Consider the following 54954-nt stretch of genomic DNA (forward strand, 5'->3'; position numbering starts at 1 on the left):
CACACCCCGGCGCCCGCTGACCGCTTTCGCCCAGCTGCACCACCACGCCGCCGCCCCACTCCTGCTGCCGAACGTCTGGGACCACGCCTCGGCCGCCGCTCTGACGGCTCAGGGCTTCCAGGCTGTCGGCACCACCAGCCTGGGCGTGGCCGCGGCTGCGGGCCTGCCGGACGGAGCGGCCGTCACGCTCGACGCGACCCTGGCGCTGGCCCGCCGGCTCGGCGAGAGCTCCTTCCTGTTCACCGTCGACGCGGAAGGGGGCTTCAGCGACGATCCGGAGGAAGTGGCGGAATTGGCCCGGGAGTTGTCCGACGCCGGCGCCGCGGGGATCAACCTCGAGGACGGCCGCCCGGACGGCACCCTCGCCCCCGCGGAACTTCACGCCGCGAAGATCACCGCGGTGAAGGCCGCCGTACCCGCGCTGTTCGTCAACGCACGCACCGACACCCACTGGCTCGGACGCCAGGAGGAGGAGACAGCGGCGCGCCTCACCGTCTACGAACGGGCGGGAGCGGACGGGGTGTTCGTGCCGGCGCTGTCCGATCCGGACGGGATCGCGGCTCTGACGGCAGCCGTCACCGTCCCCCTGAACATCCTGTACGCACCGGCCGGCCCCACCCTCGCCGAGCTGGCCGAGCTGGGCGTCCGCAGGGTCAGCCTCGGCTCGCTGCTCCACCGCAGCGCCCTCGCGGCGGCGGTGAACACCGCGACCGCCATCCGTGACGGCCGCCGCCCTCCCGCTACCCCCGCGCCCCTCCCCTACGCCGAGGTGCAGGCCCTGGCGGAGCCCGACGGAGCGCCCCCGAGGTCCAGCTGACGCTCCGGCCTGCCTGTCACCGCGCGGGAGTTGCCCCACGCACGCGCCGTTGCCGCGAACTCACCCGCCGTCGGTGTCCCCGCTCCCGGCGGGCGCGGTGAACGCCCGCCGGCTGTGGACGAGCAGTTCGCGCAGCGCCGGGTTGTTCGCGTTCCGCCACACCAGGGCGAGCAGTGCCGGCGTCTCGACGTCGTCGATGATGCGGGCGGTGAGCCGGTCGCCGTGGCTCGCGGCCATCGACTCGCTGAGGACGGCGACCCCGAGCCCACGCGTGGCGAGATCCGCGACGGCGTCCGCCGCACTGGCCTGGAGCGCGATCAGGGGCTGGAGGCCCTGGGCGGCACAGGCGCGGTCGAGGAGCGTACGGAGGCCGGTGCCGGGTGGCATGCAGATGAGGGGCCGCGCCACCAGGTCGGGCAGTGTCACCCGCTGCTGACGGGCCAGCGGGTCCCCGTCCGGAACGGCGGCGACGAGCCGCTCACTGATGATCGTCAGGGCGTCCAGCCCTTCGGGGGTGGGGGCAGCGGTCCCGATCAGCGCCAGATCGACGGCGCCGGAGCGCACGCCCTCGACGAGCCGGTCGGAATTGTCCTCCAGCAGCGAGATCTCGACCCCGGGGTGTGCCCGGTGGAACGTGGCGAGGGCGTCGAACAGCGGGGTGACGGTGCAGCCGATGACCATTCCGACGGTGAGCCGGCCACGGATCAGCTCGGTCACCTCGCCCACCGCCTGCCCCACCGACTCGGCGGCGGCCAGCGCGGCGCGGGCGTGTTCGAGGGCTGCCCTGCCGGCGACGGTGAGGGCGGCGGTGCGCGACGAACGGTCGAACAGCTCGGCCCCGAGCTCCCGCTCCAGCCGGCGGATCTGGGCGCTGACACCGGACTGGCTGATGTGTACCCGCTCGGCCGCCCTCGTGAAGTTGCGCTCCTCGGCGACGGCGACGAAGTATTCGAGCTGCCTCAGGTCCATGACCACAGATTCTAGCTTCCATCAGAACCATCTGTTGGACTTCTCATCGGCACCCGACCACGCTGGAAGGACAGAGATCAGAACCGGACCAGGAGGAACCGTGCCCGAGTACGAGAAGGCTCTGCGCCCCGAGGACCTCACCCGCCTGTTCGTCGAGCGGTCCAACGCCGGCGACGCGGCGGGAGTCGCCGCGCTCTACGAGGAGGACGCGGTGCTGGCCTACCCGCCCGGCGAGGTCACCAAGGGGCGGGAGGCGATCCGCTCGCTGTGGGAGAAGGTGCTGGCCGGCCGGCCGCACTTCGAGCACGAGCCGCCGCTGCCGACCCTGGTCGGCGGAGACATCGCCCTGACGTCGACGCCGCCGAAGGACGGGGCGGGGGCCCGCGCCCAGGTCGTCCGGCGACAGCCCGACGGAACCTGGCTCAGAATCCTGGACCACCCCGAACTCACCCCGCCCCGGCCCTGAGCGGGCCGACGGTCAGTGGGAGCTTACGGACACCCGAACCGGACATACAGGGCTGCTGTCCGTCCGTAACTTCCCACCGAGCGCCGCGGGTCAGCCCAAGGCTTCGTCCAGTAGGGCCGTCCATTGGGTTACCACTCGGGCCCGGCGGGCCGTGTCGTCCGTCAGGACGTTGGCCAGGCCCAGGCCCCGGGCCATGTCCAGGAGGCCCTGGATCGTCTCGCGTACCCCGGGGCGGGTCTCGTCGGCGCCGAGGAGTTCTACGGCGATGCGGTGGGTCTCGCGGCCCACGCGGGCTTCGAGTTCGGTGACGCGGGGGCGGAGCTGGTCCTCGTTCGACGCGGCGACCCAGAGCTGGAGCGCGGCACGGAAGAGCGGCCCGGTGTAGAGGTCGACGAGCGCGGCGACGACCTCCGCGCGGCCCTGCACGGGCAGCGCGCGCAGGGCGGCGGAGCGTTCCTCGGCGACGTACTCGACGGCACCCGTGAACAGGTCCTCCCGGGTGGGGAAGTGGTGCTGGGCGGCGCCGCGCGAGACCCCGGCGTGTTCGGCGACGACGGATACGGTGGAGCCCGCCCAGCCGCGTTCGGCGAGGCAGGCGACCGCCGATGCCAGGAGCCGCTGCCGGGTGGCGCGGCTCCTGTCCTGCTTGGGGGGCGTCACAGCACCCATGCGGGATCCCGTCGTTCCAGGAAGGCCGTCATCCCCTCCCGTGCTTCGTCGGAGGCGAAAAGCGCTGCCGAGCGGGCGATGAGGTCTTCGGCGTGACTGTCGAAACTCTGCAGCACAGTAGCCGTGACCAGCTCCTTCGATGCCTTCAGCCCCTGGGGTGACGCCCTGCGCAGTCCGTCGAGTACCGGTACGAGCGCCTTGTCCGCGTCCTCGGCGGCGACGCTCACCAGGCCGATGCGGGCCGCCTCCACCGCGTCGAAGCGTTCACCGGTGAGGTAGTAGCGGGCGGCGGCGCGTGGGTCGAGGCGGGGCAGCAGGGGCAGGGAGATCACGGCGGGGGCGAGACCCAGGCGTGATTCGGTGAGGGCGAAGGAGGACTCCGGGCCCGCCACGGAGATGTCGCACGCACCGAGCAGCCCGAGGCCCCCGGCCCGTACGTGGCCGGTGACCCGGGCGACAACGGGCTTGGGGAGCGCGACGATCGCGCGCATCAGGGCGACGAACGCCGCCGGTTCGGGAGGTGCGGTCAGGTCGGCGCCCGCGCAGAACGTGTTGCCGGTGTGGGTGAGGACGACGGCGCGTACGGTGTCGTCGGCCGCGCTGCCGGCCAGCGCCTCGGTGAGCTCGCCGACGAGCCGGGCCGAGAGCGCGTTGCGGTTGGCCGGGGAGTCGAGGGTGAAGGTGGTGATCCCCCGGTCGTGGGCCGGGGCCGCCAGGGTCATCGCGCCTTCTCCCGGTCGCGCAGCTCCCGCCGCAGGATCTTGCCGGACACCGCGCGGGGCACCGCCTCGATGAACTCGGCCCGTCTGACCTTCTTGTACGGGGAGACACGCTCGGCGACGTACGCCATGACGTCGTCCTCCGTGAGGTCCCCCGCGTCCGGCCGGCGCACCAGGTAGGCCTTGGGGATCTCGTTGCCGTCGGAATCGGGGACGCCGATGACGGCGGCGTCGGCGATCGAGGGGTGGGTCAGGAGGAGGGCCTCCAGGTCGGCGGGGGCGACCTGGTAGCCCTTGTACTTGATGAGTTCCTTGACCCGGTCGACGACGTACAGCCAGCCCTCCGCGTCGACGCGGCCGACGTCCCCGGTGTGCAGCCAGCCCTCCTCGTCGATCATGGCGGCGGTGGCGTCGGGGCGGCCGAGGTAGCCCTTCATCACCTGAGGGCCGCGGATGAGGATCTCGCCGTCGGTCCCGTCGCGCACGTCGGCGCCGGGGTCGGTGAGCGAGACGATCCGCATCTCGGTGCCGGGCAGCAGCTTGCCGACCGTGCCCGGCGGCGGGTTCTCCGCGTCGAGGGGTACGACGTGGGTGCCGGGCGAGAGCTCCGTCATCCCGTACGCCTGCCGTACGGCGGGCACGCCGAGCCGGGTGGAGCAGGCGGCGGCCAGCCGGGCGTCCAGCGGGGCGGCCGCGCTGACGACGTACTCCAGCGAGGAGAGGTCGTAGTCGCCGACGAGCGGGTGCTTGGCGAGGGCCAGGACGATGGGCGGGGCGACGTACAGACCGGTGATGCGGTGGGTCTGGATCGTCTCCAGGAACTGGGCGAGGTCGAAGCGGGGCAGCACGACGACCGTGGCGCCGTAGCGCAGCGGCCCGTTCATGAGGGCGGTCAGCCCGTAGATGTGGAAGAAGGGCAGCACCGCCAGGATGCGTTCGCGTTCACCGAGGGGGACGAGGGGCCGCAGCTGCTCCAGGTTGGTGGCGATGGAGCGGTGGGTGAGCATGACGCCCTTGGGGGTGCCCGTGGTGCCGGAGGAGTACGGGAGTACGGCGATGTCCTCGGCCGGGTCGAAGGCGATGTCGGGCTCGGGGGCGGCGGAGCCCAGCATGTCCAGTACGGAGGTGTGGCCCTCGGCCTGGTCGCAGACGTAGATCTGCTCGATGCCGCCCGCGAGCGCGGCGGCCCGGCGGGCGACGTCGAGGAGCGGGGAGACGGTGACGATCCAGCGGGCGCCCGAGTCCGTGAGCTGCTTGGCGAACTCCTCGGGCGTGGCCAGCGGGTGGATGGTCGTGACGGTGGCGCCGGCCCGGGTCGCCCCGTAGAAGACGGGCGGGTAGGCGATCGTGTTGGGGCTGTGCAGGGCGAGGACGTCGCCCTTGCGCAGGCCGGCGGTGGCGAGATACGCCGCGATGCGCCGGTGGAAGGTGTCGAGCTGGGAGTACGTGACGGTCGTCCCGTCGGTCCCGTCGATCAGGGCGGGGATGTCACCGAAGTCCGGGGCGTTGCCGAGGACGGCTTCGTGGATGGGTCTTTCGAGGGGCGGGACGTCTGCGTACTCGCTGTGGAACACCATGGCGGTCCCCTTCGACGCGGGTGGAGAGCCAGAATCGCCCCTGCGGGGGCGGATGGGGAGACCTGGGACGCGGCCGGACTCGTCGGGACGACGTCAGTACGACTTCGGCAGGCCCAGGGTCTGGTGGGAGACGTAGTTGAGGATCATTTCCCGGCTGACGGGTGCGATACGGGAGACACGCGCCGCCGTGACGAGGGAGGCGAGCCCGTACTCGCGGGTGAGGCCGTTGCCGCCGAGGGTGTGGACGGCCTGGTCGACGGCCCTGACGCAGGCTTCGGCGGCGGCGTACTTCGCCATGTTGGCTGCCTCGCCCGCGCCGGTGTCGTCGCCGTCGTCGCAGAGCTTCGCGGCCTTCTGCATCATCAGCCGGGCGAGCTCCAGCTCGATGTGCGCCTGGGCGAGCGGGTGGGCGATGGCCTGGTGGGCGCCGATGGGCGCGTCCCTCCAGACGGTGCGGGTCTTCGCGTACTCCACCGCCCGTCCGACGGCGTAGCGGCCCATGCCGATGGAGAAGGCGGCGCCCATGATGCGTTCCGGGTTCAGGCCGGCGAAGAGCTGGAGGATGCCCGCGTCCTCCTCGCCGACGAGCGCGTCGGCGGGGAGCCGTACGTCGTCGAGGACCAGCTCGAACTGCTTCTCGGCCGCCTGGAGTTCCATGTCGATCTGCGTACGGGTGAAGCCCGGGGCGTCGCGGGGGACGATGAAGAGGCAGGGCTTGAGGCTGCCGGAGCGGGCGTCCTCGGTGCGGCCGACGATCAGGGTGGCGTCGGAGATGTCGACGCCGGAGATGAAGACCTTGCGGCCGCTGAGCACCCAGTCCCCGCCGTCCCGGCGGGCGGTGGTGGTGATGCGGTGCGAGTTGGAGCCGGCGTCGGGCTCGGTGATGCCGAAGGACATGGTCAGGGAGCCGTCGGAGAGGCCGGGGAGCCAGGTCCGCTTCTGCTCCTCGGTGCCGAAGCGGGCGATGACCGTGCCGCAGATCGCCGGGGAGACGACCAGCATGAGGAGGGGGCTCCCGGCGGCGCCCAGCTCCTCCAGGACGATGGACAGCTCGGCCATGCCCGCGCCCCCGCCGCCGTACTCCTCGGGGAGGTTGACGCCGAGGTAGCCGAGCTTGCCGGCCTCTTCCCACAGCTCGCGGGGGTGCTCACCCTTACGGGCCAGGCCGGTGCTGTACGCGCGGCCGAAGCGCTTGCCGAGTGCGGCGACGGCGGAACGCAGGGCCTGGTGCTCCGGGGTTTCGAGAACGGTGCTCATCGGGTCGTCTCCTCCTGGTGCGCGGGGGCTTCCGTGGCGTCCTGTACGACGGCGAGCAGCGCGCCGACCTCGACCTGGAGTCCGGGGACGGCGTGGAGCGCGGTGAGGGTGCCGGAGGCGGGGGCGAGGATGCGGTGCTCCATCTTCATCGCCTCCAGCCAGATCAGCGGCTGTCCGGCCTCGACGGCGGCGCCGGGCGCGAGCCCGGCGGCGAGACGTACGACGGTGCCTGGCATCGGGGCGAGCAGGGAGCCGGGTTCGGTGCGCTCGGCGGGGTCGGTGAAGCGGGGCAGGGCGGTGAAGGTGTACGCGCCTGCGGCTGTGTCGACATGGGCCCGGTCGCCCTGGGTGGTGACGGTGAAGTGCCGGGTCACACCGCCGGTTTCGAGGGTGACCGCGCCGGGGCGGGCGCTGAGGACCCGCTCGCCCGACGCGGGGGCGGGGACGCCGTCCCGGCCGGTGCGGTAGGCGATCTCGTACTCGGTGCCGTCGGGCTCACCGCGATAACGCCTGGTCTGCGGTTGCGAGGCGAGGTTGCGCCAGGCGCCGTGGCGGGTGGGGCCCGGTCCGCCGGCCGCCTCCACGGCGGCGGCGAGCGCCGCGGCGGTGGCGGCCAGGCGGCGGGCCTCCTCGCCGCCGGGGGCCGACGTGGTCAGGGCCGCCAGGTGCCGGTCGTAGAAGCCGGTGTCGAGGTGCCCCGCGACGAAGTCCGGGTGGCGCAGGGAGCGTACGAGGAGCTCCCGGTTGGTGACCGGGCCGTGGACGCGGGCGCGTTCCAGGGCGCGGGCGAGGAGCCGGACCGCTTCGGTGCGGGTGGGGGCGTGGGCGATGACCTTGGCGAGCATGGGGTCGTAGTGCACCCCGACGGTGTCGCCGCCGGTGTAGCCGGTGTCGAGGCGGATGCCGGGTTCGTCGGGCACGTCGAGTGTGAGCAGTGCTCCGGTCTGTGGCTGCCAGTCTCGCGCCGGGTCCTCGGCGTAGAGCCGGGCCTCGACGGCGTGTCCGGCGGGCCCGGGCGGGGTGGCGGCCGGGAGCGCCTCGCCCTCCGCGACGCGCAGTTGCAGGGCTACGAGGTCGAGGCCGAACACGGCTTCTGTGACGGGGTGTTCGACCTGGAGCCGGGTGTTCATCTCCAGGAAGTACGGGCGCCCTTCGGCCGACACGAGGAACTCGACGGTCCCGGCGCCCCGGTAGCCCACCGCCTGGGCGGCGGCGACGGCCGCGTCGTGCAGCCGCTGCCGCAGTCCGTCGTCGAGACCCGGGGCCGGGGCCTCCTCGATGACCTTCTGGTGGCGGCGCTGGAGCGAGCAGTCGCGGGTGCCGAGCGCCCAGACCGTGCCCTGCCCGTCCGCCATGACCTGCACCTCGACGTGCCGGCCCCGCTCGACATATGGCTCGGCGAAGACCTCGCCGTCCCCGAAGGCGGATGCGGCCTCGGCGGAGGCGGCGGTCAGCTCGGCGGGCAGCGCGGCCAGTTCGCGCACGATGCGCATCCCCCGCCCTCCCCCGCCCGCCGACGCCTTCAGCAGCAGCGGCAGATCGCCGGCGGTGGCGCTCCCCGGGTCCACAGGGGCCAGGAGCGGTACCCCGGCGGCGGCCATCAGCTCCTTGGCGCGGGTCTTGGACGCCATCAGCTCGACGGCCTTCACCGGCGGCCCCACCCAGACGAGGCCGGCGTCCAGCACGGCCCGGGCGAACCCGGCGTTCTCCGAGAGGAAGCCGTACCCCGGATGCACGGCATCGGCGCCCGCGGCGAGCGCGGCGGCGACGACGAGGTCACTCCGCAGATACGTATCGGCCGGTGCGGCCCCCGGCAGGCGTACGGCGGTGTCGGCCTCCCGTACGTGCAGGGCACCGGCGTCCGCGTCGGAGTACACGGCGACGGTGGAGATGCCCAGCTCACGGCAGGTGCGGAAGATCCGGCAGGCGATCTCGCCCCGGTTGGCGACAAGCAGTGCGGTGATCATCCGATTCCTCACATCCGGAAGACGCCGAAGCCGCGCGCGCCTTCGACCGGTGCCGTATGGATCGCGGACAGGCACATCCCGAGGACGGTCCTGGTGTCGCGCGGGTCGATGACCCCGTCGTCGTACAGCCGCCCCGAGAGGAACACCGGCAACGACTCGGACTCGATCTGCTGCTCCACCATGGCGCGCAGCCCGGCGTCGGCCTCGTCGTCGTAGGGGAGCCCCTTCGCGGCGGATGAGGCGCGGGCGACGATCGAGAGGACGCCCGCGAGCTGCTGGGGACCCATGACGGCGGACTTGCTGCCGGGCCAGGCGAAGAGGAAGCGGGGGTCGTAGGCCCTGCCGCACATGCCGTAGTGCCCGGCGCCGTAGGAGGCGCCCATCAGCACGGACAGGTGCGGGACCCGGGAGTTCGACACCGCGTTGATCATCATCGCGCCGTGCTTGATGATGCCGCCCTGTTCGTACTCCTTGCCGACCATGTAGCCGGTGGTGTTGTGCAGGAAGAGGAGCGGGATGTCGCGCTGGTTGGCGAGCTGGATGAACTGTGCGGCCTTCTGCGACTCCTCGCTGAACAGCACGCCCTGCGCGTTGGCGAGGATGCCCACGGGATAGCCGTGCAGGCGGGCCCAGCCGGTGACCAGGCTGGCCCCGTACAGCGGCTTGAAGGCGTCGAAGTCCGAGCCGTCGACGAGGCGGGCGATGACCTCGCGCGGGTCGAAGGGGACCTTGAGGTCGCCGGGCACGATGCCGATCAGCTCGTCCTCGTCGTACTTCGGCGGCTCCGCCGGGCCCGGATCCGGGTGCGCCTTGCGCCAGTTGAACCGCGCGACGATCCGGCGGGCCTGCCGCAGCGCGTCGTGCTCGTCGACGGCGTAGTGGTCGGCGAGGCCGGAGGTGCGGGCGTGCATCCCGGCTCCGCCGAGCGATTCGTCGTCGCTCTCCTCACCGGTGGCCATCTTCACCAGGGGCGGGCCGCCGAGGAAGACCTTGGACTGCTCCTTGATCATCACGGTGTGGTCGGACATGCCGGGGACGTACGCCCCACCGGCCGTGGAGTTCCCGAACACGACCGCGACGGTGGGGATCCCGGCGGCGGACAGCCGGGTGAGGTCGCGGAAGAGCGCCCCGCCGGGGATGAAGATCTCCTTCTGCGAGGGCAGGTCGGCGCCCCCGGACTCCACCAGCGAGATGCAGGGGAGCCGGTTGGCGAAGGCGATCTCGTTGGCGCGCAGCGCCTTCTTCAGCGTCCACGGGTTGGAGGCCCCGCCGCGCACGGTCGGGTCGTTGGCGGTGATCAGGCACTCCACGCCGGACACGGTCCCGATGCCGGTGACGAGCGAGGCGCCGACTGTGTACGCGGGGGCCTCACTGCCCCAGGCGGCCAGCGGGGACAGCTCCAGGAAGGGGGTGTCCGGGTCGAGGAGCAGCTCGACGCGCTCCCGGGCGAGGAGCTTGCCGCGCCCCCGGTGGCGGGCCACGTACTTCTCGCCGCCGCCCGCCAGGGCCTTGGCGTGCTCGGTCTCCAGCTCGGCGAGCTTCGCGAGCATGGCCTCGCGGTTCGCCGCGTACTCGGGCCCCGTGGTGTCGAGCGCGGTGGGCAGGACGGTCATGCGTGCACCTCCGGTCGGTCCAGCAGCCGTACGGGCACGGTGACGTGCCGGGACCGCAGCCACTCCCCCACCGCCTTGGCCTGCGGGTCGAAGCGCGCCTGCGCGGCGACGCCCTCCCCGAGGAGGCCGTGGACGACGAAGTTGAGCGCCCGCAGCCGGGGCAGGACATGGCGTACGACGGTGAGCCCGGCGGTCTCCGGCAGCAGTTCCCGGAACCGCGCGACGGTCAGTTCGTGGGCGAGCCACCGCCAGGCGTCGTCGTCACGGACCCACACGCCGACGTTGGCGTCGCCGCCCTTGTCGCCGCTGCGGGCGCCCGCGATCCGTCCGAGGGGGGTGGTGCGGGTGGGCCCGGCGGGCAGGGGCGCCGGCAGCTCCGGTTCCGCGACGTCCTCCAGCCGCCGGTACGGGCCGGCCGCCGGGACGGCCTCCCGGGTCCCGTCGGGCAGTACGGCGACGTGTTCGACCTCGCCCGCCGGTACGTACGCCGCCTCGAACACTCCGTACGGCGCGCCCTTCCCGGGCGGGGCGGTCACATGGAAGCCCGGGTAGCTGCCGAGCGCCAGCTCAACGGCCGCCCCGGAAACGGCACGGCCGACGGCCTCCGCGTCCGGGTCGCGGACGACGAGGCGGAGCAGCGCGCTCGCGGTCTCCTCCGTCGCAGCGTCGGCCCGGTCGGTGCGGGCGAGCTCCCACCGCACCTCGGCGGGCTTCGAACCGGCGCGGTCCAGGGCATCGGCCAACTGCTCCCGCACCAGCCGGGCCTTGGCCTCGATGTCGAGTCCGGTCAGCACGAAGACGACCTCGTTGCGCCACCCGCCCAGCCGGTTGAGCCCCACCTTGAGCGTGGGCGGCGGGGCCTCACCACGTACGCCGCTGATCCGCACCCGGTCGGGCCCGTCCTGCGTGAGCCGTACGGAGTCCAGCCGGGCGGTGACGTCGGGCCCGGCGTAACGCGCGCCACCCGTCTCGTACAGCAGCTGCGCGGTGACGGTACCGATGTCGACGACACCGCCCGTCCCGTCGTGCTTGGTGATGACGCTGCTGCCGTCCTCATGGATCTCGGCGAGCGGGAACCCGGGCCGGCGGACGTCGTGCTCGCCGAAGAAGGCGTAGTTGCCGCCGGTGGCCTGGGTCCCGCACTCCAGGACGTGCCCGGCGACCACGGCCCCGGCGAGGGCGTCGTGGTCCTCCGGCCCCCAGCCGAAGTGGGCGGCGGCGGGCCCGGTGACGAGGGCCGCGTCGGTGACCCGGCCGGTGACGACGATGTCGGCCCCGGCGCGCAGACAGGCGGCGATCCCTCCGCCGCCGAGGTAGGCGTTGGCGGTGAGGTGACCGTCGGGCACGGGCCGGCTGTCGCCCTCGACGTGCGCGACGCGCACGGGCACCCCGGTACGTCCCGCCAGCTCCCGTACGGCGTCGGCGAGTCCGGCCGGGTTCAGTCCGCCGGCGTTGGTGACGATCTTCACGTTCCGCTCGTGGGCGAGTCCGAGCCCCTCCTCCAACTGCCGCAGGAAGGTGGAGGCGTAGCCGCGCTTCGGGTCCTTGAGGCGGCTGCGGCCCAGGATCAGCATGGTGAGTTCGGCGAGGTAGTCCCCGGTGAGGACGTCCAGCGGGCCGCCGGTGAGCATCTCGCGCAGGGCGTCGAAGCGGTCGCCGTAGAAGCCGGACGCGTTGCCGATGCGCAGCGGCCGGGTCACCGGTCCGCCTTCCGGGGCCGCCCTGCCCCCGCAGGCCCGGCGAAGGCCTGCGCGATGTCCAGCCACTGCCCGGCGTCCGCGCCCACCGCCTCGACGGCGAGGTCGTCCCGGTGGGCGCGCTGGGTGACGAGCAGGCAGAAGTCGAGAAGCGGGCCGGTGACCCGCTGGGCGGCACCCTCCGGCCCGTACACGGCCAACCCGCCGTCGTCGGCCCGCAGTTCGATGCGGAACTGCTCGGCGGGCGGTTGCAGCCCCCGTACGACGTAGGCGTAGTCCCGGGCGCGTACGCCGATCCTGGCGACGTGCCGCAGCCGGGCGGTCGGCTTCCTGGTCACGCCGAGCGCGTCGGCGATGTCCTGGCCGTGCGCCCAGGTCTCCATGAGCCGCGCTGTCGCCATCGAGGCGATACTCATCGGCGGCCCGTACCAGGGCAGTTTCGTCCCGGCGGGCGCCGCACGCAGTGCCTCCTGGAGCCGGGCCCGGCCCTCCCGCCACTCCACGAGCAGCGCTTCGGGGGTGAGGGCGGTGACGGCCTCCTGAGCCGCCTCGCCCACGAAGGTCTCGGGGGCGGCCAGCGCCTTCTCGACCTCGGCGGCGAATGCTCCGGGGTCGGTGGCGGCGGTCAGGGCCACCTCGTCGGTCCAGTTCAGGTGGGCGATCTGATGGGCGACGGTCCACCCCTCGGCGGGGGTCGGCGCGGCCCACTCGTGCGCGCTCAAACCCGCTACCAGCAGGTCGAGTTCGTCGCTCTCCTCACGCATGTCGTCGAGCACGGCGGCGGTCACGGCCGATGCGTCGGGCACGGTGCGCTCCCCTCGGGGCGTGGCGGTGTGCCCCGGAGCATGCCAGCGCCCCACAAAACAAGCAAGCACGCTTGCATGATTTATTCGCCCACCCCCGCTCATCGACCCCTCGTTCACTGGGAAGTTGCGGGCACCCGCATCGGACATTCCGGGCGCGATCCCGTCCGTAACTTACCAACGACCGACTCAGTCCGTGCGGGCGCCCTCGGCCTGTGAGGGTTCGGTGCGGGGGACGTCGGGGTGGGGATCGGGGGTCCTGCCGCGTGCGGGTGGGTCGTCGCGTTCGCCCTCGGCCTGCGAGGGTGTGTGCGAGTACAGCCCGTCGTACTCATCGGTTCCCTTTGCGGAATCCATGCGCGGGCCTCCTTCCTCCACTCCCTTCCATCGTGCCTCCCCCGCCCGCTCCCGGCGCGGTGGCCGCCGCGCGCCCGTGCGCGGGTCGCGGCCACCGGGCCGGGAGCCCGCGCCGGAGTCACTGCCCCTTCGACGCCGCCTCGGCCATCTTCGCCGTGGTGCTGGCGCCGTCCAGCGCCTCGCGGATGATGTCGGCGTGGCCGCTGTGGTGGGCGATCTCCCGGAAGATGTGCCACAGGACGTGGCGGACGGTCCAGACGACCGGCTCCGGGGGCGACCAGGGGTACGCGGGGAGCGTGACCTCACGGTCGAGGTCGGCCTCCTCGCGCACCGTACGGTCGAACGCTGCCGCCGCCGCGTGGAAGGCCTCCAGCAGCCCGGGCACCGTCTCGGAGTCGGTCATCCGGTTGCCGTCGGGGTCGAGGTCCGCCCAGTCGACCTTGGCGGGGGCGGTGCCCTCGACGACGTCGAGCCAGCCGCGCGTCACCTGCCCGAGGTGCTTCAGGAGCCCGCCGAGGGTCAGTTCGCTGACAGTCGTCCGGGCGCGGGCCCCGGCGTCGTCGAGTTCCGCGACGGTGTAGAGAAAGTTGGTTCGCTGATCGGTCACGAGCGCGAGCAGATCGTCGCGTTCCGGCATGTGTTCCTCCAGGTCGGCCATCGCGCCCAGCCTAGGATCGGACGCCTCGCCACGCAGGCGGAACGGACAGACCGGCCCCCGGGGCGTGAGGTCACCGCTTCCGGGCGCCCCGCGTCTGGCTGCGCACCGCGCCCATGCTCGCCCCGATGACCAGGGCGATGGCGAGGGCGTCGGTGGTCGAGAGGGCCTGGTCGAGGAGGAGGAAACCCGCCGTGGCCGCGATGGCCGGTTCCAGGCTCATCAGGACCGCGAAGGTGGGCGCGGGCAGCCTGCGCAGGGCCATGAGTTCGAGGGTGTACGGGAGGACCGAGCTCAGCAGCGCCACGGCGGCACCCAGGGCGAGCGTGGTCGGGACGACGAGCTTCGAGCCCGATTCCATGATGCCGAGGGGCAGCGAGAGGACCGCCGCCACCGCCATGGCGAGGGCCAGCCCGTCCGCCTGCGGGAAGCGGCGGCCGGTGCGGGCGCTGAAGAGGATGTACAGCGCCCACATCACGCCCGCACCCAGGGCGAACGCCGCCCCGACGGGGTCCAGGCGGTCGAAGCCGCCGCCACTGAGCAGGACGACACCGCCGAGGGCCAGAGCCGCCCAGACGAGGCTGGTCAAACGGCGGGAGGCGACGACGGACAGGACCAGGGGGCCCAGCACCTCCAGGGTGACGGCCGCGCCCAGCGGGATGCGGTCGACGGCCTGGTAGAAGAGCATGTTCATGCCGCCCATCGCGACACCGAAGGCGACCACCGTCCCCCAGTCGGCGCGCGAGTGCCCCCGCAGTTTCGGCCTGCAGATCACCAGCAGGACGACGGCGGCGGCGGCGAGACGCAGGGTGACGACGCCCAGCGCGCCCGCCTTCGGCATCAGCAGGACGGCGACCGCCGCGCCGAACTGCACGGAGAGCCCGCCCGCCACCACCAGCGCGACCGGACCGAGTGCGGCCCTCCGGGCGCCGGGGCGCCCCGGCCGGCCGTGACCCGGCTCGTCGAGCGCGGACACCGCCTCGGGTACGGCAACGGCGGCGGCGGGCTCTGCGGCGGCGCGCGGGTCGTTCACCGGAAACCTTCCATTCGGTCGATCGAGGCCCATCGAGGTCTAGTGCAGTGCACCAAGGGGTCTACCGTACGGCACCAAAGGCGCGCCGTTCACGTCCTCACCGTAGGGACCCGTGCGCCTCCCGTGAAATGCCGATTGTGCTCCCGTTATGCTCCGCAGGCATGAGCACTGGACAGAGCATGGGCACCGGTGGCCGCCCCATCGAGGTCCGGCACCTCCGGGCCTTCCTCGCCGTGGCCGACGAGGGCAGTGTCACCCGCGCGGCCGCCCTGCTCGGCGTCACCCAGCCCGTCGTCTCCCGCACGCTCGCCGCCCTGGAGCGGCACCTGGGCGTCCGGCTCGTCGACCGGTCCACCCACCACCTCGCTCTCACCCCCGAAGGCGTCGCCTTCCGCGACAAGGCGGCCGCCGCCGTCGGCGCCTTCGACGAGGCCGTCGACCCGGGCGGGCCGCACGAGCGGCCGCTGCGGATCGGGCACGCCTGGTCCGCGCTCGGCCCGTACACCACGCCGCTGCTGCGGGCCTGGCAGCGACGCCACCCCGGGACCCCGCTGGAACTGCTGCGCATCGACGACCGTACGGCCGGACTCACCCGCGGCGAGGTGGACGCCGCGCTGCTGCGCGGGCCCGTGGAGACCCCGGGGCTCGTCACCGAGGTGCTGTTCAGCGAAGAGCGGGTGGCGGCCGTGGCCGCCGACGGGCCGCTCGCCGCCCGCGCCTCCGTGTCGCTGGCGGATCTGACCGGCGACCCTGTCGTCCTCAACACCGTCTCGGGCACCACCACGCTCGGCCTGTGGCCCCCGGACGCCCGTCCCGCCGCCACCGTCACCGTCGCCAACACCGACGACTGGTTCACCGCCATCGCGGCCGGGCGGGGCGTCGGGGTCTCGGGGACCTCCACCGCCCGTATGCACGCGTACGCGGGTGTCGTCTACGTGCCGCTGGACGACGCCCCGCCGCTGCCCGTCCTGCTGGCCCGCCGGGACGGCCCCGGCCATCCCGCACTGCCCCGACTGGCGGCGCTCGCCCGGGAGATCGTGGCGCGCGAACAGGGCACGCCGCCCTGAAATTCCGTCGCCCCTCGGGGAATGAAGCCGTCACGTAAGGGAGTTGGGGCCTGTACCGATCAGGTCGATCACTCCAGGGGGCGTCTCATGACGGACACCGGCGACATCACCATCACCGTGCACGGCACGGTCGCGGCGGGCTTCGAGGGCGTACGGGAGGAGTTCGCCGCCGTGCTCGCCGCGGACCACACCGAGCCGGGCAGCCAGCTCGCCGTGTACCACCACGGCCGGCTCGTCGTGGACCTGTGGGCCGGGGAGGGCATCGACGGTGACTCGCTGCCCGCCGTGTACTCCTCGACCAAGGGCGCCGCCCATCTCGTCGTCGCCCTTCTCGTCCAGGACGGGGTCATAGACCCGGACCGTACGGTCGCGTCCTACTGGCCGGAGTTCGCCGCCGAGAGCAAGGGCGGACTGACCGTGCGCGAGCTGATGTCGCACCGGGCCGGGCTGATCTGGGCCGACGGCGGGTTCACCGTGGAGGAGCTGGCCGACGACCGCGTCATCGCCGGGCGGCTGGCAGGACAGCGGCCCTACTGGACGCCCGGCACGGAGGTCGGCTACCACGCGCTGGTGATCGGCGCCCTCACCGGCGAGGTGGTCCGCAGGGTCACCGGGCGGTCGGTCCAGGAGATATTCGAGGAGCGGGTGCGCGCCCCGTACGGACTCGGCTTCCACCTGGGCCTGCCCGAGGAGCTCGAACCCCGTTACGTGGCCGTCCGCCCCGCCGTGGCCACCCCCGAGCAGCAGGCGGAGGCCGCGGCGAACCCGCTCGACCCGGACAGTCTCATGGCGCTCGCGTTCGGCTTCGCCGAGGACCCGCCGCTCGACCTGGTCGCCTTCGCCAACACCCGCGCGGTACGCGCCCTCGGCCCGGCCTCGGTCGGCGGGGTGGGCTCGGCACGGGGGCTCGCGGGGATGTACGCGGCGGCGGTCTCCGGACTGGACGGCCTGCCGCCGCTGCTCACCCCGGAGACGGTGGCCGAGGCCGGCCGGGTGCGGTGGAAGGGCACCGACGTGGTGACCGCCCAGACCGATCCCTTCGCCCTGGGCTTCGAGGCGCAGCAAGGGCACTACCCGGCCCTGGGCGAGGGCGCCTTCGGGCACTCGGGCGCCGCGGGGTCGCAGGCGTACGCCGATCCGGTCAACGGCGTGGCCTACGGATACACCCGGCGCCGCTTCGCTCTTCCCGGCGGCGCCGCCCCGGAGAACGAGCGGCTCTCCGCGGCGGTGAGCGAGGCCGTCGCCACGCTCTGAGACGGGGCGGCCGGTCCGTGGCCCGCCCCGCGGTGGCTCGCGGGGCCGGCCGGCGTCACTTGGCGCAGACCGCCTTGTCGGCCTCCACGCGCTGGACGCCGTCCGGCGTCTTGCCGGGGGCCGAGAGCGGGCTGCCCGCTTCCGTGAAGTCCGGGCCGAGGGTCAGGACCATCGGGTCCATCTCGCCCGCGTCCGTCGTCGTCGGCTTGAGGGCCGAGGCCGACAGGCCCATCATGGCGGCCAGACTGCGGGCCTGGTCGGCCTGGTTGGGGGCGTAGACGAGCTGGGTCTTCTTGACCTTCTCGGGCGCGTTCGCCTTGTTGGTGGACTTCAGCACGCCCTGCTCGTTCTGCAGCCAGTCCAGGGCGCCCTGTGCGGAGCCTGCGGGGGCGCCGCCGTTGTAGACGTCGACCCGCACGTCCGCCGGGTCGGCCTTCGCGCCCTTCAGCTTGGCGTCGTTCTTCGCCTTCGCCGCGGCCTTCTCCTGCTTCTCCACGGCGGTGAAGGAGACGTCCTCACGCATCATCGAGAAGACCTGCGGCGCCTTGGACTGGTCGAGGATGACGGTGGCCTTGTCGTCCGGGTTGTCCAGCACCGGGACCGTGGTGAAGGTGATGTTCTTCGGGTCGACCGACGCCAGCTCCATGCCCAGCTTGCGGAGCTGGTTTATGTCGGCGATCTTGTCGTCCACGGTGAGCGCCTTGGTGGCGGCCTCGGCGAGCGACCACATCTTGGTGGGGCTGGTCAGGGTGTCGTTGGACTTCAGCTTGCGCATCAGTGAGCCCAGGAACTGCTGCTGGATCTCGATGCGGCTCAGGTCGCTGCCGAATCCGACGGAGTGCCGGGTGCGCAGGAAGGCCAGGGCCTGCTCGCCCTGGAGGGTGTGCTCGCCCTGGGACAGCTTGAGGTGGGAGTCCTTGTCGTCGATGTCCTTGGCGAGGCAGACGTCCACACCTCCGACGGCCGTCGTCAGGGACTTGACCGCGTTGAAGTCGGCCACCATGAAGTGGTCGACCTCCAGACCGGTGAGCTCGGTGACCGTCCGCATGGTGCAGCTGGGGGTGCGGTCGGACTGCCCGAGGCTGGCGTTGAAGCGACCGCCGGACGTCGGGGGGATGTCCTTCTGCTCCCCGTTCTCCAGGGTGGTCGGGCAGTTGGGGATGTCGGTTATCAGGTCACGGGGGATGCTCAGCGCGGTCGCGTTCGTACGGTCCTTGGAGACGTGGAAGAGGATGTTGGTGTCGGCGTGGCCGACGCTCCCCGCGTCCCCGTAGCCCTCGTTGCCCTCGCCGGTCCGCTTGTCGGTCCCGATCACCAGGACGTTGATCGCCCGGTCCTTGCTGAAGCCGCCGGTGCCGGCCCCGTCGGTGGAGACGGCGGTGATGTTGGCGTTGAAGTGCTGGTACACGAGGTAGCCCGCCGTACCGGTGCCCACCAGCAGGAAGGCGAGCACACCGCCGGACCACACCAGCGCCTTCTTCTTGCGGGACTTCTTCGGCTTCGCCTTGCGGCGCCCGGTGGCAGGCGCTGCCGCCCGGCTCCCCGGCTTCCGCTTGTCGTCGCGGTCCCCGCGCCCGCCGCCGGAACCCCGGCGGCCCCCGCGCTGGCCGGGCACGGTGGCCCGGTCGCCGGGCGGTGCCGTCTCCGGGCTCGGCCTGCGGCGCGGTCCGGGCGTTCTGGCGTCCGGCGTGCCGGCCGACGCGGATGATCGCCCTGGGGAGGGAGTCAGTCGCAGTTCGTAATCACCGGTGTCCGGGTTGAGTACCCACTGGTCTGCGGGGTCGATTCCCTCGTCCCGCCCACGGCCTTGCGCGTCCACGGTTGCCTGCGTCCTCCGTCGGGGCCACGCGGCGCCTCCCCCTTCAAGGCGCGCGGTGTGTCTTACGGCAGTGCCGACCTGGGAGGTCGGACGCACCGGAGCGCTCACACTAGCTGGCCACCGGCCCGAGGGCGACGATCGTGACAAATCAAGCACCGCACAGGGGACATAGCTCCTGATTCACCACAACTCGACCATCCAGCTCCCCGTGCAACACGGGGAACGCCCATCAGCCGGGGCGGAAGAGGTCACTTCAAGCCAGATTTCACACAGAAGTGGCCACAAGGAATCCCCAAACAAGTCGCCAATTCTCCTATAGTTGCCGTGACTTGATCAGGAACAATCAGCTCCAGTTGTGGTTCTTTCACCATCACCACACCGATGTGTCCTGAATGTCCCTCCGTCGCACCTGCCCCTCCCGCCGCACCGTCCGCCCCGAGGACTCCGATTGCGCCCTTCACTCCGGCCGACCGCACTCGCCCTGCTGATCTCGGCAGCCGTAACCGGTGCTCTGTGCCTGTGGGCTGTCTCCGCCGCTCCCGCCTCGGTACGGACACCGCTCGCCTGGGGGGCGGGCGCCGCCGCCGCGCTGCTGTGCGTCGCGGTGGCCGTGACGGTCCACACGCTCGCCGCCGCCCGCCATCTGCGGGCCCTGCGGGCCGCCGACTCCGATCGCTTCACCGCCGAGACCTCCCGCCTCGTCTCGACCTCCGCCGCCGAGGCGCAGCGCTTCACCGCCGAGACCGCCCGGATCCGGGCGGCGGCCTCGACCGAGGCGGCCCGGGTCACCGCCGAGGCGGACGAGCGTGTCGCACGGGTCACCGCCGAAGCGGCCGAGCAGCACGAGCGGCTCACCGCAGAGACCGCGCGGCTCACCGCCCGCGCCCGGCGCAGCGAGACCGAGCGCTCCGCCGCGGTCGCCGCGTGTGCCAACGCCGCCGGCCGGATGCAGGCCCTGGCCACCAGCATGCTCGCCGACCTGCGTGAGATGGAGCACCGGCACACCGCCGAGGACGTGCTCGGCGACCTGCTGCACCTGGACCACCGCACCGCCCAGGCGGGCCGTCTCGCCGACTCCATCGCCGTGCTGACCGGGGCGCGTTCCGGTCGCCGCTGGGCCAAGCCGATCGTGATGGAGTCGATCCTGCGCGGCGCGATGGGCCGTATCGGCGGCTACCAGCGCATCCGCCTCCACTCGACCAGCGATGTGGCGATCGCCGGCCACGCCGCCGAGGGCGTGATGCACGCCCTGGCCGAGCTCCTTGACAACGCTGCCAACTTCTCGCCGCCCACCGCCGAGGTGCATGTGTACGTCGAGGAGGTTCCGGCGGGCATCGTCGTCACCGTCGAGGACAGCGGCCTGGTGATGAGCGGTGTGCAGCTGCGCCGCGCCGAACGGGCCGTGTCCGCCGACAACCAGGACCTCACGGGCCTCTCCGGCACCCGGCTCGGCCTCGCCGTCGTCGGCCGGCTGGCCAGGAAGCACGGCCTCACCGTCTCCTTCCGGCCGTCGGCGCGCGGCGGCACGGGCGCGCTGATGATGCTGCCGCAGGAGCTCATCTCCCGTACGCCCGTGTCCGCCCCGCTCCCCGGGTCCGCCCGGCACCCCGAACCGGAGCCCGACCACGCGACGCCGGACGCGGAGAACCAGGGCCGGGCCACGGCGGACTCCTCCGGGCCCGCGTCCCGCACGGCGGCAGTGCCCGGGAAACCCGAGTCGGCGTCCGAGTCCACCGGTTCCGTCCCCCAGTTCGGAGAGAGCGGCCTGCCCAAGCGCCGCCGCGGCCGCACCCTGGCCGCCGCCGAAGCCCGTACCGGCGATGCCGCCCCCGGCGGAGCCGAAACCCCCAGGCCCCGTACCACCGACCCGAAGGTGCAGGCTGCCCGTTTCAGCACCTTCAGCAAGGCCGTACGAGCCAACTCCCCGCACCCGGAAGGCAACACCCGATGAGCGCGACCACCGACGAGAAGCTGAACTGGCTGCTGGAGGGGCTGCTCGACCGCACGCCCGGCGCCCGGCACGCCCTCGTCCTGTCCCGGGACGGCCTGAAGCTGTGCCGCACCCCCGAACTCTCCGTCGACCAGGCCGACCAGCTGGCGGCGATCTCCGCCGGCATCCAGAGCCTGTCGCACGGCGCGTCCATGGAGTTCGGCGACGGCACCGGCGGCGTACGGTCCGCGATGACCGAGTTCTACGGCGGTGTGCTGTTCATCGTCGAGGCGGGCGCGGGCGCCCACCTTGCGGTCGTGGCCGCCGAGGACTCCGACGTCGGCCTCGTCGGCCACAACATGAGCGAACTCGTCGAGCAGCTCGGCGAATACCTCGTCGCCCCGCCGCGCGACCCCGCCACCGGTGACGCGGTGGCCCCCGCCACGGAAAAAGCGGACGTATGACATCGGTCCCTCGCCCCCGCCCCGGACGCGACGACGACCCTGACCGGCTGTACACCCTGACGGGTGGCCGCAGCCGGTCCGACTCGGCCGCGTTCGACCTGGTGACGCTCGTCGTCGCCGAGTGCGAACCGTCCCCCGGGATGCAGTCGGAGCACGTCGCGATCCTGCGGATGTGCCACAGCCCCACCGCGGTCGTCGAGATCTCGGCCACCCTGAACCTGCCCGTCAGCATCGTCCGCATCATGCTGTGCGACCTGCTCGACACCGGCCGGATCAGCGCCCGCCACCCCCGTACTGCACGTGTCGAGGACCGGCTCCCCGACACCGACACCCTGGAACAGGTGCTCGTTGGACTCCGCAACCTCTGACCGTGCCGCCCTGCAGGCGACGGCCGACAACGGACTGAAGATCGTCGTCGTCGGCGGCTTCGGGGTCGGCAAGACCACCATGGTCCGATCCGTGAGCGAGATCCGTCCGCTCAACACGGAGGAGACCATGACCCGCGCGGGCGAGGCCGTCGACGACCTCGACGGTGTGCACTCCAAGACGTCCACCACGGTCGCCTTCGACTTCGGCCGCATCACGCTCGACGCGCGGTCGGTCCTCTACCTCTTCGGCGCCCCCGGCCAGGAACGCTTCTGGTTCCTGTGGGACCGCCTCTTCTCCGGCACCCTGGGCGCCGTCGTCCTCGTCGACACCCGGCGGCTCGCCGACTCCTGGTACGCGATCGACCGGCTCGAGCACCACGGCACGCCGTTCATCGTCGCGTGCAACGACTTCGGCGGCCCGCTCCACACCGAGCAGCAGATCCGTGAGGCACTCGACCTCTCCCCCGACGTCCCGCTCGTCGAGTGCGACGCCCGGGACCGCTCCTCCAGCAAGTACGTCCTGATCACGCTGGTCGAGCACCTCCACGCGCTCTCCCTCGCCCACGCGAAGGGCGCCGAAGCGGCCCTCGCGGGCGGGACGGGCGCCGCGGCGATGACCCCGGAGCGGACCCCGTGACCAAGTGCCCCGTGTCCCACGGCTCCGTGCCCCTGTCCGGGCCACGGTTCCAGACCGACCCCGTGCGGCTGTACCGGGACATGCGCCGCGACCACGGCGCCGTGGCCCCCGTCGCACTCGACGGCGACATACCGGCCTGGCTGATCCTCGGCTACCGCGAGCTGCACCAGGTCACCAACGACCCGGTGCTCTTCAGCCGGGACTCGGACCTGTGGAACCAGTGGGAGAACATCCCGGACGGCTGGCCGCTGCTCCCGATGATCGGCCGCAAGCAGCCGTCGATCCTCTACACGGTGGGTGAGCGGCACACCGTCCGGGCGTCGATGATCAGCAACGCCCTGGAGTCCGTGGACCCGTTCGCGCTCAAGGGCTACGCGGAGGAGTTCGCCGACGACCTCGTCGACGGCTTCTGCTCCACCGGCCGCACCGACATCATCGCCGAGTACGCGATGCTGCTCCCGGCCCGCGTCCTCGCGAAGATCTACGGCTTCAGCGACGAGGTCGGAGGACCCCTCGTCGGCGCGCTCAACGACATGATCGACGGCCGTGAGCGGGCCCTGGCCGGACAGCAGCACCTCGGTGCGGCCATGCACCAGCTCCTCGTCGACAAGCACGCCGGCCCCGGCGACGACGTCGCGAGCCGGATGCTCCAGGACCCGGGTGGCTTCACGGACGAGGAGGTCGCCCAGGACCTCATGGTGATGATGGCGGCGGGCCACCAGCCGACCGCCGACTGGATCGGCAACTCGCTGCGGCTGATGCTCACCGACGACCGCTTCGCCGCCTCGCTCTCCGGCGGCCGGCACAGCGTCGCCGAGGCCATGAACGAGGTGCTCTGGGAGGACACCCCCACCCAGAACGTCGCGGGCCGCTGGGCGTCCCGCGACACCCACCTCGGCGGACGCCACATCCGCGCCGGTGACCTGCTGCTCCTCGGCATCGCCGCCGCCAACGGCGACCCGCAGGTACGCACCGACGGCTCCGCCCTGACCGGCGGCAACAACGCGTTCCTCTCCTTCGGCCACGGCGAGCACCGCTGCCCGTTCCCCGCCCAGGAGACCGCGGAGGTCATCGCCCGTACGGGGATCGAGGTGCTCCTGGACCGGCTCCCGGACGTGGACCTCGCCGTCCCCGAGGACCAGCTGACCCGGCGCCCGTCCCCGTGGCTGCGGGGGCTTACGGAGCTGCCGGTGCACTTCACGCCCACCCCCGCACTTGGAGGCCAGAAATGACCCGGATCGCCCTCGATCCCCTCGTCGCCGACCTCGACACGGAGAGCGCAGCCCTGCGCGCCGCCGGGCCGCTGGCCGAGGTGGAGCTCCCCGGCGGGGTGCACTGCTACGCGGTGACGCACCACGCCGAGGCGCGCCGGCTGCTCACCGACAGCCGGGTCGTCAAGGACATCGACGTCTGGAACGCCTGGCGGCGCGGCGAGATCCCCATGGACTGGCCGCTGATCGGCCTCGCCAACCCGGGCCGCTCGATGCTGACGGTCGACGGGACCGAGCACCGCAGACTGCGGAGCCTCGTCGCCCAGGCGCTGACGGTGAAGCGGGTGGAGGAGCTGCGGGCCGGCATCGAGGAGCTGACGAACGCCTCCCTGGACCGGCTCGCCGCGCTGCCCAAGGGCGAGACCGTCGACCTGAAGGCGGAGTTCGCGTACCCGCTGCCGATGAACGTCATCAGCCGGCTGATGGGCGTGGACGCGGCCGACCACCCCCGGCTCAAGGAGCTGTTCGAGAAGTTCTTCTCGACGCAGACCCCGCCCGAGGAGGTCCCGCAGATGATGGCGGACCTCGGCGCCCTCTTCACGAAGATCGTCGACGACAAGCGGGCGAACCCGGGCGACGACCTGACCAGTGCCCTGATCGCGGCCTCCGAGGAGGGCGACCACCTCTCCGACGAGGAGATCGTCAACACGCTGCAGCTGATCATCGCGGCCGGTCACGAGACGACGATCAGCCTGGTCGTCAACGTGGTGGAGGCGCTCCAGACCCACCCCGAGCAGCGCAAGCGCGTGCTGAGCGGCGAGGTGCCCTGGGAGAACGTCATCGAGGAGACGCTGCGCTGGAACACCCCGACCTCGCACGTCCTGATCCGCTTCGCGACCGAGGACATCGAGGTCGGTGACAAGGTCCTGCCGAAGGGGGAGGCCCTCATCGTCTCGTTCGGCGCACTGGGCCGCGACGAGAAGCAGTACGGGCCGACCGCAGGTGAGTTCGACATCACCCGCTCGCCCAACCGCCACATCGCCTTCGGCCACGGCCCGCACGTCTGCCCCGGTGCCGCGCTGTCCCGGCTGGAGGCGGGGGTCGCGCTGCCCGCGCTGTACGAGCGCTTCCCCGACCTGGACCTCGCGGTTCCGGCCTCCGAACTGCGGAACAAGCCGATCGTGACGCAGAACGACCTGTACGAGCTCCCGGTCGACCTCGGCTGATCCGGCCCCGCACCTGCCGCCCACGATCCGGAGCGTGCGTCTCATCGGACGGACACGGTCCTCGACCGCTTCCGGGAGGGACTACGCTCCGGATCGTGGCTGACATCCAGATTCCCGCAGACCTCAAGCCCGCCGACGGACGTTTCGGCGCCGGGCCCTCCAAGGTGCGGACGGAGGCGGTCGACGCGCTGGCCGCGACCGGCACCTCCCTTCTCGGTACGTCTCACCGCCAGGCCCCGGTCAAGAACCTGGTCGGCGAGGTGCGTGACGGCGTACGCAGCCTCTTCTCCCTCCCCGAGGGGTACGAGGTGATCCTGGGCAACGGCGGCTCCACCGCCTTCTGGGACGTCGCGACGCACGGTCTGATCGAGTCGAAGTCCCAGCACCTGAACTTCGGTGAGTTCTCCTCGAAGTTCGCGAAGGCCGCCAAGCTCGCCCCGTGGCTGTCCGACCCGACCGTCATCGCCTCGGACCCGGGCACCCACCCGGACCCGGCGGCCGAGGCGGGCGTCGACGTCTACGCCTTCACCCACAACGAGACCTCCACCGGTGTCGCGGCGCCCGTCAAGCGGGTCGCGGGCGCCGACGAGGGCTCGCTCGTCCTGGTGGACGCCACCTCCGGCGCGGGCGGCCTGCCGGTCGACATCACCGAGACGGACGTCTACTACTTCGCCCCGCAGAAGTCCTTCGCCTCCGACGGTGGCCTGTGGATCGGCGTGTTCTCCCCGGCCGCCCTGGACCGCGCCGCGCGCGTCCACGCCTCGGGCCGGCACGTACCGGAGTTCTTCTCGCTGCCCACGGCGATCGACAACTCCCTGAAGAACCAGACGTACAACACCCCGGCGCTGGCCACCCTCTTCCTGCTGAACGAGCAGCTGAAGTGGATGAACACCCAGGGCGGGCTGGACTTCACGACCGGCCGCACGGCAGCGTCCTCACAGCACCTGTACGGCTGGGCCGAGGAGTCCAAGTACGCCACCCCGTTCGTCACCGACCCGGCGAAGCGCTCGCAGGTCATCGGCACGATCGACTTCGAGGACGGCATCGACGCGGCGGCCGTCGCCAAGGTGCTCCGCGCCAACGGCATCGTCGACACGGAGCCGTACCGCAAGCTGGGCCGCAACCAGCTGCGCGTGGCGATGTTCCCGGCGATCGACCCGGCGGACGTCCAGGCGCTCACCGCCTGCATCGACTACGTGATCGACAAGCTCTGACGGTCACCCGTCCTGGACGGCCCCGCACACATGGGTGTGCGGGGCCGTTTCCGCTTCACTGAGCCGGGTGACGAACCGGGCTCACGACGGATACCGGGCCCCCGCCCTACGATGACGCTCTCGACACCAGACGTTCCAGGAGGCCCGCAATGTCTGCAGCAGCAGTCGAGCGCGAGCGCCCCCCGGATTCGTTGCTCAGAAGTGCCGACCGGCTCTCGGACCAACTCCGCCCGGGATACCGCGTCGAGATCATCGGCGGCGTCATCACCGTGGCTCCGCCCACGGATGGGCCGCACGCAAGCGTGCTGACCACGCTCATGATCCCGTTCCTGGCAGCAGGGCTCGACGACGGCGAGTGCGCGGTCCTCCAGTCGATCGGTCTGTGGCTGCCCGGCGGCCCCGAGGACTACGCCATCCCTGACCTCGCGATCGTCGACGCCGATATCGACGAGCACTTGATCGAGAACAACTGCTACGACCCCGCCTGCTTCCGCCTCGTCCTGGAGGTCACCTCCGGGAACTACCAGGCCGACCTGCGGAACAAGGTCGTGGCGTACGCCGGCGCGAAGATCCCCGTCTACGTGATCGTTGACCGCGAGCACAGCCGGGTCCACGTCCTGACCGAACCGCTGGCCGCTGGGTACGACCGGCACGAGGTCTACGCCCCGGGCCAGGAGGCCCCGCTCCCCGCCACCATCGGCGCCGAGGTCGTCCTCGACGTCACCGAGCTGGTGCGGGCGGGCCGTTCCCGTCGCCCGTGACACGGACGACGAGCACCGCCACGTCGTCCCGCTGCGGAGCGTCCGCCAGGCCGTGGGAGAGCGCCTCCAGGAGCTGCGGCAGCGGCTCGTCACCGTGTGCCGACAGGGTGGACGCCGTCCGGCCGATGCTCGCGTCGATGTCGGTGTCCCGGCGCTCGACGAGCCCGTCGGTGTACAGCAGGAGCACGCTGCCCAGAGGAAGCCTGAGCTCGTGGTCGTGGCGGACGAGGCCGTCGGCTGCCCCGAGGAGGAGCAGGTCGTGCTCGTCCAGGACCGAGACCCGGCCGTCGGGCGTGCGCAGCAGTGGCGGTGGATGCCCGGCGTTGGACCAGGTCAGGCACCACCGGTCGCCGTCCGGGTCGAGGCGGGCGTGCACCGCCGTGGCGCCGGGGCCCAGCGGCAGCACGTCGAAGGCGCTGTCGATCGCGTCCAGCGCGGCGGCCGGTGAGTGCGCGGGATGGCCGAGGGTGGCCTGGCGGAGCATGCTGCGGACCTGGCCCATCACAGCTGCGGCCTGCACGTCGTGGCCGATGATGTCGCCGATGGACAGCATCAGAGCGCGCCGCGGGGCGGCAGGGAGCCGCGGCAGCAGGTAGGCGTCGTACCAGTCGCCGCCCACCATGTCCTGGTCGGTGGCCGGCATGTACAGGGCGGACATGTCGAGGCCCGGCACGGTGGGAAGGTCGGTCAGCATCGCCGCCTGCAGCTGTTCGGCGGTGCTGAGCCGGGTCTCGACGAACAGGGTGCGGTCCACCGCCTGGCTGACGTAGCCGGCGACCGCGGTGAGGACCGCCTCCTCCGTCACCCCCAGGACGTGGCGGCCGGGCCAGCACCACATCAGCACGCCACGGGAGCGCGGCAGCGGCACGCACAGCGCGGAGCGGAGCCCCAGCGCGTCGTACCCGGCGACGGCCTCGGGACTGAAGCCGGCCACGAGTGCGTCGTGGCCGGGGACGAAGACGGTGCGCTGTTCGCGCATGGCCTGCGTACTGGGGAAGCCGGCGTCCAGGTCCAGGCGGTCGATGGCGGTCTCCACCGGCTTCACGTCGTCCGGATCGATCACGCGCCACAACCCCTGGCCGTCCGCGAGCAGCAGGCCCACGAAGGACGGATCGGAAGGCCCGTCGAACATGCGGCGCAGGCGGCGGGTGAGGTCCGTGAGGTCGTGGGAGTGGCCCAGCTCGACGGAGGCGCGCAGCAGCAGGCCGGCGTGGTCACGGTCCTGCCGGATCCGCTCGGTGGCGATCCGCAGGCGCAGTTCCACCGAGCAGGCGGCTGTGAGGTCCCCGAGGTCCTGCAGTTCGTCCTCGGTCCACTTCCGGGGCACGTGGTCGATGGCGCAGAGCGATCCCATGACATGCCCGTCGGCGTCCGTGAGTGGCATCCCGGCGTACGCGATCACCTGGAGGTCGGGGATGGCCAGGCTGGCGCAGGTCCGGGAGTGCACCCGTGTGTCCTCCAGGATCAGCGGACGGCCGTCGAGGACGACGTGCTGGCAGAACGAGTGGCTCAGGGGGGTCTCGCGCCGCCCCGCCCAGGGCTCGTGGAGACCGACCATGCCGGGGAAGACCTGCCGGTCGGTCTCCAGCAGCGAGACCAGCGAGACCGGGACGCGGAGGAACCGGGAGACCAGCCTCGCGAACCGGTCCATGCCGGGATCGGCCGCCGCCGTCAGTCCCGCGAGCCGCAGGGCCTCCAGTCTCCCCAGTTCGCCCATCCCAGGGCCTCCGTCGATTGCTCGGCAGTCGCGGCGGTTTCCACGCACCGCGCTCTACGACGGTATAAGACAATTCCGGGCATGTCGTGATCAGGGATGGTGTCCGGAGTCCGCCGCCCGGCCAGGAGCGGCGCCCCGGGGCGCGTCCCGCAGCCACCGCACCTCGCCGTCCTCCCGCTCGCCCGTCGGCAGCAGCCCGGCTGCGGCGGCCACGGCCGCGGACGCGGCGTGGTCCGGGTGGATATGGGCGACGACGGTCCGGACGGAGCCCTGGTCCAGCAGATGCCGGACCAGTCCCGCCGCCCCCTCCTTCGCGTACCCCCTGCCCTGCCACCGGACCCCGACCACCCAGGCGACCTCCGCCCGCGCCCCGCGCACGGTGGCCTGGACGTAACCGGCCAGGCATCCGTCGGCGCGCACCCGGAGCACCCAGTTCCACCAGCGTTCGGCGGGGTCGGGCGAGCCGGCGCTCTGGCGCTCGTAGCGGGCGCGCAGGGTGTCGGCGTCCTCCGGAGCGCCTCCCGTATAGGTGTGCAGCGCGGGGTCGAAGAGGACCGCGGCCATCTCCTCCGCATGCGCGACGTCGAGCGGGAGCGCGTCGAGACGGGAGGTGGAGAAGGGCTCGGGAGCCGCGTCGGCCTGCATGGGGCGGAGCCTACGCGGCGTCCCGCCGAAGGGCCCACCCCTGGCTCCTCAAGATCAACCAGGCGCGCACGGTCCTCGGCCCGAGCGCCCTGCGCGGCCTCGAACTGGCCCTCACCGGCCTCCGGGGCATGGGGCTCACCGACCCCGAGCTGATCAGCGCGATCATCACGGTCAACAGCTTCGTCGAGGGCCTGGAGACCCTGGTCCGGCAGCGCGGGGAGCAGTGACCGAACAGCCCGGATCACCCCGCTTTCGTGCACCATGGGATGTATGGAGACGATCCGTGAGCTGGAGCCGTTCGTGAAGCAGTACACCGTCCTGCTCAGCAGCCGCAGGCCGGACGGATCGGCGGCCAAGACCCCCGTCAGCATCGCCGTCGAGGGGGACCACGCCTACATCCGTACGTTCTCCTCGGCCTGGAAGGTCGACCGGATGCGTAACCATCCGGTGGTGGAGATCGCCCCGTGCACCGTGCGGGGGGCGCCGACAGGGCCGCCGGTGAAGGCCTGGGCGCGGCTCCTGCCGCAGAACTCGAAGGAGAACACCCACGCCGCCCGGACGCTCTCCCGGAAGTACCCGGCGCTCCAGGGCGTGGCCGTCCCGCTCACCCACCGGCTGAAGCGCGACCGCACGCTCCACTACGAGCTGCGGCCCATCACCGACGACACCTGAACGGAACGGGCGAGGCGCGGGCCCCGGACGCTCGCGCCCTACCGCCGGCGGCGCTTGGCCGCGAGCAGGGCCAGCACGATGACGACGACGGCCACGGCGCCGCCCGTCGCGGTGCCCTTCTTCGAGACGCCGTCCTCGCCCCCGTCGTCGGAGGACGTCCCGCCGCCTCCGCCGTTCGGGGAGGCCTTGTCGCCGCCCCCGCCCTCCACCCCGACGCGGATCACCTCGCTCTGCTTGCCCTCGGAGCCGAACATCATCGCCGAGCCGTCCGCCGTGTACGTCACCGACTCGGACTGTCCCTGGAGCGGCACGCTCACGGCGTGGTCGGCGCCGAGCCGGCCGTTCTCGAAGGCGTAGCGCCGGGCGCTGAAGTAGGAGCGCAGCACCAGTTCCTTGCCGTCCGGCGAGAACGCCCCGTCCGTCACCCACGGCACCTCGCCGACGCGCCGGAAGACGTTGTCCCCGCCGGTGGTCAGCTTCTCGGGGCCCTCGTAGAGCCCTCCGCCGCCCTCCCTCTTCGAGGCGATGTAGACCCGCCCGGTCGTGGGATGGACCATCATCGCCTCGGCGTTGCGCGCCCCGTCCGCGTACGTCACGTCGAACTGCGTCGCCTGCACGGTGGCGTCCGCGAGCCGCTCCGGCTCCGGGAAGCGGTAGATCCAGACGTGGTCCCAGGAGCCGTCGAGGTTGTCGCCGATGTCACCGACGTACAGATTCCCGTCGGGTCCGACGGAGATCGCCTCCACGTCGCGTGGCTCCCCCACGCCCTTCATGGTGATCGTCGCCACGGTCTTCCCGGTCCGGGAGTCGACGGCGTAGACGTACGGTCCGTCATCGCTGTCGTTGTGCGTCCAGTAGATCCCCGGGTGGATGCGGCTGGCGGCGAGGCCGCTGGACTCGGTGATGCGGGAGTCCTCGATCGTGAAGGTGCGGTCCGCCCCGTCCCCGTCGTCCGCGACGGCGGGCACCGTCCCCGTCAGGAACAGGAGGGTGGCGGCGGCGGAGGCGGTCAGCAGCGATCTCATGGCACAAGTGTCCACTGTCACGTCGCAGGCCGGAGCGGTGATCGGCCATGATGTCGCCATGCGTTTTCTCTTCGTCGGCGACTCCATGACCATCGGGCGTTCCGGCGACTTCACCTGGCGCTACCGCATGTGGCAGCACCTCCGAGCAACCCTCGGCGACGGCGGGTACACGATCACCGGCCCGCGTACGGAGCTGTACGACCCCGGGGCGGACGCCCCGCTGTCCCACGCCTACGCCGACCCGGACTTCCCCGCGCCCGCCCGCCGGCACCTGGCCGGCTGGGGCGAGGGCTGGCTCCACATGGCCCCGGCCATCGCCGACACGGTCACGGCGGCCCGTGCCGACGTCCTGCTGGTCTCGCTCGGCCTGATAGACCTCGGCTTCTACACGGACAGCACGCGGACCGCCGCGAACGCGCGGGAGTTCATCGCCGCGGCCCGCACCGCCAACCCGAGGATCAGGCTGGTCCTGCTCCCCGTCATCCCGAACATCCGGGCGGAGTCCGACGCCCCCTTCGCCGCCGAGTGCGACCGCTTCAACACGCTGCTCGCGAAGGCGGTCGCCGACCTGGACACGGCGTCGTCACCGCTCCTGCTGGCCTCGCACCCCGCGGGTTACGACATCCACACGGACACCTACGACGGCACCCACCCCGGCCCCACCGGTGAGCACAAACTCGCGGGGGCATTCGCCGACGCGATGCACCAGGCCTGGGGCGTGGGCGGCCCGTACGCGGGAGCGCTGGCCGCTGCGGCCTGATCCCCCTGACCCTCACGGATCCTGACCCTCACGGAGCATGAACGCGTGACGAAGAAGAAGCGGGACGGGCGGGCGCCCGGCTGGAGCCGGCGTCGGGGCCGCGTGACCGCCCTGCTCTGCCTGCTGACAGCCGTCCTGCTGGTCTTCCCCGGCCTGGTGCCCAACACCCCGGGCCGCATAGGGAGCCTGACGGAGACCTTCCTCCCCTGGCTCGGCCTGGCCGTCCCCGTCCTGCTGGTCCCGGCGCTCCTGCGCCGCTCGCTCCTGGCGTCGGCGGCGCTGCTGCTGCCCGCGGCCGCCTGGGCCGCGCTCTTCGGGGGTCTGCTGTTCTCCGGGGGCCAGGCACCCGACGGCACGTTCACCGTGGTCCAGCACAACGTCAGCGACGTGAACCCCGACCCGGCCGCCACCGCGCGGGCGTTGGCCGGGACGGGCGCCGACCTCGTCGCCCTGGAGGAGCTGACGGCCCCGGCCCTGCCCGCGTTCGAGGCGGCCCTGGCCGCTGACTACCCCCACCGCGCGACGAAGGGCACGGTCGGGCTCTGGTCGAAGCATCCCCTCACCGGCGTACGGCTGGTGGACATCAGGCCGAAGGACGTCGGTGCGGGCTGGGACCGGGGGCTGCGCGCGACCGCCCGTACACCGCGGGGCGAGGTCGCCGTGTACGTCGCCCACCTGCCCTCCGTAAGGATCGGCGCGACCGGGCTCACCTCCGGGCGGCGGGACGAGAGCGCCGCTCTCCTGGGTGAGGCCATCGCCGCCGAGCCCTTGGACCGGGTGGTCCTCCTCGGCGACCTCAACAGCACGCTGGACGACCGGGGTCTGGAGCCGGTCACCTCGCTGATGGGCACACCGGGTCCGGGTTTCGCGTTCAGCTGGCCCGCGAAGCTCCCGGTCGCCCGGATCGACCAGGTCCTCACCCGGTCCGCGACGGTCACCCGCGTCCGGTCGCTGCCCGCCACGGGCAGCGACCACCTGCCCATAGCGGCGGACATCCGGCTCTGAGCGGTGCCGGGGTGCTCCGGGTTCAGCTCGCCATCTCGATCCCGAGCATCGCGAGCCCCAGCTTGGTCAGCTCCTCCGACACCTCGTCGGGCCGTGCCCTGCGCGGGCGCCGGGCGTGGTGCGCCATGAGCTCGTGGACCGTGCCCACCATCACCATCACCACCACCCGGTGGTCCCGCTCCTCCACCTCACCGCGCACAGCGGCACGTTCGGCCTCACCGGTGAGGAAGTCGGTCCACAGGTCACGCCACCGCTTGCAGTGCACGTCCACGGCCGGACTCACGCCCAGCACCTCGACGAACGTCACCCGCGCCTCACGCAGGTCCCGGGTCACCGCCGACACGTACGCGTCGAAGAGCCTCCGGAAGCGCTGCTCCAAGGGACAGTCGTCCATCCCCTCGGAGAGCAGGGCCACTTCGGACGCCCGCAGTCCGGCCGTCGTGATCTGGTTGTGCAGGGCCATCAACAGGCCCTCCCGGGAGCCGAACTCCTCCCGCAGCACCTCCTCCGGCACCCCGGCCGTCGCGCACAGGGCGTAGTCCGACGTCTGCGCGTAGCCGTACACCCCGAACAGCTCCAGGCCGGCGTCGAGGAGCTGCCCACGGGCCCGCGTACGCACACCGTCGACCGCGCCGGTCACTTGGTCCACCGGGACATCCACCACGGGTCCTCCTTGGTCTGCCGCACATCCGGTGCCCACGACCGCCGTCGAGCGGTCGCGCGGGCCGGAGAGGGCGCGGGCGCCACGGGATGGCGCGTGCGCCATTGTCCCGGTACGACCCGCCCTACGCGTCCCGCGCCGCGCCGCCACGCCCACAGTCCCCCAGGACCGGTGAGCGCTCGCACGGATGTGCAACGAGGAGTGCGCCAGGTCACCTGGTCAGGAACGTACAGGACAACGGGAGTTCGGAGGCTGCAAGCTGGGCGCAACGACCGTGGCAACCGCCCAGGGCCGACAGTCTCGCGGAAGGACTCCTCATGCCCACGCCCCCCGTCCCCGTCGTCCTCGCCGACAAGCTCGCACGGTTCAGCGAGCTGTGGTCACCGAAGATCGTGGCGGGCGTCAACGACTACGAGGTGAAACTCGCCAAGGTGAAGGGCGAGTTCGTCTGGCACACCCACGAGGACACCGACGAGCTGTTCCTGGTCGTCACCGGCCGGCTGACCATCCAGCTCCGGGACGGAGACGTCACGCTCGGCCCGGGCGAGCTCTTCGTCGTCCCCCGCGGCGTGGAACACTGCCCGGTGGCCGAGGAGGAGACCGCCATCCTGCTGCTCGAACCGGCCGGGACGGTCAACACCGGTGACGCGGGAGGCCCGATGACCAAGCAGGCCGAGATACTCGGCTGACCCGTCGCCGCGAGGCCCCGCCTCCTCCGCCCGCGCCGTCAGAGCCGCTTCAGCACGGCCTGTTTCGCGGCGGCGAACTCGTCGTCGGTGAGGATGCCCGCCTGGTGCAGCTCGCCGAGCTCGCGGAGCCGCCGCAGCAGGACGTCGTGGTCGTCTGCGGACGGGGCGGGCACGGGCGCCGGGGAGGGCACGGGCTCCAGGGAGGCTTCGAGCGGGAGGGCGGGCCCGGGGGGCGCCGGCATCCGTACGAGCACGGCGGCGGCGACCAGGACCGCGGTGTACTCCCGCTTGGACAGCCCCCACAGATCCAGGGAGTACGGGTCGAACTTGGCGGGCGAGGCCGAGACGGAACCCCGGTCGAAGCGCAGGGAGCCGTTCTCGAGACCGATGGCGGGCATCCAGCGCACCCCCGTCACCTCCGCCAGCGGAAGGGTGACCGCGCCACCCGCGGTCTTCGACTCCTCGGCCTTCCAGTTCCAGGTGAGGCGGACCGTCTCCCCGTCGAAGGACGCCGTGCCGTCCCCGCCGCCACCCGACACCGGCACCGACGGCCCCGGCAGCAGGAAGCGGTCCACCGGCCCGTCGGGCACCTGCTCGATGATCAGGGCGTTGCGTATCTCGTCGACGAGGTACTCCGCCACGCCCGTGCGGTCCTTCTCCACCACCAGCTGATACGGGTCGGAGGCGTCCTTCAGCCGGCCGTCCGCGGCCCGCAGGACCGGGCAGGCGCCGGTGCGCAGCCGCAGCCGCAGCCGGCCGCCCTTGCGGTCCGGCTCGAAGGAGACCCCCGCGACCGCGTGCAGCGGGACGGCCAGCTCGCCGAGTTCCTGCCGCACCGGGTGCACCTTGCCGCCCGGGACGATGCGCACCGTGTCCCCGTCGAAACTCCACGTGCCGTCGCGCGAGATGATGTCCGCCATACGCCGGATTCTGCCAGGCGCACCCGCGTACGTGACCGGTACAGCTCACTTCCGGGTCAGCCGGTGCCCCGGCCCGCGCTCCGGCCGTGGACCAGCGGCAGGAAGACCTCGTCGACGATCTCGACGAGGACGGCGTCCGGCACGGCCGGGACCCCCCGCACCAGGTACTCGTTGCGCAGCAGCGCCACGGGGGCGGACGCGACCCGGGGGTGCAGCGCCCGGTGCGTGGCCTCGCCGCGGGACACCGCCCGGCCGAGCACCGCCGTCCACGCGGCCTCGTAGGCGCCGCCGCCCGTCTCGGGGCCGCTCAGCTCGGCGAGCAGCCCCGGCGTCCCGCCGGCCGCCGCGATCAGCCCGCGCAGGATCTCCCCGTACGGCGACGACCAGGTGCTGTTCGCGCGCCGCAGCAGCTCCAGGGCGTCGTCCCGCAGCGATCCGGTGTCCGGCACGGTGGTCTCCGCCCCGGCGAGCCTGCGGTACGCGGCGACGCCGAGCGCGACACGGTCGGGCCAACGGCGGTAGAGCGCGTTCTTGTTCGTGCCGGCCCGCCGGGCCACCTCGTCCATCGTCAGCCCGGCGACACCGGACTCCGCCAGCACCTCGGCCGCCGCCCGGAGGATCGCGTCCTCCAGCACCGCCCCGCGCCGCCGCGCCCCGGCCCGCCTCGGCCCGTCACCGGCCTCCGGCACTGCTCGTCCCCTCTCGTCCCGTACGCCGATGTCTACGGCACGGAGCGCGGCCCCACCAAATCCGTCGGACCGCACCCGAAGCCCATAGGGTACGTTGAGTACCCTAATTTCCTCCGCGCAGAGAGGGCCCGGCCGTGCGCACCTTCGGCATCACCTTCGACACCGGCTTCACCAGCGCCGGAACCACCACCCGCGAGCCCTTCGACCCGGCCGTCGTCCGCCGCGAGATGGAGATCATCCGCGACGAGCTGCGTTGCGACGCCGTCCGCGTCACCGGCGGCGACCGCGACCGCCTGGAGACGGCCGCCCGGCTGGCGGCGGAGGCCGGACTCGCCGTCTGGTACTGCCCGTTCACCAACGCCATCGGCCAGGACGAACTCCTCGACTTCCTCACCGACAGCGCCGCCCGCGCGGAGAAGCTGCGGCGCGACGGCGCCGAAGTGGTCTTCCTCACCGGGTCGGAGATCTCCCTCTTCACCGACGGCTTCCTCCCCGGCGCCACCACGGCCGACCGGGTCGCCGTCCTCTCCGACCCCCGACGGCTGCGGGCCGCTCTCCCCGCGTTGTCCGCCCGGATCAACGCCTTCCTCGGCGCCGCGGTCACCGCCGTGCGGGCGGAGTTCGGCGGCCGCGTCGGGTACGCCTCGCTCCCCTTCGAGGGCGTCGACTGGACGCCCTTCGACCTGGTGGCCACCGACGCCGGCTACCGCGACGCGGGGAACGCGGGCCGACTGGCCGACGGACTGCGGGCACTGACCTCGCACGGCAGGCCCGCGGCGGTCACGGAGTTCGGCTGCGCACCCATCCGGGGCGGCGCCGCCCTCGCGAGCCGGGCCGACGAGGTCATCGAGTGGGACGACAGGGCACGCCCCGCGCGCTTCACCCGCCCGGTGGTCCGTGACGAGCAGGAACAGGCCGCTTACGTACGCGTACTCCTCGGCGTCTTCGAGGACTCCGGCATCGAGGCGGCCTTCGTCTACACGTTCGCCCGCTACGACCTGCCCGACGCGACGACGACGCCGGGACCCGCGGCCCACGACCGTGACTTCGACAAGGCGTCGTTCGGCGTGGTCAGGGTCCTCGCCGACGGCCGCACGGGCACCGCGTTCCCGGGCCTCCCCTGGGAGCCGAAGGCGGCCTTCCACGCACTCGCGGCGTACGGCCGCAGCCGGACGGGAGCCGCCCCCGCCTGAGTTCCCCCGGTCAGGCGGCGGAGCGCTCGCCGGACAGCCGGCGGCGCAGACGGGCCTGCTGGACGGCCGGAGGGTCGTAATCCATGTCGAGCCTCCCGATGTCGGTGCCGGGGGGCACGATGGCGTCGATCCGGTCGAGGGTCTCGTCGTCCAGCGTGACCTCCGCGCCCGCGAGCAGGTCGTCGAGGTGGTCCATGGTGCGCGGGCCGATGATCGCGGAGGTGACCGCGGGGTGGGCGATCGCGAAGGCGGTCGCCATGTGCGTCAGCGACATCTTGGCGTCCTGGGCGACGGGGATCAGCTGCTCGACCACGTCGAGCCGGCGCTCGTCGCTGAGGTGCTTGTGGCCGAAGCCGGCCCGGTGCGTGTCCGCCGCCGCACCCTTCCGGTAGCGCCCGGTGAGCAGGCCGCCCGCGAGGGGACTCCAGACCAGGGCGCCCATGCCGTAACGCTCACAGGCGGGCAGCACCTCGCGCTCGATGCCCCGGTTCAGGATCGAGTACGGCGGCTGCTCGGTGCGGAACCGCTCCAGGCCCCTCCGCTCGGACACCCACTGCGCCTCGACGATGTCCGAGGCGGGGAAGGTGGAGCCGCCGATGTTCCGCACCTTCCCGGCGCGCACGAGGTCGGTGAGCGCGGAGAGCGTCTCCTCCACGTCGGTGTCCGGATCGGGCCGGTGGACCTGGAACAGGTCGACGTGGTCGGTGCCCAGGCGGCGCAGCGAGTCCTCCAGCGCGCGGACCAGCCAACGCCGGGAGCTCCCCCGCCGGTTGGGGTCGTCCCCCATCGGCAGATGGGCCTTGGTCGCCAGCACGACGTCGTCCCGGCGGCCCTTGAGCGCCTTCCCGACGATCACCTCGGACTCGCCGTGCGAGTAGAAGTCGGCGGTGTCGACGAAGTTGACGCCGGCGTCGAGGGCCCTGTGGATGATCCTGACGGACTCACCGTGATCGGGATTTCCCATGGCGCCGAACATCATCGCGCCCAGGCAGTACGGACTGACCTTGATCCCGGTCCGGCCCAGCGTGCGGTAGTGCATGAGGAACTCCTCGTCCCTTGGCCCACGCGGGGCGTGGGCATTAGGCTGCGTAAACGGAACAACGTTCAGCAACGACAATACGGAACACTGTTCCGTATAGCAAGGGAGCATCGTGCGCGAGGACACGACCCGGGACGCCGAAGCCGCCGCCGGCGCCGGAGAGCCCCCGCCCAAGCGGGTGCGCGCCGACGTACGGCGCAACACGGACGCCCTGCTCACGGCAGCCGCGGAGGTCTTCCTCACCTCGGGAGTGGACGCGCCCGTACGCCAGATCACCGCGAAGGCGGGCGTCGGGGCAGGCACCCTCTACCGCCACTTCCCGCAGCGCTCCGACCTCATCGCCGCGGTATTCCGCCACGAGGTCGACGCCTGCGCCGACGCAGCGCCCGCCCTCGCCGCGGAGTACGCACCGGCGGAGGCGCTCACCAGGTGGCTCCAGCGCTTCGCGCTCTTCTTCGCCACGAAGCGCGGGCTCAGCGCCGCCCTGCACTCGGGGGACTCGGCGTACGACAGCCTGCCGTCCTACTTCGAGCAGCGCTTCATGCCCGTACTGACCACGCTCATCGACGCGGCGGCGGAGGCCGGCGAGATCCGCTCCGACGTGGACCCCGAGGACCTGCTGATCGCCACACGCAACCTCACCGTCCCCGCCACCGAGGACGACACCGACCACACGCGCCGAATGATCACCCTCCTCGTGAACGGCCTCCGCTACGCCGCCCAACAACCCACCTGAGCCGGTCGTTGGGAGGATCGGGACACCTGAACCGGGACAAGAAGGTCACCCTGTCGTCCCGTTCTTCCCAACGACGGTTCTCCCCTCGGGGGTCAGGGTCGCCATGTCTTGTTTGTGGCGATCTTTTTCAGTTCGGGGAGGGTCAGGGCGGGTGTTTCGCGGGTGGAGGGCTCGTTCTGGTTCGCCGCGTTGAAGGCGGAGATCACCACCCGGAAGCCGTCGGGGCGGAGCGTGTCGACCGTCCACATCTGCACGCCGTCACCGCCCTTCTCGCCCGGACCCTGGCTGGTGGTGACCTTCGTGCCGTCCGGCAGGACCTTCGCGTCGGGGCCGAAGAGTTCGCCCTCGACGTCGGACCTGCCCGGCTGGACGTTGATCTGCACGAAGCTCTCGCCCTTTCCGTCGTCGACCACGACGTACGCGTACTCCGTCTCCTGTCCGCCGGACGCCTTCACCGCAAGGCGGCCGGGGAGCTGCTTGATCAGCTTGTCCAGGATCACGTCGCCGTTCTGACCCTGCGGGGCCGGCTGTTCCAGCGGCGGCTGTGCGGGCTCCGGCAGGGACGCGATGATCGGGTGCCACTCCTCGGCCCGGACGAGCGCCTTCAGTCGGGCCGACGACAGCGGCGGGGCGGGGCGGCTGACCGGGGCGTCCTTCTCGGCGGGCGCGTTCCACTCGGTCACCGAGATCCGGTAGCCCTCGGGCGTCAGCAGGTCCGCGTACCAACGCTTGGTCTCCACGCGCCGGTCCGGGTACTCCCAGCCCTTGAACAGCACGAGGCGCGAGCCGTCCTCCAGCGTCGTGGCGGAGCATGACTCGAACGCGTTCAGGTTCTTGTCCGGGCAGGAGAGCTCGCCCTCGGGCAGCTTCCGGTCGGGGTGCTGCCGGTCCAGGCTCACCGATACGGCGGCCTTCCCGTGGCCGTCGTCGTACACGACGGAGGCGTACGGTGCGTGCACGTCCTTCCGGTCGCCCTCACCGGTGGTGCCTCGGCCCGTCTGCTTGCTGAACTTCCCGGGCGGCAGCAGTTCTTCGAGTGTCCTGATCACCTGCTGCCCGGTGTAGGGGTCCGACGGCTCCTCGGTCCTGCCGGCCTTGTCCGTCGCCTGTGCGCCCACCGCCGCCCCGTTGCCTCCGTCCTGCGAGACGCCGATGTCCCCGGTGACGTACGTCCCGCCGACCCCGATCACCGCCAGCGCCGCCACGCTCCCGGTCACCACGGCGCCGCGCCGCAGCACCGCCCGGCGCCGGCCGCGCGCCACACCCCCGTCGACGAGGGGCCGCCCCGCGACGGAGAAGCCCTCCCCCGCCTGCTTCATCGCCGCTCCGAGCCCGCCCTCGAAGGCGTCCCTGTCGTCCTGAGCACCGTTTTCACGCATGCCGTCCACCACCGTCCCCACACCTGTGGAAAGAGAAAGGAAAAGGATCACGAAAGGAATTCAGTGCGCTGCCAGCTCGCCGATGCTGCCGCCCAGGTGCTCCCGCAGCCGGGCGAGCGCACGGGTGCTGCGGGTGCGTACCGCCGCCGAGCTGACGTGCAGCGCGTCCGCGGTCTCCGTGACCGACCGGTCCTCCCAGTAGCGCAGCACGATCACCGCCCGGTCCTTGGGCGGCAGGCTGCGCAGCGCGTCGAGGAGCGTCATCCGCAAGGACGCGTCGTCCGCCGCCTCCCCCGCGCGCTCCGGCAGGTCGCCGATCGGCCGCTCGCCGGCCGACCGTCGCCGCCGGTGCCCGAGGTAGCACCGCACGAGCACGGTCTGCGCGTACGCCGCCGGGTTTCCCACCCGCGAGGTGCGCCCCCACACCGCGTACATCCGGCCGAGCGTCTCCTGCACGAGATCCTCGGCAAGATGCGTGTCCCCGCCGCTCAGCAGGCACGCCGAACGGAACAGATGGCCCGTACGGGCTTCCGCGAACTCACGGAAGGCGCCCTCCCTGGACTGCCTCATCCGCCACCCCCTCTCACGTACACCCCTTCAGATGCGGTGGCCGCCGGGAAATGTTTCACCCGCCCCGCCACGGACCGATGTTCGTACGGGCAGCGCCCCGTCGTCCGTCCGATGCCGCGGGCCGGCAGAAATGGAGGTGCGCCCGGCGGGACCGCGTCGCAGGATGGCGCCGTGACCGAGCCGATGAGCGACGCCGTTCCGCCCCGTTCCGTCCTCGATGCCTTCGGTGTGGAGGGGACTCCTGTTCCGCTGACCGGCGGGCAGGGGCGGAGTGTTCTCGTCGGCGGGTACGTGTTCAAGCCGGCCGAGGGCGCCGTGACCGAGGCCGAGTGGGGCGCTTCGCTCTTCGACGCGCTGGCGACGGGCCATGGCTTCCGCGTCCCCCGGCCGCTCCGGACCCCCGCCGGCCGGAGCGTCGTGGAGGGGTGGACGGCCGGTGAGTTCCTGACCGGGGAGACCGGTCCGCAAGGGCGCTGGGACGACGTCCTGCGTGCCGGCCGCGCCCTCCACGCCGCGCTGCGGCCGCATCCCCGGCCCGCCTTCCTCGAACGGCGGTCCCACCCCTGGGCCGTGGCCGACCGGGTCGCATGGGGTGAGGAGGACGTCGAGGTGACCGAGGACCTCGCGGCGTCGTTCTCGGCGCTGCTGGAGCTGCGGCGTCCGGTGAGGCAGGGTGCGGCTCAGCTCGTCCACGGCGATCTCGCCGGCAACGTCCTCCTCGCCGCGCACGAACTGCCGGCTGTGATCGACTTCTCGCCCTACTGGCGGCCCCCGCTGTTCGCCGAGGCCGTCGTGATCGTCGATGGTCTGCTGTGGTGGGACCTCCCGGACGAACTGCTGTCGGTGGGCGGCGATCACGCCGACTGGCGGCAGATGCTGATCCGCGCGCTACTCTTCCGGCTCGTCGCGGTCAGCGAGCTCGTGGGGCCCTCGGGCCGGGCCGGGCCGGGCGAGCCGGAGCGGTACGCGCGCGCGGCCCGCCTGGTGGCGGAGGAGGTGACGGGGCCTCGGACGTAGGGCCTCTCATGTGGATCACGCGGCCACGGTGACGGCCTCGATGGCAGGCGCGCGCAGGGTCCTGCGCGCGGTTCCGAGGCTCGTGCCGAGGGTGGCCACGGTGGCGACGGCCATGATGGTCAGCCAGGTGCCCGGACCCTGGTCCGGCAGGACCTGGTCGGTACGGACCATCGTGAAGGGGATGATCCCCGCGATTCCCGCGGCCGTGCCCAGGACCAGACCGGTCAGGGTGAGGAGCGCCGCCTCCCAGCCGACCGTGCCCAGGACCTGCCCGGGGGTCGCACCGGCGAGACGCTGCTGGCCGAATTCGCGGCCGCGGTAGGAGGTGGCGGCGTACAGGCTGTTGACGAGCATGATGCAGGAGAAGACGACGATGATGCCGACGACGACGAGGTTGAGGGTCTCCAGGTTCTTGTCGTCGACCGTCTTGTCCAGGCCGGACGCCGTGACCCGGTCGCTCTCCACGCCCTGGATGTAGAGGGTGGCGGTGGCCATGCCCGTGAAGACGATCATCGGCATGAGCACGCTGGACAGTTCCGCGCCGCGGCGGCGCAGGTTGCGGGCGCTCAGGTAACCGCCCGCGCCGCCCACCGCCGCGAGGGGGCCCCGCAGCAGTCCCAGGATCCTGCCCAGCATGGACGGGGCGAGGACGGCGAAGCCGACGGAGAGCAGGATGGCGCCGTAGGCGGGGAACGCCATCAGCATCTCCTCGGTGCTGTCGACGGCGTACGTGGTCAGGATCCCGCCGGTCCCGGCCACCAGTGCGGCGCAGCCGGCCAGGGTGCGGCCCCGGCGGCCGGACGGTCCGCGCGCACCGGCGGCGGCCTTGGTGGCGCGGCGTACGGCGAGGAACGCGGCGCCGACGGAGGCGAGGACCGCGATGCCGAAGCCCGAGCCGAGGGCCGTCGCGCCGAAGGCCGGGGCGACGTCCTCGGCGACCTGGCCGCTGTCCTTGAACAGGCCGACCAGGAGCCGGCCGCCGAGCACGGCGGGCCCGACGGCGAGGGCGGCGCCGACGAGCGCGACGACGGCGGACTCCCCGATGACCATGCGCGTGACCTGGGCGGGAGTCGCCCCGGTGCAGCGCAGCAGGTGGACCTCCTGGGCGCGCTGGCGGACGCTGACGGTGAGGGTGGAGGCGATGGCGAAGAAGACGAGGAGGGAGCCGTATCCGCCGACGACGCTCGCGGAGACGGTCATGGACTCCGAGCTGACCTCGTCGACCCCGGGGGCCGCCGCCGTGTCGTGCAGGGAGCTGAACGTCATGATGATCGCGGCTCCGAGGAACGCCGAGAGCAGCGTCGCCAGGAAGCGCCCGGGGCGCTTGCGGACCGAGCGCAGGGCAAGGAACAGCATGGCTCAGACCTCCATCAACGGGCCGTTGCCCGCGCGCCGTTCGGCCGCACGGTCCCCGAGGTGGGTCATGCGTTCGGCGACGGCCTCGGCGGTGGGGGCGGGGAGGTGTCCCGCCAGCCGCCCGTCCGCGAGGAAGAGGACCGAGTCGGCGTAGGAGGCGGCGACCGGGTCGTGGGTGACGAGCACGACGGTGCTGCCGTGCAGCCGGACGCTCTCCTTCAGCAGGCTCAGCACATCGCGGGCACTGCGCGTGTCCAGGGCGCCGGTCGGCTCGTCGGCGAAGATCACCGCGGGCCGGGTCACGAGGGCGCGCGCGATGGCGACCCGCTGGCGCTGCCCGCCGGAGAGCTCGTCGGGGAGGTGGCCCAGGCGGTCGCCCAGGCCGACCTGCGTGAGGACCGCGCGGATGCCCTCCCGGTCGGCCCTGCGGCCGGCGAGCCGGAGCGGCAGCGCGGTGTTCTCCTCGACCGTGAGGGTGGGGAGCAGGTTGTACTGCTGGAAGACGAAGCCGATCCGGTCCCGCCGGAACCTCGTGAGCGCGGCCTCGCCGCCACCGCTCATCTCCTCGCCGTCCACGACGACCTGTCCCCGGTCGGGGCGGTCCAGGCCGGCGGCGCACTGGAGCAGCGTGGACTTGCCGGAACCCGAGGGGCCCATGACCGCGGTGAAGCTTCCCCGCGGGAGGCTGAGGGTCACGCCGTCCAGGGCGGTCACGGCGGTGTCCCCGGTTCCGTACACCTTGCTCACGGAGACCAGCCGAAGCGCCTCGGCGGTCCTGCTCGTGGGCTGTCGTCTGCGATCGGACATGGCCATCACCCTCTGCTCGTCGGACGCGCTCTGCGCCACGTCCACGACGCTACGGAGCGGGGCGGAGGGGCACATTGGGCGTACGCCCCGAGTCCGGGGTGGCGTTGAGTACACCTGGCCCGGGGGGAAGCACCCGGCAGGACCCCACGAGCCCGGCGTCCCGGTGTCCGCGGGGAGGAACCATGCGGCCCAGGGCCGGCCGGGAACGGCCCGTCAGCGCTCCGGGAACGGCTCCCCGCACGCGCTGCAGAACTTCGGTGTCCGGTCGGCCGACAGCCGGCCGCACTCCGGGCAGACCAGGTCCAGCATGCACGGCGCCTCGCCGCCCTCGTACGCGGGAGTGCGCACGGCCGGCCTGATCGTGAGGCCCGGGCGCCGGCGGTGGACCGTGAGGTACGTCAGCCCGTCAGGCCCCGCCTCCAGCTCCCGCCGTGAGGTCCGGGGCAGCCAGGTGACGGCCGTCGGGGCGAGGTCCAGGGTGTCGCCGTCACCCGTACGCAGGGTCCCGCCGCCCGCGAGGACGACGAGCAGCACGTCCAGGACGTCCTCCTGATGCTCCCCCACCCCGGCGCCCGGCGGCAGACGGACGACGTTGGCGTCCAGCTCCCGTCCCTGCTCGGCCAGGTGCCAGAGGGCGCCGCGCTCGCCGGGGGCGGCGGAGGCGAGGAGCTCGTCCAGCACGGCCAGCACCTGCGGGGTGGCGTTCATGCCGCGGTCTCCTCGTCGTACGTTCGCGGGCCTCCTGGACCTGGTCGAGCGTAACCTCTCCCGGGTCCGCCGGTGAGGGCCGGACGGGAGACCTCCGCAAGTGAAGGCATTCTCCCTCCGGTCCGAAACCGCCGGACGGGCCCGGTGCCCGCAGTAGTCTCGGCCGATGACTCAGCCGACGCCCCCGACTCCCGCGGCCACGGACGCCGAGTGCGTCGCGCTGACCCGGTCACTGCGCCGCCGGGGCACCGCCGTCCTGTCGGTCTTCGCCGTCGTGTGGGCCTTCGCCGGGGCCTCCGGGCTGGCGTCCTCGGGGGCGGCCCTGGCCGTCCAGATCGCCTCCGTACCGGTCACTGCGGTGGCGCTCCACCTCGCCTACCGCAAGGGCGCCGCGCCCTCGCCACGGCTGGTCTCGCTGCCCGCGAACTGGGCGCGTTCGGTCGGCATCGTCAACGTCGTCGAACTGGCGGCGGTCTTCGCGGTGATCGCCGGGTCCAACGCCTCCGGCCACCCCGCCGTCATTCCGCCCGCCATCGCGCTGGTGGTCGGTCTCCACTTCGTCCCGCTCGCGCGCCTCTACGACCAGTGGCAGTACAAGGGGACGGCCGCGCTGCTGAGCGGCGTCGCGGTCCTCGGCTTCGCGTTGCTCGCGGCGGGCCTGTCGGACGGGAGCGTGCGCGCCGTGGTGGGCCTCGCCTCCGCGGCGACGCTGTGGGTGTCGGCGTACCACGTGGCGGTCAGGGGCTGACGTACGGCCGGCGCCACGGCTCGCCACCGGTGGTCGGGGAGTGCGGGAAGGAGCCCTGGGTAGGGTGGGCGGGACAGCGCACCGTGGACCGGACCGAGGAGCAGACGTGAGCGAGCCGGCGAACATCGCCCTGCAGCAGGAAATCGCCCGGGAGCTGGAGGTCGCGGAGACCTTCGACGCCCACCAGGAGATCGAGCGCCGTGTGGCCTTCCTCGCCGAGCGGCTGACCTCCACGGGTCTGCGTTCCCTGGTGCTCGGCATCAGCGGCGGCGTCGACTCCACCGCCGCCGGCCGGCTGTGCCAGCTCGCCGTCGAGCGGGCCAGGGGCGCGGGCCACGAGGCCCGGTTCTACGCGATGCGCCTCCCCTACGGCGTCCAGGCCGACGAGCACGACGCGCAGCTCGCGCTCTCCTTCATCCAGGCCGACCAGGTGCTGACCGTGGACATCAAGCCCGCGACCGACGCGACGCAGGAGTCCCTGCTCGACGGTGACGTGGCGTTCCGCGACCCCCACCACCAGGATTTCGTGCTGGGCAACGTCAAGGCCCGGCAGCGCATGATCGCCCAGTACGCGGTGGCCGGAGCGCACAGCGGCCTCGTCGTCGGCACGGACCACGCCGCCGAGGCGGTCTCCGGCTTCTTCACCAAGTACGGGGACGGCGCCGCCGACCTGGTCCCCCTGACCGGGCTGACCAAGCGCCGGGTGCGCGCCGTCGCCGAGGCGCTGGGCGCCCCGGCCGAGCTGGTCGGGAAGGTGCCGACGGCCGACCTGGAGACGCTCGACCCGGGCAAGACGGACGAGCAGGCGCTCGGCGTCACCTATGACACCATCGACGACTTCCTCGAGGGCAAGCCGGTGGACCAGGAGGCCTTCGACACGATCGTCGGCCGTTACCGCCTGACCGACCACAAGCGCCGGCTGCCCATCGCACCGTAGGTCCGGGGATCCCCCGCCCCTCCCTCGGCCAATTCCCTGCACGCCGCGGGGAATTGGCCAGCGGACGTCATGCCTCGATCTGTATTCTCAGCGGCTGTACCGATCTTGACGAGCCCGTAGGGGGATCCACGCGTGTCCAGCCCCGCAGCACCCCCGCCCTCCGACCCGCCCCCCTCGGGCCCCTCGGTGCCGCCTCCGCCTTCCGGCCCCCCGACGCCGCCCCCGCCACCGCCCCCGCATCCTCCGACGCCCCAGGGCGGAGGCCACCGGGTGCCGATCATCGCGGCGGTGATCACGGCGGTCGCGACGATCGCCGCCGCGGGCATCGCCGCCGTGGCCGCCGACGACGATTCCCCCTCGGACGGCCTGCGGGCCTGGCCCGCGACGACAGCCGTGACGGCACCCGCCTCGACCACGGAGTCCGGTCCTTCCGCCGAACGGTCGGCTCCGCCGGCGCAGACCCTGCCGGCGACCGGTCCCTCGTCCCCGGACTCCGAGCCGCGCGTGGTCGTGACCCCGTACACGGCCGCCGTGGGGGACAAGGTCACGGTCGAGGCCAGTGGCTTCGCGCCGGGGGAGCAGGTCCGCATCTCCTTCCGGGACAGCGGGTCCGTGGAGATCGACGTGCGTGATGTCACCACGGGTCCCGACGGCCGGTTCGCCGCGGAGGTGAAGGTGCCCGCGGAGGTGGGGTCGGGGCACGACACCCCCGCGTTCCGCGTGTGGAGCCTGGACGACGTGGACTCGGACAACACGGCCGACACCCCGTTCATGTACACCGAATAGCTTCACGCACCGAGGGGGAACACCGCAGTGGACAGGCAGTCCGACGGGAAGTACCCGCCGATCGAGCCCTACGACCACGGAATGCTGGACGTCGGCGACGGCAACCACGTGTACTGGGAGGTCTGCGGCAACCCGTCGGGCAAGCCCGCCCTCGTCGTCCACGGCGGGCCCGGCTCGGGGTGCGGCACCAAGCCCCGCCAGGACTTCGACCCGGACCTCTACCGCGTCGTGCTCTTCGACCAGCGCAACTGCGGCCGCTCCACCCCGCACGCGAGCGACCCCGCCGCCGACCTGCGGCACAACACGACGGCGCACCTGATCGCGGACATGGAGCTCCTGCGCTCCCACCTCGGCATCGGGAAGTGGCTGCTGTACGGGGGTTCCTGGGGCTCCACGCTGATCCTCGCGTACGCCGAACAGCACCCGGAGCGGGTCTCCGAGATCGTGATCCCGGCGGTGACGACGACCCGCCGCAGCGAGATCGACTGGCTGTACCGGGGTGCCGGGCAGATCTTCCCCGAGGCGTGGGACCGGTTCCGGGCGGGCGTCCCGGAGGCCGAGGGCCCCGGGGATCTCGTCGCCGCGTACGCCCGGCGGACGGAGAGCCCCGACCCTGAGGTACGGGCCAGGGCCACGGCCGACTGGTGCGCCTGGGAGGACGCGGTGCTGTCCATGGAGACGCACAGCGGCCCGCCTCCGTACAGCGGGCGGCCGGGCCGTGAGCAGCTGGCGTTGGTCCGGATCTGTGCGCACTACTTCTCGCATGCGGCCTGGCTGGAGGAGGGGCAGCTGATCCGGGACGCCGGCCGGCTCGCGGGCATCCCCGGTGTCCTGGTGCACGGCCGCTTCGACCTGGGCGGTCCGCTGATCACCGCCTGGGAGCTGGCCAGGGCCTGGCCGGACGCGGAGCTGACGGTGATCGACGACGCGGGCCACCTGGGCGGCGCGGCCACGTCCCGGGTGGTGCGGGCCGCTCTGGACCGGTTCGGGCGGCGCGCCTGAGCGGCTCCCCCTTGCTTCGAGCGCGCTCGAAGGAGTTGGCTTGGGCTCCATGAAGTACACGCAGCTCGGACGCACAGGTCTCAAGGTCAGCCGCCTCGTGCTGGGGACGATGAACTTCGGCCCCCAGACCAACGAGAGCGACAGCCACGCGCTCATGGACGCCGCCCTGGAGGCGGGCGTCAATTTCTTCGACACCGCGAACGTCTACGGCTGGGGCGAGAACAAGGGCCGCACCGAGGAGATCCTCGGCACCTGGTTCGCCCAGGGCGGCGACCGCCGTGACAAGGTCGTCCTCGCCACCAAGGTCTACGGCAACATGGGCGCGGACGGCGAGGCGTGGCCCAACCACGACAAGCTCTCCGCCTTCAACATCCGCCGCGCCGTCGACGCCAGCCTCAAGCGGCTGCAGACGGACCACATCGACCTGTACCAGTTCCACCACGTCGACCGGGACACCCCGATCGACGAGATCTGGCAGGCCATCGACGTACTGATCCAGCAGGGCAAGATCCTCTACGCGGGCTCGTCCAACTTCTCGGGCTACAAGATCGCCCAGGCCAACGAGCGGGCCCGGCAGCGGGGCAGCTACGGCCTGGTCAGCGAGCAGTGCATCTACAACCTGATGGAGCGCGGGGCCGAGATGGAGGTCATCCCGGCCGCCCAGGAGTACGGCCTCGGCGTCATCCCGTGGTCGCCGCTGCACGGCGGACTGCTCGGCGGCGCGATCCGCAAGGAGCGCGACGGCGGCGGCGCCCGGTCCACCTCCGGCCGCTCCGGCGAGGCGCTCGCCGACCCGAAGGTTCGGGCGCAGGTCCAGGCGTACGAGGACCTGCTGGAGAAGCACGGCCTGGAGCCCGGCGAGGCCGGTCTGGCCTGGCTGCTCACGCGGCCGGGCGTGACGGGGCCGATCTCCGGCCCGCGCACGCGGGAGCAGCTCGACTCGGCGCTGCGCGCGGTGGAGCTGGAGCTGTCGGACGAGGTGCTGTCGGCCCTCGACGAGATCTTCCCCGGCCCGGGGCCGTCGCCGGAGAACTTCGCCTGGTAGACGGCGCGGACGCGTGCGTCCGTTCTCGGCGGGCTCAGCCCCCGAGGGCGGACGCCGCCGCCACGACGACGAACATCAGTACGAGCACGGAGGCCATGATGCGGTTTCTGGTCTTCGGATCCACCCGACGAGCGTAACCGCCCCGCTCACCGCCCCAGCGGCCAGGCCCGTACCACCTCGTACCTCGGCTGCTCCCCTTGCACCCCGTCCACGGGAAGATTGCTGCGTACGAGACCGAGCTCCGCGGCCTCCCAGCGCATGCCCGCGAACCCTTCCAGCGCCGCCGTGTACGGGGTCAGGTCGGTCTGCTCGCGGCTGCGCGCGAGGGTGAGGTGGGGGGTGTAGCGGCGGTGCTCCTCCATCCGCACCCCGGCCTTGCGCGCGGCGGCGTGCGTCCGTTGCGCCAGGAGCCGCAGGGTGTCGATACCGCCCTCCGCCCCCGCCCACAGCGCCCGCCCGTCAAACCGTCCGCCGCCGTGGATGCTCAGCGGGAAGGGCTCGGTCCGGTGCGCGGCACGCTCCAGCCGGATGTACAGCTCGGGCAGCAGATCGTCGTCGACCTCCCCGAGGAAGGCCAGCGTGTAGTGCCAGCCCGCCCGGGCGGTCCAGCGGAGATTCACGGCCCCCGGGATCGCGTGCAGCGCGCTGACGGCCGCGGCCAGCTCGTCGGCGGCGGGCTCGGGCGGCAGGACGGCGGCGAAGAGTCTCTGGCTGCTCATGCGGCGAGTGTCCCAGCGTCCCGGCGTGTCCAGGGGGCCGGGCCTATCGTTGTACTACGCGGTTGCCCGCGCCGTGCGGCAGCGGGGAGGAGCGGCACGATGACCGTCGTCGACGACAGGATCGAGATGGCCGACACCAGCGACGAGCGCACCCTGGACATGATGTTCGAGTGGCTTGAGCCCACCCCCGAGGGATTCAAGGTCGAGATCGTCGAGGGGAACGTCTACATGTCGCCGCAACGGGGCACTCACTGGCAAATCATTCTCGATGTCATCGAGCAGTTGCGCTCCGGATACCCGAGGAAGCGACTGATGTCCGACGTACGTATCGACTTCCCTGGCCGTCTGAACGGCTTCGCCTCCGATGTCGTGGCCCTGTCCGAAGACGCCTCCCCTGACGCCAAGGGCCACTGGCGCTACCAGGACATCGAATGCGTCGTCGAAGTGATCTCCAAGGACACCGCCGCCAACGACTACGGCTCGAAGAAGGCCACCTACGCCACCGCGGGCGTTCCCGTGTACCTCATCGTCGACCCGTACACCGGCACGTGGCACCTGCACACGATCCCCAAGGACGACGAGTACCGCAGCGTGCTGAGCCTCGACTTCGGCACCCCCGTCGACCTCACCGGGACCGTCGTCGGCCTCACCCTGGAGACCTCCGACTTCCCCCGCGACTGAACACGGAACTGCCCTCCTCCCCGGCCGGGAGGAGGGCAGTCGCGTGTTCACCGGCTCTCAGGCCGCCGTGGCCAGCTGCTCGCGCGGGACTATTCGTACGCGGGGACGACCCGGCCTCAGGTCGACCTTCAGGCGCAGGCCGCCGACCCGGGTCAGCATGAATCCGACACCGATCGCGGCCAGCATCGAGATCGCGCCTCCGGCCGCCATGCCGGTCCGGGCGCCGTAGGTGTCGCTGATCCAGCCGACGATCGGGGCGCCCACCGGCGTGCCTCCGGCGAAGACCATCATGTAGAGGCTCATCACCCGGCCCCGCATCTCGGGGTCCGCGGCCATCTGGACGCTCGTGTTGGCGCTGATGTTGGTCGTCAGCCCGATCATGCCGATCGGGAGCAGCAGCAGCGAGAACAGCCAGACGGACGGCGACAGGGACGCGGCGATCTCCAGCAGACCGAACAGGGTGCCCGCCGCCACCAGCATCCGCAGCCGCGAGGAGCGGCGGCGGGCGGCGAGCAGGGCACCGGCGAGGGAGCCGGCCGCCATGAGGATGTTGAAGAACGAGTACATCCCGGCGCCGCCGTGGAAGATCTCGTCCGCGAAGGCCGTCAGGAAGATCGGGAAGTTGAACCCGAACGTGCCGACGAAACCGACAAGGACGATCGGCCAGATCAGCTCGGGCCTGCCGGAGACGTAGCGCAGGCCGTCACGGAGCTGCCCCTTGGCCCGCTTGACGGTCACCGAGGCGTGGAGCTCGCTCGTCCGCATCATCATCAGGCCGACGAGCGGAGCGATGAAGGACAGCCCGTTGAACATGAACGCCCAGCCGCTGCCGACCGTCGTGATCAGGACACCCGCGACGGCGGGGCCGATGAGCCGGGCGGACTGGAAGTTCGCCGAGTTCAGGCTGACGGCGTTGCGCAGCTGTGCGGGGCCGACCATCTCGGAGACGAACGACTGGCGCGCCGGGTTGTCGACGACGGTCACCATGCCGAGCAGGAAGGCGATCAGGTAGACGTGCCAGACCTCGACGACGCCGGAGAGGGTCAGGACCGCGAGCGCGATGCCGCAGAGGCCGAGCGCGGCCTGGCTGATGAGCAGCAGACGCCGCTTCGGGAGCCGGTCGGCGATGACGCCGCCGTACAGGCCGAAGAGCAGCATCGGGAGGAACTGGAGGGCCGTGGTGATACCGACGGCGGCGGCGGACCCGGTGAGGCTCAGGACGAGCCAGTCCTGCGTGATGCGGGACATCCAGGTACCGGTGTTGGAGATCACGGCGCCCGTGGCGAACAGGCGGTAGTTGCGGATCTTCAGCGACGAGAAGGTCCCGCCGGTCTTGCTCTCGTGGGTGGAAGTCGGTGCGGGGGCGGAGTCTGCTCCGGATCCCGTACTCAAAAGAGTTCGCCTCCTCGGGCGTATACGGCGTTCGTGCTGACGGGGACGTGACGGCGGGCGCCGCGGACCGGGGTCCGGCAGCGCCCGAAGGGTCACAGGTGGGCGAGCTTCTCCAGCACGGGCGCGGCGGCCCGCAGCTTCTCCCACTCGTCCTCGTCCAGGCCCTCGGCGAGTCCGGTCAGCCAGGCGTTCCGCTTGTCGCGGCTCTCGGCGAGCATGGCTTCCGCCTGCTCGGTCCGGCTGACCATCTTCTGCCGACGGTCATCGGGGTGCGGTTCCAGTCTGACCAGGCCCTTCGCTTCCAGCAGCGCGACGATGCGGGTCATCGACGGCGGCTGCACATGCTCCTTGCGGGCCAGCTCACCGGGGGTGGCGGAACCGCAGCGGGCGAGTGTGCCGAGCACCGACATCTCGGTGGGGCTCAGCGACTCGTCGACGCGCTGGTGCTTCAGGCGCCGGCCCAGCAGCATCACGGCGGAGCGGAGGGAGCTCACGGCGGCGGCACTGTCACCGTCGTGGATCAGGTCAGGCATGTTCCTTAGCGTAACTCATTAGCTATGCTAAATACCAGCCGGTGGTACACGCGCGAGAAACTGATCACCCGAACGAGTGAGTATGAGGCGGAAAGAGGCGCGAAAAGGGCGCACGTGCCGCGACCCTGCTTGGCATGGGATCGACAGTGCTCAGCCTGCGCATAGACGGTGAGCTGCTCGACCGGCTCCGCCGGCACGCCGCGAGACGCGGTATGAGCGTCCAGGACTACGTGGTCCAGACGCTCGTACGCGACGATTTCGACGAGCGTTTCCACGCCGCCGTCGACGAGACGGAGAAGTTCTACGGGGCGGAGACCCGTCACGCGGACCCGGCCGACCGGGTCACATGACGGGCTCCGCCCCGCAGGCGCGCGTACGGGCGCGCGCTTACGTGAGGCCGAGCGCCGGCATCGCGTAGTAGAAGACGAAGACCGCGGACACCACGTACATCGCCGCCGGGACCTCCCGGCCACGACCGGCCGCCAGGCGCATCGCGCTGAAGGCGATGCAGCCGATGCCGATGCCGTTGGTGATCGAGTACGTGAGCGGCATCATCAGCATGGCCAGGAAGGCCGGGATGGCGAGCGTGAGGTCGCTCCAGTCGACGTCCCGCACATTGCCCGCGAGGATCAGGAAGCCGACCGCGATCAGTGCCGGGGTGGCCGCCTGCGACGGGACCATCGTCGCCAGCGGCGTCAGGAGCAGCGCCACCGAGAAGAGCAGCCCGCTCACCACGCTCGCGAGCCCGGTGCGGGCGCCCTCGCCGACCCCCGCGGTGGACTCGACGAAGCAGGTCGACGCGGAGGAGGAGCTCACGCCACCCGCGGCGACGGCGACACCGTCGACGAGGAGGACCTTGTTGATGCCCGGGAAGTGGCCGTCCTTGTCCATCAGCTTGGCCTCGTCGCCGACGCCGAGGATGGTGCCCATCGCGTCGAAGAAGCAGGACAGCAGCACGGTGAAGACGAAGAGGATGCCGGTCAGGAGGCCGACCTTCCCGAAGCCCCCGAACAGGCTGACCTCACCGAGGAGCCCGAAGTCCGGGGAGGAGACGGGGTTGCCCGGCCACTCCGGGACCGTCAGCCCCCAGGCACCGGCCGGCAGGTCGGCGACCGCCTCGATGACCAGCGCGACGACCGTCATGACGACGATGGAGAGCAGGATCGCGCCCGGCACCTTGCGGACGATCAGCGCGAGCGTCAGCAGGACGCCGAGGACGAAGACCAGGACCGGCCAGCCGTTGAGGTGGCCGTCGCTGCCGAGCTGCAGCGGCACCGTGGTGTGCGCGGCGTCCGGGATGCGGGAGACGAAGCCGGAGTCGACCAGGCCGACCAGGAGCACGAAGAGGCCGATGCCCATCGCGATGCCCTTGCGGAGCGAGCGCGGCACGGCGTTCATCACGCGCTCGCGCAGCCCGGTCGCGACGAGCAGCATCACGACGATGCCCGCGAGGACGACCATGCCCATCGCGTCGGGCCAGCTCATCCGGGGGGCGAGCTGGAGGGCGACGACGGTGTTGACTCCGAGGCCGGCGGCGAGGGCGATCGGAACGTTGCCGATGACGCCCATCAGCAGCGTGGAGAACGCGGCCGCCAGCACGGTGGCCGTGACGAGCTGGCCACCGTCGAGCTGGTGCCCGTACATGTCCTTCGCGCTGCCGAGGATGATCGGGTTGAGCACGATGATGTACGCCATCGCGAAGAACGTGGCGAAGCCACCACGGACCTCGCGCGCGACCGTCGACCCCCGCTCGGAGATCTTGAAGTAACGGTCCAGGACACCGTGCGGCTGCTGCGGCATCGGAGGCTGATCGACCGGAGCGGTGGCCGAGGAGGACATGTATGACCTTCAGTCGTGCATCGGGGGATAAAAATGGTCAGATTTGGATGTTTACACGAATGAATCGAGTCATCCATAAGCAGATTCAGTATGAATACATGAGGGGAAGATCGCTATCTCCGCGCGTAGATCCTTGGGCCGACTGGCCCGCGACGCAGCCCGTAGACTGATCGCATGGAGAAGTGGACACCGAAGCACGAGGCGCCCGAGCCCCTGGAGGGCCCTGTCGTCGCCACCGTCACGGGCGGCACGATCCTCTGGTTCGTCCTCTTCGTCGTGCAGGTCCCCTTCTACGGCTGGTTCGACGACCGGGGCCACGCCTGGTGGGTCTGGGTCTGCCTGGCCGGTGCCGGACTCGGCCTGATCGGCATCTGGTACGTCCGGGGGCGGGACGCCGCGATCAAGCGGGACGCCGAGCGCAGGCGGGACGCCGCCGAGGGCTCCGCCACGGACGGCGCACACCGCTGACGAAGCCCCCGGTCCGCGTCTCCCCCGGCGCGTACGACCGTGGGACCATTCCGGTCCCCCCGCGGTCGGATCTTCCGGCCTCCGGCGGGTGAACCGCCCCTTCCGCCCGTACGGTCGGAATCATGACGCAGCGGGCACTCGATTCCTCCGGTGAGCATCCGGACCCCGTACGGACCTCGCCGGCGCCCGCGCCACCGGGCGGGCTGACCACCGCCGAAGTCGCCGAACGGGTCGCCCGGGGCGAGGTCAACGACGTACCCGTCCGCTCCTCCCGCTCCGTCACCGAGATCGTCCGCGCGAACGTCCTCACCCGGTTCAACCTGCTCATCGGCGTTCTCTGGGTGATCATGCTGGCCGTCGCACCGATCCAGGACAGCCTCTTCGGCTTCGTGATCGTCGCCAACACCGGCATCGGCATCGTCCAGGAGTGGCGCGCCAAGAAGACCCTGGACAGCCTCGCGGTGATCGGCGAGGCGAAACCGACCGTGCGGCGCGACGGAAAGGCCGCGGAGGTCTCCGTCTCCGAGATCGTGCTCGGCGATCTGGTCGAGCTGGGCCCCGGGGACAAGGCCGTCGTGGACGGCACGGTCGCCGAGGCCGACAGCCTGGAGATCGACGAGTCACTGCTGACGGGCGAGGCCGACCCCGTGGTCAAGCGGCCCGGCG

At 72.1% G+C, this 54954-nt stretch carries 56 protein-coding genes and 2 pseudogenes (1 of these 58 cut by a window edge); 29 read left to right on the forward strand and 29 right to left on the reverse strand.

Annotated elements, in window-relative coordinates:
• Positions 1-7 precede the first annotated feature (7 nt).
• Positions 8-817: pseudogene (locus tag AB0P41_RS14745) on the forward strand (isocitrate lyase/phosphoenolpyruvate mutase family protein); the annotation flags it as partial.
• 60 nt (positions 818-877) lie between these two features.
• Here AB0P41_RS14745 and AB0P41_RS14750 read toward each other — a convergent pair.
• Positions 878-1786 carry a LysR family transcriptional regulator gene (locus AB0P41_RS14750; protein WP_365932229.1) on the reverse strand — a complete coding sequence of 303 codons (909 nt, stop codon included), beginning with the start codon at positions 1784-1786 and terminating at the stop codon, positions 878-880.
• Positions 1787-1886: 100 nt separating this feature from the next.
• Between AB0P41_RS14750 and AB0P41_RS14755 the strand changes: the two genes are divergently transcribed.
• Positions 1887-2252: an SgcJ/EcaC family oxidoreductase gene (locus tag AB0P41_RS14755; RefSeq protein ID WP_356707822.1), complete on the forward strand. Its 366-nt coding sequence runs from the start codon at positions 1887-1889 to the stop codon at positions 2250-2252.
• 90 nt (positions 2253-2342) lie between these two features.
• On the opposite strand, the gene AB0P41_RS14760 is transcribed toward AB0P41_RS14755, so the two are convergent.
• The 11 genes from AB0P41_RS14760 to AB0P41_RS14810 form a co-directional block, all read right to left on the reverse strand.
• Positions 2343-2921: a TetR/AcrR family transcriptional regulator gene (locus tag AB0P41_RS14760; protein ID WP_365932231.1), complete on the reverse strand. Its 579-nt coding sequence runs from the start codon at positions 2919-2921 to the stop codon at positions 2343-2345.
• Positions 2909-3643, reverse strand: a complete 735-nt coding sequence (locus tag AB0P41_RS14765; protein ID WP_365932232.1) for an enoyl-CoA hydratase family protein — start codon at positions 3641-3643, stop codon at positions 2909-2911. Before AB0P41_RS14765 ends, AB0P41_RS14760 begins: the two co-directional genes overlap by 13 nt.
• Positions 3640-5217 carry a 4-coumarate--CoA ligase family protein gene (locus tag AB0P41_RS14770; protein WP_365932234.1) on the reverse strand — a complete coding sequence of 526 codons (1578 nt, stop codon included), beginning with the start codon at positions 5215-5217 and terminating at the stop codon, positions 3640-3642. The genes AB0P41_RS14765 and AB0P41_RS14770 overlap by 4 nt, the downstream gene beginning before the upstream one ends.
• Positions 5218-5310: 93 nt before the next feature.
• Positions 5311-6474 carry an acyl-CoA dehydrogenase family protein gene (locus tag AB0P41_RS14775; RefSeq protein WP_365932235.1) on the reverse strand — a complete coding sequence of 388 codons (1164 nt, stop codon included), beginning with the start codon at positions 6472-6474 and terminating at the stop codon, positions 5311-5313.
• Complete coding sequence (locus AB0P41_RS14780; protein ID WP_365932237.1) at positions 6471-8441, reverse strand: biotin carboxylase N-terminal domain-containing protein; 1971 nt, start codon at positions 8439-8441, stop codon at positions 6471-6473. The genes AB0P41_RS14775 and AB0P41_RS14780 overlap by 4 nt, the downstream gene beginning before the upstream one ends.
• A gap of 8 nt (positions 8442-8449) precedes the next feature.
• A complete protein-coding gene (locus AB0P41_RS14785) occupies positions 8450-10054 on the reverse strand; it encodes a carboxyl transferase domain-containing protein (RefSeq protein WP_356707828.1) in 1605 nt (534 codons plus the stop codon).
• A complete protein-coding gene (locus AB0P41_RS14790) occupies positions 10051-11754 on the reverse strand; it encodes an acyclic terpene utilization AtuA family protein (protein WP_365932238.1) in 1704 nt (567 codons plus the stop codon). Before AB0P41_RS14790 ends, AB0P41_RS14785 begins: the two co-directional genes overlap by 4 nt.
• On the reverse strand, positions 11751-12557 hold the full coding sequence (locus tag AB0P41_RS14795; protein WP_365932240.1) for a TIGR03084 family metal-binding protein: 807 nt from the start codon (positions 12555-12557) through the stop codon (positions 11751-11753). Before AB0P41_RS14795 ends, AB0P41_RS14790 begins: the two co-directional genes overlap by 4 nt.
• Positions 12558-12743: 186 nt before the next feature.
• A complete protein-coding gene (locus tag AB0P41_RS14800; RefSeq protein WP_365932242.1) occupies positions 12744-12911 on the reverse strand; it encodes a hypothetical protein in 168 nt (55 codons plus the stop codon).
• A 118-nt stretch (positions 12912-13029) separates the two neighbouring features.
• Positions 13030-13548: a DinB family protein gene (locus AB0P41_RS14805; RefSeq protein WP_356708104.1), complete on the reverse strand. Its 519-nt coding sequence runs from the start codon at positions 13546-13548 to the stop codon at positions 13030-13032.
• A gap of 91 nt (positions 13549-13639) precedes the next feature.
• Positions 13640-14599 (reverse strand): EamA family transporter, encoded by a 960-nt coding sequence (locus tag AB0P41_RS14810; protein WP_365932244.1) that lies wholly within the window; start codon positions 14597-14599, stop codon positions 13640-13642.
• A 161-nt stretch (positions 14600-14760) separates the two neighbouring features.
• Between AB0P41_RS14810 and AB0P41_RS14815 the strand changes: the two genes are divergently transcribed.
• The gene (locus tag AB0P41_RS14815) at positions 14761-15666 is read left to right on the forward strand and encodes a LysR family transcriptional regulator (protein WP_365932245.1); all 906 of its coding nucleotides are present in this window, start codon (positions 14761-14763) and stop codon (positions 15664-15666) included.
• A gap of 87 nt (positions 15667-15753) precedes the next feature.
• Entirely contained in the window at positions 15754-16920 is a 1167-nt protein-coding gene (locus AB0P41_RS14820; protein WP_365932247.1) for a serine hydrolase domain-containing protein, read from the forward strand.
• A 55-nt stretch (positions 16921-16975) separates the two neighbouring features.
• Here the strand turns inward: AB0P41_RS14820 and AB0P41_RS14825 are convergent, their stop codons facing one another.
• On the reverse strand, positions 16976-18739 hold the full coding sequence (locus AB0P41_RS14825; RefSeq protein ID WP_365932249.1) for an LCP family protein: 1764 nt from the start codon (positions 18737-18739) through the stop codon (positions 16976-16978).
• A gap of 448 nt (positions 18740-19187) precedes the next feature.
• On the opposite strand from AB0P41_RS14825, the gene AB0P41_RS14830 reads away from it, so the two are divergent.
• The 8 genes from AB0P41_RS14830 (at position 19188) to AB0P41_RS14865 (ending at position 26550) form a co-directional block, all read left to right on the forward strand.
• Positions 19188-20690 carry an ATP-binding protein gene (locus AB0P41_RS14830; protein ID WP_356707837.1) on the forward strand — a complete coding sequence of 501 codons (1503 nt, stop codon included), beginning with the start codon at positions 19188-19190 and terminating at the stop codon, positions 20688-20690.
• Entirely contained in the window at positions 20687-21133 is a 447-nt protein-coding gene (locus AB0P41_RS14835) for a roadblock/LC7 domain-containing protein (RefSeq protein WP_365932252.1), read from the forward strand. Before AB0P41_RS14830 ends, AB0P41_RS14835 begins: the two co-directional genes overlap by 4 nt.
• On the forward strand, positions 21130-21501 hold the full coding sequence (locus tag AB0P41_RS14840; RefSeq protein WP_053930593.1) for a DUF742 domain-containing protein: 372 nt from the start codon (positions 21130-21132) through the stop codon (positions 21499-21501). The genes AB0P41_RS14835 and AB0P41_RS14840 overlap by 4 nt, the downstream gene beginning before the upstream one ends.
• A complete protein-coding gene (locus AB0P41_RS14845) occupies positions 21482-22138 on the forward strand; it encodes an ATP/GTP-binding protein (RefSeq protein WP_356707839.1) in 657 nt (218 codons plus the stop codon). Before AB0P41_RS14840 ends, AB0P41_RS14845 begins: the two co-directional genes overlap by 20 nt.
• The gene (locus tag AB0P41_RS14850; RefSeq protein ID WP_356707840.1) at positions 22135-23370 is read left to right on the forward strand and encodes a cytochrome P450; all 1236 of its coding nucleotides are present in this window, start codon (positions 22135-22137) and stop codon (positions 23368-23370) included. The genes AB0P41_RS14845 and AB0P41_RS14850 overlap by 4 nt, the downstream gene beginning before the upstream one ends.
• Positions 23367-24575: a cytochrome P450 gene (locus AB0P41_RS14855; RefSeq protein WP_365932255.1), complete on the forward strand. Its 1209-nt coding sequence runs from the start codon at positions 23367-23369 to the stop codon at positions 24573-24575. Before AB0P41_RS14850 ends, AB0P41_RS14855 begins: the two co-directional genes overlap by 4 nt.
• A 95-nt stretch (positions 24576-24670) precedes the next feature.
• On the forward strand, positions 24671-25789 hold the full coding sequence (gene serC, locus AB0P41_RS14860) for a phosphoserine transaminase (RefSeq protein WP_365932257.1): 1119 nt from the start codon (positions 24671-24673) through the stop codon (positions 25787-25789).
• A 149-nt stretch (positions 25790-25938) separates the two neighbouring features.
• A complete protein-coding gene (locus AB0P41_RS14865) occupies positions 25939-26550 on the forward strand; it encodes a Uma2 family endonuclease (protein ID WP_365932259.1) in 612 nt (203 codons plus the stop codon).
• On the opposite strand, the gene AB0P41_RS14870 is transcribed toward AB0P41_RS14865, so the two are convergent.
• Positions 26510-28267 (reverse strand): GAF domain-containing SpoIIE family protein phosphatase, encoded by a 1758-nt coding sequence (locus AB0P41_RS14870; RefSeq protein ID WP_365932261.1) that lies wholly within the window; start codon positions 28265-28267, stop codon positions 26510-26512. The two genes, AB0P41_RS14865 and AB0P41_RS14870, sit on opposite strands and share 41 nt — an antisense overlap.
• 90 nt (positions 28268-28357) lie before the next feature.
• Positions 28358-28912, reverse strand: coding sequence for a GNAT family N-acetyltransferase (locus tag AB0P41_RS14875; RefSeq protein ID WP_365932262.1), 555 nt, complete (start codon positions 28910-28912; stop codon positions 28358-28360).
• Between the two features lie 26 nt (positions 28913-28938).
• Between AB0P41_RS14875 and AB0P41_RS14880 the strand changes: the two are divergent.
• Together AB0P41_RS14880 and AB0P41_RS14885 are read left to right on the forward strand one after the other, a co-directional pair.
• Positions 28939-29106 (forward strand): annotated as a pseudogene (locus AB0P41_RS14880) (TetR/AcrR family transcriptional regulator C-terminal domain-containing protein); the annotation flags it as partial.
• Positions 29107-29182: 76 nt separating this feature from the next.
• Positions 29183-29584 carry a PPOX class F420-dependent oxidoreductase gene (locus tag AB0P41_RS14885; protein WP_356707844.1) on the forward strand — a complete coding sequence of 134 codons (402 nt, stop codon included), beginning with the start codon at positions 29183-29185 and terminating at the stop codon, positions 29582-29584.
• Positions 29585-29622: 38 nt separating this feature from the next.
• Here AB0P41_RS14885 and AB0P41_RS14890 read toward each other — a convergent pair whose 3' ends face one another.
• Entirely contained in the window at positions 29623-30609 is a 987-nt protein-coding gene (locus AB0P41_RS14890; RefSeq protein WP_365932264.1) for a WD40 repeat domain-containing protein, read from the reverse strand.
• Here AB0P41_RS14890 and AB0P41_RS14895 point away from each other — a divergent pair.
• Positions 30608-31369, forward strand: coding sequence for a GDSL-type esterase/lipase family protein (locus AB0P41_RS14895; protein WP_365932266.1), 762 nt, complete (start codon positions 30608-30610; stop codon positions 31367-31369). The two genes, AB0P41_RS14890 and AB0P41_RS14895, sit on opposite strands and share 2 nt — an antisense overlap.
• 45 nt (positions 31370-31414) lie before the next feature.
• Entirely contained in the window at positions 31415-32374 is a 960-nt protein-coding gene (locus AB0P41_RS14900) for an endonuclease/exonuclease/phosphatase family protein (protein ID WP_365932268.1), read from the forward strand.
• 22 nt (positions 32375-32396) lie between these two features.
• Here the strand turns inward: AB0P41_RS14900 and AB0P41_RS14905 are convergent, their stop codons facing one another.
• Positions 32397-33038, reverse strand: a complete 642-nt coding sequence (locus tag AB0P41_RS14905) for a TetR family transcriptional regulator (RefSeq protein ID WP_365932270.1) — start codon at positions 33036-33038, stop codon at positions 32397-32399.
• Positions 33039-33352: 314 nt separating this feature from the next.
• On the opposite strand from AB0P41_RS14905, the gene AB0P41_RS14910 reads away from it, so the two are divergent.
• On the forward strand, positions 33353-33724 hold the full coding sequence (locus AB0P41_RS14910; RefSeq protein ID WP_365932272.1) for a cupin domain-containing protein: 372 nt from the start codon (positions 33353-33355) through the stop codon (positions 33722-33724).
• A gap of 38 nt (positions 33725-33762) precedes the next feature.
• Here AB0P41_RS14910 and AB0P41_RS14915 read toward each other — a convergent pair whose 3' ends face one another.
• A complete protein-coding gene (locus AB0P41_RS14915) occupies positions 33763-34644 on the reverse strand; it encodes a DUF4429 domain-containing protein (protein ID WP_365932274.1) in 882 nt (293 codons plus the stop codon).
• 56 nt (positions 34645-34700) lie between these two features.
• Positions 34701-35333, reverse strand: a complete 633-nt coding sequence (locus tag AB0P41_RS14920) for a TetR/AcrR family transcriptional regulator (protein ID WP_365932275.1) — start codon at positions 35331-35333, stop codon at positions 34701-34703.
• A gap of 134 nt (positions 35334-35467) precedes the next feature.
• On the opposite strand from AB0P41_RS14920, the gene AB0P41_RS14925 reads away from it, so the two are divergent.
• Entirely contained in the window at positions 35468-36526 is a 1059-nt protein-coding gene (locus AB0P41_RS14925) for a hypothetical protein (RefSeq protein ID WP_365932277.1), read from the forward strand.
• Between the two features lie 10 nt (positions 36527-36536).
• Here AB0P41_RS14925 and AB0P41_RS14930 read toward each other — a convergent pair whose 3' ends face one another.
• On the reverse strand, positions 36537-37565 hold the full coding sequence (locus tag AB0P41_RS14930; protein WP_365932279.1) for an aldo/keto reductase: 1029 nt from the start codon (positions 37563-37565) through the stop codon (positions 36537-36539).
• Positions 37566-37677: 112 nt separating this feature from the next.
• Between AB0P41_RS14930 and AB0P41_RS14935 the strand changes: the two genes are divergently transcribed.
• A complete protein-coding gene (locus AB0P41_RS14935; RefSeq protein WP_365932281.1) occupies positions 37678-38301 on the forward strand; it encodes a helix-turn-helix domain-containing protein in 624 nt (207 codons plus the stop codon).
• Positions 38302-38393: 92 nt separating this feature from the next.
• On the opposite strand, the gene AB0P41_RS14940 is transcribed toward AB0P41_RS14935, so the two are convergent.
• A complete protein-coding gene (locus AB0P41_RS14940; protein ID WP_365932283.1) occupies positions 38394-39680 on the reverse strand; it encodes a hypothetical protein in 1287 nt (428 codons plus the stop codon).
• A 60-nt stretch (positions 39681-39740) separates the two neighbouring features.
• Positions 39741-40250, reverse strand: a complete 510-nt coding sequence (locus tag AB0P41_RS14945; protein ID WP_365932285.1) for a SigE family RNA polymerase sigma factor — start codon at positions 40248-40250, stop codon at positions 39741-39743.
• Between the two features lie 171 nt (positions 40251-40421).
• Between AB0P41_RS14945 and AB0P41_RS14950 the strand changes: the two genes are divergently transcribed.
• Positions 40422-41267: an aminoglycoside phosphotransferase gene (locus AB0P41_RS14950; RefSeq protein WP_365932286.1), complete on the forward strand. Its 846-nt coding sequence runs from the start codon at positions 40422-40424 to the stop codon at positions 41265-41267.
• Between the two features lie 15 nt (positions 41268-41282).
• Here the strand turns inward: AB0P41_RS14950 and AB0P41_RS14955 are convergent, their stop codons facing one another.
• From AB0P41_RS14955 to AB0P41_RS14965, 3 genes are all read right to left on the reverse strand, one after another.
• Complete coding sequence (locus AB0P41_RS14955) at positions 41283-42623, reverse strand: ABC transporter permease (RefSeq protein WP_365932287.1); 1341 nt, start codon at positions 42621-42623, stop codon at positions 41283-41285.
• A 3-nt stretch (positions 42624-42626) separates the two neighbouring features.
• Entirely contained in the window at positions 42627-43436 is an 810-nt protein-coding gene (locus AB0P41_RS14960; RefSeq protein WP_365932538.1) for an ABC transporter ATP-binding protein, read from the reverse strand.
• 207 nt (positions 43437-43643) lie between these two features.
• On the reverse strand, positions 43644-44138 hold the full coding sequence (locus AB0P41_RS14965; RefSeq protein ID WP_365932288.1) for a hypothetical protein: 495 nt from the start codon (positions 44136-44138) through the stop codon (positions 43644-43646).
• Between the two features lie 166 nt (positions 44139-44304).
• On the opposite strand from AB0P41_RS14965, the gene AB0P41_RS14970 reads away from it, so the two are divergent.
• The 5 genes from AB0P41_RS14970 to AB0P41_RS14990 all read left to right on the forward strand — a co-directional run bounded on the left by AB0P41_RS14970 (position 44305) and on the right by AB0P41_RS14990 (position 48656).
• On the forward strand, positions 44305-44886 hold the full coding sequence (locus AB0P41_RS14970; RefSeq protein ID WP_365932290.1) for a hypothetical protein: 582 nt from the start codon (positions 44305-44307) through the stop codon (positions 44884-44886).
• Between the two features lie 106 nt (positions 44887-44992).
• Positions 44993-45823: an ammonia-dependent NAD(+) synthetase gene (gene nadE, locus AB0P41_RS14975; RefSeq protein ID WP_356707861.1), complete on the forward strand. Its 831-nt coding sequence runs from the start codon at positions 44993-44995 to the stop codon at positions 45821-45823.
• 270 nt (positions 45824-46093) lie between these two features.
• Positions 46094-46609: a hypothetical protein gene (locus AB0P41_RS14980; protein ID WP_356707862.1), complete on the forward strand. Its 516-nt coding sequence runs from the start codon at positions 46094-46096 to the stop codon at positions 46607-46609.
• 27 nt (positions 46610-46636) lie between these two features.
• A complete protein-coding gene (gene pip / locus AB0P41_RS14985) occupies positions 46637-47611 on the forward strand; it encodes a prolyl aminopeptidase (RefSeq protein ID WP_356707863.1) in 975 nt (324 codons plus the stop codon).
• A gap of 49 nt (positions 47612-47660) precedes the next feature.
• Positions 47661-48656 carry an aldo/keto reductase gene (locus tag AB0P41_RS14990; RefSeq protein ID WP_356707864.1) on the forward strand — a complete coding sequence of 332 codons (996 nt, stop codon included), beginning with the start codon at positions 47661-47663 and terminating at the stop codon, positions 48654-48656.
• A gap of 146 nt (positions 48657-48802) precedes the next feature.
• On the opposite strand, the gene thpR is transcribed toward AB0P41_RS14990, so the two are convergent.
• Positions 48803-49375: an RNA 2',3'-cyclic phosphodiesterase gene (thpR, locus tag AB0P41_RS14995; RefSeq protein WP_365932293.1), complete on the reverse strand. Its 573-nt coding sequence runs from the start codon at positions 49373-49375 to the stop codon at positions 48803-48805.
• Positions 49376-49474: 99 nt separating this feature from the next.
• Between thpR and AB0P41_RS15000 the strand changes: the two genes are divergently transcribed.
• Positions 49475-50056 carry a Uma2 family endonuclease gene (locus AB0P41_RS15000; RefSeq protein ID WP_356707866.1) on the forward strand — a complete coding sequence of 194 codons (582 nt, stop codon included), beginning with the start codon at positions 49475-49477 and terminating at the stop codon, positions 50054-50056.
• Between the two features lie 57 nt (positions 50057-50113).
• On the opposite strand, the gene AB0P41_RS15005 is transcribed toward AB0P41_RS15000, so the two are convergent.
• Both AB0P41_RS15005 and AB0P41_RS15010 read right to left on the reverse strand, forming a co-directional pair.
• Complete coding sequence (locus AB0P41_RS15005; RefSeq protein ID WP_356707867.1) at positions 50114-51448, reverse strand: MFS transporter; 1335 nt, start codon at positions 51446-51448, stop codon at positions 50114-50116.
• A gap of 92 nt (positions 51449-51540) precedes the next feature.
• Positions 51541-51981, reverse strand: a complete 441-nt coding sequence (locus AB0P41_RS15010) for a MarR family transcriptional regulator (protein WP_356707868.1) — start codon at positions 51979-51981, stop codon at positions 51541-51543.
• A gap of 134 nt (positions 51982-52115) precedes the next feature.
• Between AB0P41_RS15010 and AB0P41_RS15015 the strand changes: the two genes are divergently transcribed.
• Positions 52116-52331, forward strand: a complete 216-nt coding sequence (locus AB0P41_RS15015) for a hypothetical protein (RefSeq protein WP_187355795.1) — start codon at positions 52116-52118, stop codon at positions 52329-52331.
• 37 nt (positions 52332-52368) lie between these two features.
• Here the strand turns inward: AB0P41_RS15015 and AB0P41_RS15020 are convergent, their stop codons facing one another.
• A complete protein-coding gene (locus AB0P41_RS15020; protein WP_356707869.1) occupies positions 52369-53820 on the reverse strand; it encodes an NCS2 family permease in 1452 nt (483 codons plus the stop codon).
• 174 nt (positions 53821-53994) lie between these two features.
• Here AB0P41_RS15020 and AB0P41_RS15025 point away from each other — a divergent pair, with 174 nt between their 5' ends.
• On the forward strand, positions 53995-54288 hold the full coding sequence (locus AB0P41_RS15025) for a DUF2530 domain-containing protein (protein WP_356707870.1): 294 nt from the start codon (positions 53995-53997) through the stop codon (positions 54286-54288).
• Between the two features lie 122 nt (positions 54289-54410).
• On the forward strand, positions 54411-54954 hold the start of the coding sequence (locus tag AB0P41_RS15030; RefSeq protein ID WP_356707871.1) for an HAD-IC family P-type ATPase. Its footprint extends 1865 nt past the window's final position; only the first 544 of its 2409 coding nucleotides appear in the window; the start codon lies at positions 54411-54413; its stop codon lies beyond the right edge, outside the window.

Source organism: Streptomyces sp. NPDC079167 (genome assembly GCF_040686735.1).
Lineage (GTDB): Bacteria > Actinomycetota > Actinomycetes > Streptomycetales > Streptomycetaceae > Streptomyces.

Excerpts from the sequence above, each read along its gene's own strand:
- AB0P41_RS14750 (WP_365932229.1), bottom strand. The coding sequence starts at position 1,786 with ATGGACCTGAGGCAGCTCGAATACTTCGTCGCCGTCGCCGAGGAGCGC.
- AB0P41_RS14760 (WP_365932231.1), bottom strand. The coding sequence starts at position 2,921 with ATGGGTGCTGTGACGCCCCCCAAGCAGGACAGGAGCCGCGCCACCCGG.
- AB0P41_RS14765 (WP_365932232.1), bottom strand. The coding sequence starts at position 3,643 with ATGACCCTGGCGGCCCCGGCCCACGACCGGGGGATCACCACCTTCACC.
- AB0P41_RS14770 (WP_365932234.1), bottom strand. The coding sequence starts at position 5,217 with ATGGTGTTCCACAGCGAGTACGCAGACGTCCCGCCCCTCGAAAGACCC.
- AB0P41_RS14775 (WP_365932235.1), bottom strand. The coding sequence starts at position 6,474 with ATGAGCACCGTTCTCGAAACCCCGGAGCACCAGGCCCTGCGTTCCGCC.
- AB0P41_RS14780 (WP_365932237.1), bottom strand. The coding sequence starts at position 8,441 with ATGATCACCGCACTGCTTGTCGCCAACCGGGGCGAGATCGCCTGCCGG.
- AB0P41_RS14785 (WP_356707828.1), bottom strand. The coding sequence starts at position 10,054 with ATGACCGTCCTGCCCACCGCGCTCGACACCACGGGGCCCGAGTACGCG.
- AB0P41_RS14800 (WP_365932242.1), bottom strand. The coding sequence starts at position 12,911 with ATGGATTCCGCAAAGGGAACCGATGAGTACGACGGGCTGTACTCGCAC.
- AB0P41_RS14805 (WP_356708104.1), bottom strand. The coding sequence starts at position 13,548 with ATGCCGGAACGCGACGATCTGCTCGCGCTCGTGACCGATCAGCGAACC.
- AB0P41_RS14815 (WP_365932245.1), top strand. The coding sequence starts at position 14,761 with ATGAGCACTGGACAGAGCATGGGCACCGGTGGCCGCCCCATCGAGGTC.
- AB0P41_RS14820 (WP_365932247.1), top strand. The coding sequence starts at position 15,754 with ATGACGGACACCGGCGACATCACCATCACCGTGCACGGCACGGTCGCG.
- AB0P41_RS14835 (WP_365932252.1), top strand. The coding sequence starts at position 20,687 with ATGAGCGCGACCACCGACGAGAAGCTGAACTGGCTGCTGGAGGGGCTG.
- AB0P41_RS14840 (WP_053930593.1), top strand. The coding sequence starts at position 21,130 with ATGACATCGGTCCCTCGCCCCCGCCCCGGACGCGACGACGACCCTGAC.
- AB0P41_RS14855 (WP_365932255.1), top strand. The coding sequence starts at position 23,367 with ATGACCCGGATCGCCCTCGATCCCCTCGTCGCCGACCTCGACACGGAG.
- AB0P41_RS14865 (WP_365932259.1), top strand. The coding sequence starts at position 25,939 with ATGTCTGCAGCAGCAGTCGAGCGCGAGCGCCCCCCGGATTCGTTGCTC.
- AB0P41_RS14870 (WP_365932261.1), bottom strand. The coding sequence starts at position 28,267 with ATGGGCGAACTGGGGAGACTGGAGGCCCTGCGGCTCGCGGGACTGACG.
- AB0P41_RS14875 (WP_365932262.1), bottom strand. The coding sequence starts at position 28,912 with ATGCAGGCCGACGCGGCTCCCGAGCCCTTCTCCACCTCCCGTCTCGAC.
- AB0P41_RS14885 (WP_356707844.1), top strand. The coding sequence starts at position 29,183 with ATGGAGACGATCCGTGAGCTGGAGCCGTTCGTGAAGCAGTACACCGTC.
- AB0P41_RS14895 (WP_365932266.1), top strand. The coding sequence starts at position 30,608 with ATGGCACAAGTGTCCACTGTCACGTCGCAGGCCGGAGCGGTGATCGGC.
- AB0P41_RS14890 (WP_365932264.1), bottom strand. The coding sequence starts at position 30,609 with ATGAGATCGCTGCTGACCGCCTCCGCCGCCGCCACCCTCCTGTTCCTG.
- AB0P41_RS14910 (WP_365932272.1), top strand. The coding sequence starts at position 33,353 with ATGCCCACGCCCCCCGTCCCCGTCGTCCTCGCCGACAAGCTCGCACGG.
- AB0P41_RS14915 (WP_365932274.1), bottom strand. The coding sequence starts at position 34,644 with ATGGCGGACATCATCTCGCGCGACGGCACGTGGAGTTTCGACGGGGAC.
- AB0P41_RS14930 (WP_365932279.1), bottom strand. The coding sequence starts at position 37,565 with ATGCACTACCGCACGCTGGGCCGGACCGGGATCAAGGTCAGTCCGTAC.
- AB0P41_RS14940 (WP_365932283.1), bottom strand. The coding sequence starts at position 39,680 with ATGCGTGAAAACGGTGCTCAGGACGACAGGGACGCCTTCGAGGGCGGG.
- AB0P41_RS14945 (WP_365932285.1), bottom strand. The coding sequence starts at position 40,250 with ATGAGGCAGTCCAGGGAGGGCGCCTTCCGTGAGTTCGCGGAAGCCCGT.
- AB0P41_RS14955 (WP_365932287.1), bottom strand. The coding sequence starts at position 42,623 with ATGCTGTTCCTTGCCCTGCGCTCGGTCCGCAAGCGCCCCGGGCGCTTC.
- AB0P41_RS14960 (WP_365932538.1), bottom strand. The coding sequence starts at position 43,436 with ATGGCCATGTCCGATCGCAGACGACAGCCCACGAGCAGGACCGCCGAG.
- AB0P41_RS14965 (WP_365932288.1), bottom strand. The coding sequence starts at position 44,138 with ATGAACGCCACCCCGCAGGTGCTGGCCGTGCTGGACGAGCTCCTCGCC.
- AB0P41_RS14970 (WP_365932290.1), top strand. The coding sequence starts at position 44,305 with ATGACTCAGCCGACGCCCCCGACTCCCGCGGCCACGGACGCCGAGTGC.
- AB0P41_RS14990 (WP_356707864.1), top strand. The coding sequence starts at position 47,661 with ATGAAGTACACGCAGCTCGGACGCACAGGTCTCAAGGTCAGCCGCCTC.
- thpR (WP_365932293.1), bottom strand. The coding sequence starts at position 49,375 with ATGAGCAGCCAGAGACTCTTCGCCGCCGTCCTGCCGCCCGAGCCCGCC.
- AB0P41_RS15000 (WP_356707866.1), top strand. The coding sequence starts at position 49,475 with ATGACCGTCGTCGACGACAGGATCGAGATGGCCGACACCAGCGACGAG.
- AB0P41_RS15010 (WP_356707868.1), bottom strand. The coding sequence starts at position 51,981 with ATGCCTGACCTGATCCACGACGGTGACAGTGCCGCCGCCGTGAGCTCC.
- AB0P41_RS15015 (WP_187355795.1), top strand. The coding sequence starts at position 52,116 with ATGGGATCGACAGTGCTCAGCCTGCGCATAGACGGTGAGCTGCTCGAC.
- AB0P41_RS15020 (WP_356707869.1), bottom strand. The coding sequence starts at position 53,820 with ATGTCCTCCTCGGCCACCGCTCCGGTCGATCAGCCTCCGATGCCGCAG.
- AB0P41_RS15025 (WP_356707870.1), top strand. The coding sequence starts at position 53,995 with ATGGAGAAGTGGACACCGAAGCACGAGGCGCCCGAGCCCCTGGAGGGC.